Origin of the sequence: Amycolatopsis sp. NPDC024027, assembly GCF_040638975.1 — a bacterium.
In the GTDB taxonomy this organism is placed as follows: domain Bacteria; phylum Actinomycetota; class Actinomycetes; order Mycobacteriales; family Pseudonocardiaceae; genus Amycolatopsis.
This window is the reverse complement of the sequence record NZ_JBEZYY010000008.1, coordinates 227,641-285,311: the sequence shown is the minus strand read 5'-3', so window position 1 is coordinate 285,311 and position 57,671 is coordinate 227,641. Positions and strand designations below refer to the sequence as shown.

The window sequence follows — 57,671 nt, the reverse complement described above, 5'->3', positions numbered from 1 at the left end:
CGCTTCGGTCGCCAGCTCCACGGCACCCGAGGACCAGTCGACGTGCGGGGTCGGCGTCTCGGCGTGCAGGGTCGGCGGGACGATGCGGTGCCGCATCGCCTGCACCATCTTGATCACGCCGCCGACGCCCGCGGCCGCCTGCGAGTGCCCGATGTTGGACTTGAGGGAGCCGAGCCACAGCGGCCGGTTGGCCGGCCGGTCCTTGCCGTAGGTCGCGAGCACGGCGCCCGCCTCGATCGGGTCGCCGAGCGCGGTGCCCGTCCCGTGCGCCTCCAGCACGTCGACGTCGGCGGGGGTCAGGCCCGCGTTGCCGAGCGCGTGCCGGATGACCCGCTGCTGCGACGGTCCGTTGGGCGCGGTCAGCCCGTTGGACGCGCCGTCGGAGTTGAGCGCGCTCCCCTTGACGACGGCGAGCACGCGGTGCCCGTTGCGGCGCGCGTCCGAGAGCCGTTCGAGCAGCAGGACACCGGCACCCTCGGCCCAGCTCGCGCCGTCGGCGTCGGCCGAGAACGGCTTGCTGCGCCCGTCGGGGGCGAGCGCCTTCTGCGCGCTGAATTCGATGAGGGAAACCGGGCTCGACATCACGGTCACGCCACCGGCCAGCGCGAGCGAGCAGTCGCCCGCCCGCAGCGCCTGCGCGGCCCAGTGCAGGGCGACCAGCGACGACGAACAGGCCGTGTCGATCGAGACGGCGGGCCCTTCGAGCCCGAGGGTGTAGGCGACCCGGCCGGAGAGCACGCTCGGCGAGTTGCCCGTGCCGAGCATGCCTTCGGAGCTTTCCACCGCGTGCATCAGCAGCGAGCCGTAGTCCTGGTACGTCACGCCGGCGAAGACGCCGGTCTTGCTGCCGCGCAACGCCTCCTGGGTCAGTCCCGCGCGTTCCAGCGCCTCCCAGCTGATTTCGAGCAGGAGTCGCTGCTGCGGGTCCATCGCCACCGCCTCGCGCGGGCTGATCCCGAAGAACGCGGCGTCGAACTCACTCGCGTTGTGCAGGTAGCCGCCTTCGCGGGTGTAGCAGGTGCCCGGGGTCTGGCCGTCGGGGTCGTAGAGGGCGTCGAGGTCCCAGCCGCGGTCGGTGGGGAACCCGGTGATCTCGTCGGACCCGGCCGCGACGACCTCCCACAGCTGTTCGGGGGTGCGGATGCCACCCGGGTAGCGGCAGGCCATCGAGACGATCACGATCGGTTCGTCGTCGACCGGCGCGGTGACCGCGGGCCCGCTCGCGCCCGCCGGGGCGCCGACCAGTTCCTCCTCGAGGTGCCGGGCGAGCCCGGCCGGGGTCGGGTAGTCGAACACGAGGCTCGCGGCGAGCCGGAGCCCGGTGACCTCGTTCATCGCGTTGCGGAACTCGACCGCGCTCAGCGACGTGAAGCCGAGGTCGCGGAACGCGCGGCCGGGCTCCACCGCCTCGGGTCCGGAGTAGCCGAGCACGATCGCGGCCTGCTCGCGCACGAGGTCGAGCAGCACGGTGTGCCGGTCTTCGGCGGCCACGGCGACGAGCTGCTCGCGCAGGCCGACCCCGGCGTCGCCGACGACGGTTTCCGGCACGGTCCGGGACCGGCGCACGAGCGCGCGCAGCGGCGCGGGCACCGTCTGTCCATTGAGGACGCTCTGGTCGACGTCCATCGGCAGCACCGGCGAATCGGCCGCCCCGAGCGCGCGGGCGGCGAGCACCGCCACGTCACCGGCGGTGAGCGGCCGCAGCCACGGCCGGTCCGCCACGCCGTGCCGGACCACGACCGCGAACCCGCCGTCCGTGCGACGGCGCCGAGCCAGTTCGTCGGCCGGGGCCGACGGTCCGGCCACCAAGAGCAGCAGCCGCGCCGACGCCGGGATCGCCGTTTCGACGGCTCGCAGCGTCCCGGGATCCGTTCCCGTGTGGACGATGGTGGTCACGGCGTGCTCGGTCACCAGGGCCGAAACCGACGCGGCGTCCGCGAGATCGGTTTCGACGACGGACACCCCGTCCAGGCCGTCGAGTTCGGTGCCCAGCTCCGCCGCACGTCGCGCCGAGCCGGCGGCGAGCAGCACGTGCCCGTGGCCGAGTCCGAGCAGCCGCCGGGCGAGCGGTGCGGCCACGTCGTCGGCACCGGCGTCCGCGAGCAGCACCGGGCCGCCCGGTTCGACGGCCTCGACGGCGGCGCGCACCAGCCGGGAGACGAGCACTTCACCGTGCCGCACCACGGCTTCCGGCTCGCCGGGGACCACGACCGCCGTCCCGTCGGTGTCGACGACGGCGAACCGGCCGGGGTGCCCCGCCTCGGCGGCGCGGACGCGCGCCCAGATCGCGGCACCGTCCTCGGTCCACTCGCCGTCCGCACCGGCCCCGGTGGTGACGAACGTCAGCGTCTCGCCCGCGAACCCGTCTTCGGCCAGCCAGGCCTCGACGAGCGGGGGCACCTCATCCACTGTGGACACTGCGACGGCCACCGGGGCCGTTCGCTCCTGCGAAGCCAGTGCCGCGAGATCCGTGTCGAGCAGGACCGGAGTGAGCCCGCCCTCGGCCGGCTGCCAGTCCAGCCGGTAGAGCGCGCCGCGGCCGGCGTCCCCGGACGCGGCCAGCTGTTCGGCCGAGACGGTGCGCAGCACGAGCTCGTCGGCCGAGGCGAGGAACCGCCCGGCCGGGTCGGCGAGCGTGACGGCGACCCCGCTCGGGCCGTCCGACGGCGACAGCCGCACGCGCAGCGCGGTCGCCCCGGCGGAGCCGAGGGTGATCCCGCGCCAGGAGAACGGCAGCCTCGGGCCGCTCGCCCCGGCGTCGGCGGGCAGGAACGCCAGCGCCTGCAAGGCCGCGTCGAGCAACGCCGGGTGCAGGCCGAACCCGGCCGCACCGGCGGACTCGGGCAGCGCGACCTCGGCGTAGACGACGGTGCCGAGCCGCCACGCCGCCCGCAGGCCACGGAAGGCGGGGCCGTAGTCGAACCCGCCGTCGGCGCGGGTGTCGTAGTGGTCGTCGACGGGGATCGCCACGGTGCCCGGCGGCGGCCATTCGGCCAGCGAAGTCCCGGTGCGCCCGGCGCCCTCGCGCAGGAGCGTGCCGCTCGCGTGCCGGGCCCACGTCCCGTCGCCGTCCTCGTGGCGGGAGAACACGGCGAACGAACGGACGCCGGCCGGGTCGGGGGCCCCGGCGCGCACCTGCAGCCGGACCCCGCCGGTCTCGGGCAGCGTCAGCGGCTCTTCGAGGACCAGTTCCTCGACGGTGTCGCAGCCGAGCACCTCGCACGCGCCCAGCGCCAGCTCGACGTAGCCGGTGCCGGGGAACAGCACCCGGCCGCCGACGACGTGGTCGGCCAGCCACGGCTGGGAGCGCACGGACAGCCGGCTGCTGAACAGCGTCTCCCCGGACCCCGCGACCGCCGTGACGACCCCGAGCAGCGGGTGCCCGGAGGCGTTCAGCCCGGCCGCGGCCGGGTCGCCACCGCCGTCGGCGGCTTCGAGCCAGTACCGCTCGTGCTGGAAGGCGTAGGTCGGCAGTTCCACGCGCCGGGCGCCCGGGCCGCCGAGCAGCTTGCCCCAGTCGGGGCCCGGCCCGCTGACGTGCAGCCGGCCGAGTGCGGTGAGCAGCGCGTCCGGCTCGCCGCGATCGCGGCGCAGCAGCGGCACCACCACGGTGCCCGGCGGCAGCGGGTCGAGGCACTGCTCGGCCATCGGCGTGAGGATGGCGTCGGGGCCCAGTTCGACGAACCGGGTCACGCCGTCCTCGGCGAGGCCGCGGATCCCGTCGTGGAAGCGCACCGCCTCCCGGACGTGCCGCACCCAGTACTCGGGGCTGCCGAGCTCGCGGGCGCTCGCGGGCTCGCCGGTGACGTTCGAGCGGATCGGGATCGCCGGCTCGCCGTAGGTCAGCGACGCGGCGACCGCGCGGAACTCGTTGAGCATCGGGGCCATCCGCGGCGAGTGGAACGCGTGGCTCACCCGCAGCCGTTTCGTCATCCGGCCCATGGCCTCGAACCCGGCGGCCACCTCCAGCGTCGCGGTCTCGTCGCCGGCGATCACGACCGCCGAAGGGCCGTTGACCGCGGCGACGGACACCTCGGCACCGCGGCCGTCCAGGGCGGCGACGACCTCGTGTTCGGCGGCCTGCAGCGCGACCATCGCGCCACCGGCCGGGAGCGCCTGCATCAGCCGGCCCCGTGCGGCGACCAGCTTCGCGGCGTCGGGCAGCGAAAGCACTCCGGCGACGTGCGCGGCGGCGAGCTCGCCGATGGAGTGGCCGACGAGGTGGTCCGGGGTCAGCCCCCACGACTCGACGAGCCGGAACAGCGCCACTTCGATGGCGAACAGCGCCGGCTGCGTGTACGCGGTCTGGCTCAGCAGCTCCGCGTCCGCGCTGCCCGGCTCGGCGAAGACGACGGTCTTCAACGGCCGGTCGAGGTGCAGGTCCAGGTGCGCGGTGACCGCGTCGAAGGCGTCGGCGAACGCCGGGAAGGCCTCGGCCAGCTCGCGGCCCATGCCGGGTCGTTGCGAGCCCTGGCCCGAGAAGAGGAACGCGGTGCGGCCGCCTGCCGTCGCGGACCCGCTGAGCACGCCGGGCGCCTTCGCGCCGGCACGCAGCGCCGCGAGGCCGTCCGCGAGGTCCGTCGTGTCGCGCCCGAGCACCACGGCGCGGTGCTCGAAGGTCGAACGGGTGGTGGCCAGCGCGTAGGCGAGATCGGCCGCCTCCGCCGGTGCGCCGTCGAGCGCGGACAGCAGCCGGTCCGCCTGCGCACGCAAAGCCGCGGCGGTCCGGCCGGAGACCGGCCAGGCGAGCACCGGCGGCACCGGCCGCTCGGCCGGCTCGGCTTCGGCCGGGGCGGCGGCCGGCGCTTCGATGACGACGTGCGCGTTGGTGCCGCTGATGCCGAACGACGAGATGCCGGCCCGCCGGGGCCGGTCGTGCTCGGGCCACGGGGTCGCCTCGGCGAGCAGGCGCACGTTGCCCGCGGACCAGTCGACGTGCGGGGTGGGTTGCGCGGCGTGCAGGCTCGGCGGGAGCACGCCGTGCCGCATGGCCAGCACCATCTTGATGACGCCCGCGACACCGGAAGCGGCCTGGGTGTGCCCGATGTTCGACTTGACCGAGCCGAGCCACAACGGCTGCTCCCGGTCCTGGCCGTAGGTCGCCAGCAGGGCCCCGGCCTCGATCGGGTCGCCGAGCGTCGTGCCCGTGCCGTGGGCCTCCACCGCGTCGACGTCCGCGGGCGAAAGGCCGCCGTCGGCGAGTGCCCGGCGGATGACCTGCTGCTGGGCGGGACCGTTCGGCGCGGTGAGGCCGTTGGACGCGCCGTCGGAGTTGACCGCGGAGCCGCGCAGGACCGCGTGCACGGTGTGCCCGTGGCGGCGCGCGTCCGAGAGCCGTTCGACCAGCAGCAGCCCGGCCCCTTCCGACCAGCCCGTGCCGTCGGCGCCGGCGGAGAACGGCTTGCAGCGCCCGTCGGCGGCCAGCCCGCGCTGGCGGCTGAACTCGAGGAACGACGCCGGCGTCGCCATCACGGTCACGCCGCCGGCGATCGCCATCGTGCACTCGCCGTCGCGCAGTGCCTGCGCGGCGAGGTGCAGGGCCACCAGCGACGAGGAGCACGCGGTGTCGACGGTCAGCGTCGGCCCTTCGAGGCCGAGCGTGTAGGAGATCCGGCCGGAGGCCACGCTGCCGGAGTTGCCGGTGAGGAAGTGGCCGGCCAGCCCCTCGGGCACCTCGGCGAGCCCGGCGCCGTAGCCGGACGCGCCCGCACCGACGAACACGCCGGTCTGGCTGCCGCGCATCGAGTGCGGGTCGATCCCGGCGCGTTCGAACAGCTCCCACGCGGTCTCCAGCAGCAGCCGGTGCTGCGGGTCGGTGGCCAGCGCTTCCTTGGGGCTCATCCCGAAGAACAGCGGGTCGAACTCCCCGGCGTCGTCGAGGAAACCGCCGGTCACCGAGTAGGTCTTGCCCTCGACGCCCGGTTCGGGGTCGTAGAGCGCGTCGACGTCCCAGCCGCGGTCGGCGGGGAAGGTCGAGAGTCCCTCGGCGCCGTCGGCGACCAGCCGCCACAGGTCGTCGGGGCCGAGCACGCCGCCGGGCAGCCGGCAGCTCATGCCGACGATGACGATCGGGTCGTCGGCCGCCGAGGCGGCCGGCAACGCGGGGCCGGCCACGCTCGCGGAGCCGAGCAGCTCGCTCAGCAGGTGCTCGGCGAGGGCGGCGGCGTTCGGGTAGTCGAACACGACCGCGGCGGGCAGGTCGACCCCGGTCTCGGCGGCGAGCCGGTTGCGCAGCTCCACCGCGGTGAGCGAGTCGAGGCCGAGGTCCCGGAACGCGCGGTCGGCGGCGATCGCGTCGGCACTGCCGTGCTCGAGCACGGCGGCGAGCTCGGTGCGGACGAGGTCCAGCACGAGGTCGGCCCGCTCGCGTTCGGTGCGTGAGCGCACCTTGGCCAGCAGCGCGGAACCGGCCGACGCGGCCGGCACGGTGGCCGTGCCCGCGATGGCCGCGGCGGCTTCGGGGACCGCGTCGAGCAGCGGGCTCGTCCGCACGGCGGTGAACCCGGGCACGAAGCGCGCCCAGTCGACGTCGGCGACCACGCAGGTGGGCTCGTCCGCACCGGCCGCCTGCGCCAGCGCGGCGAGCGCGGTCCCGGGGTCGAGCACGGTCAGGCCCTGCCGCGCGAGGCGCCGCTGTTCGTCGGCCGAAGCGGCCATGCCGTCGCCGCCCCACGGCCCCCAGGCGATCGAGGTCGCCGCGAGGCCCGCCGCCCGGCGGCGTTCGGCGAGCGCGTCGAGGAACGCGTTCGCGGCGGCGTAGCCGGACTGCCAGCCGCTGCCCCAGGTTCCGGCGATCGACGAGAAGAGGACGAACGCGTCCAGTGCGGTGGTGCCGAACAGCTCGTCGAGGTGGGCGGCGCCCTCGGCCTTGGCCCGCATCATCGCGGCCAGGTCGTCCGCAGTGGAGTCGATGAGCGCGGTGCCCTCGGTGGTGCCCGCCGCGTGCACGACCGCGCGGATGTCCGCGCCCTCGGCGCGGAGGCGTTCGACGAGCGCGGTCAGTTCGGCCTTGTCGGCGACGTCGCAGGCGGCGACGGTCACCCGCGTCCCGAGCCCGGTCAGTTCGGCTTCGAGCTCCGCCACGCCGGGCGCGGCCGGGCCTCGCCGTCCGGTCAGCACGAGGTGTTCGGCGCCGTGCGCGGCGGCCCACCGGGCCACGTGCGCGCCCAGCGCACCGGTGCCGCCGGTGATCAGGACGGTTCCGCGCGGCGTCCAGCCGGGTCCGGTCCCGGGGAAGCTCGCGTGCCGGAGCCGGCGTGCGAACACGCCGGAGTCGCGGATGGCCAGCTGGTCCTCGGCGGAGCCGGCGAGGACGGCGGCCAGCCGGCGCACCGCGCGTTCGTCCGGCCGCACGGGCAGGTCGACGAGCCCGGCCCAGCGCCGGGCCTGTTCGAGCGCCGCGACCCGGCCCAGGCCCCAGACCGCGGCCTTGGCGGGCACGGGCGGTGCGTCGGAGCGGCCGATCGAGACGGCCTCCGTGGTGACCGACCAGATGCGCACGTCGAGCTCGGCGTCCTCGACGGTACGCAGCAACGACACGGTGTTCGCGAGTCCCGCCGGCACGGACGGCCGGCCGGGGTGCGGCTCGGCGTCGACGGCGAGCAACGAGAGCACGACGCCCCGGCCGTACGCTTCGGCAGCGTCGCGCAGGCGGCCGGCGAAGTCCGGGGTGCCGAACTCGATCGCGGTGCCGCCGATGACGGTGGCGAGCTCGGCGGCGAACCGCCCGGGCGGAACGACGACGGGCAGCTCACTGTCCACAGTGGCCGACTCGAGCCCGGTGACGGGCTGCCAGCCGATCCGGTAGCGCCAGCCGTCGATGCTCGCCTGGCGGTCCTGCTTGCGCCGCCAGGAGGAGAGGGCGGGCAGCAGCGTTCGGAGCGACTCCTGCGCGGTTTCTTCCGAGACGTCGAGGGTGCCGGCGAGCGCTTCGAGGTCCGCGCTCTCGACGGCCGCCCAGAACGCGGTATCGGTCGGGCCGGACACCGGCGCGATGGTGCTCGCCGCCCGCTCCGGCCAGTAGCGCCGGCGCTGGAAGGCGTAGGTGGGCAGGGCGATCCGGGCTGCGCCGGGGAACAACGGCGACCAGTCCACGTGCTGCCCCGAGACCGCGAGCGCCGCGGCCGCCGTCAGCACGCTCCGCTCCTCGGCGCGGTCCTTGCGCAGTGCGGAAACCAGCGTGCCCGTCACGGATTCCGCCGCCATCGCGGTCAGCACACCGTCCGGGCCCAGCTCCAAGAACCGGGTTACACCGCGCTCGGCGAGAGAGGTCACGCCATCGTGGAACCGCACGGTTGCGCGCACGTGCCGGACCCAATAGTCCGGCGAGGTCAGTTCTTCGGCCGGCGTTCCGGTCACATTGGACACGACCGGAATCGAAGGGGCTTGGTAGGTCAGGGTTTCCGCGACCCGCCGGAATTCGTCCAGCATCGGTTCCATCCGCGCCGAGTGGAACGCGTGGCTCACCGACAGCCGACGAGTCTTCCGGCCCTCGAAATGCTGGACGACCGAGTCGACTGCGTCCTCGTCACCGGAGAGCACCACCGACGACGGGCCGTTCACCGCGGCCACCGAGACGCCTTCGACCAGCAGAGGCAACACCTCGGCCTCCGTGGCCTGCACCGCCTCCATCACGCCACCGGCGGGCAGGGCCTGCATCAACCGGCCACGCGCGGCCACCAACGCACACGCGTCCGCCAACGACAGCACACCAGCACAATGGGCCGCCGCCAGCTCTCCGATCGAGTGCCCCACCAGGAAATCCGGGGTCACACCCCATGACTCGAGCAGGCGGAACAAACCCACCTCGATGGCGAACAACGCCGCCTGCGTATACACGGTCTGATTCAGCAGTTCGGCGTCATCACCGAACATCACCTCACGCAGGGGACGATCCAGCTCGCCGTCCACGTGCGCACACACCGCATCCACCGCGTCCGCGAACACCGGGAACGCCTCATACAACTCCCGGCCCGCACCCAACCGCTGCGCACCCTGACCGGAGAAGAGAAACGCCGAACTCCCCTCGGCCACCACACCCGACACCACACCGGTGGCCGGCTCACCGGCGGCCAGCGCAGCCAGCCCCGCCAACGCCTCCGATCGATCGGCCGCCAGCACCACCGCACGGCAGCCGAGCGCGGCCCGCGACGTCGCCAACGACCACCCGGCATCCGCCAGCCGCGGCTGTGCCGCTCCGTCCAGGACCGCGGCGAGCCGGGCGGCCTGGGCCCGCAGCGCCACGTCGTCGTGTCCCGACAGCACCAGCGGCACCAGGCCGTCCGGCAGCTCCGGAGCCGGCTGCCCGGCCGCCGCGGCAGCGGGCGCTTCTTCCAGGATCACGTGCGCGTTGGTTCCGCTGAGCCCGAACGACGACACGCCGGCCCGGCGAGGCCGGTCGCCGGAGGGCCACGGACGTTCGCCCGTCAGCAGTTCGACCGAACCCGCCGACCAGTCCACGTGCGACGACTTCTCGCTGGTGTGCAAGGTTTTCGGCAGCGTGCCGTGGCGCAGCGCGAGCACCATCTTGAGCACGCCGGCGACGCCCGCGGCGGCCTGGGTGTGCCCGATGTTCGACTTCACCGACCCCAGCCACAACGGCTGTTCCCGGTCGCGCCCGTAGGTCGCCAGCAACGCCTGCGCCTCGATCGGATCGCCCAGCGTCGTGCCGGTCCCGTGGGCCTCGACAGCGTCCACTTCGGACGCCGCCACGCCGGCCGACGCCAGCGCCGCCCGGATCACCCGCTGCTGCGACGGGCCGTTCGGCGCCGTCAACCCGTTCGACGCACCATCCTGGTTCACCGCGGACCCGCGCACCACCGCCAGCACCGAGTGCCCGTTGCGCCGGGCATCCGACAACCGCTCCACGACGAGCACGCCGGCGCCTTCGGCCCACGCCGTGCCGTCCGCGTCGTCGGAAAACGCCTTCACCCGGCCGTCGGGCGCCAACCCGCCCTGCCGGTCGAACTCCACGAACGAGCCCGGCGTCGACATCACGGTCACCCCGCCGACCAGCGCGAGCGAACAGTCACCGGTCCGGAGCGACTCGGCCCCCCAGTGCAGCGCCACCAGCGACGACGAGCACGCCGTGTCCACCGTCACCGCGGGTCCTTCGAGACCCAGCACGTACGCGACCCGGCCGGACAGCACGCTCGCCGCGTTGCCCGTGCCCGCGAAGCCGCCGGAATCCGCGTCGGTGCCCAGCAGCAGCCACGGGTAGTCCTGGCCGTTCGACCCCATGAAGACGCCGACCGAGTCGCCGCGCAGCGACAGCGGATCGATGCCGGCGTCTTCCAGCGCCTCCCAGGAAGTTTCGAGCAGCAGCCGCTGCTGCGGGTCCATCGCCACCGCCTCGCGCGGCGAAACCCCGAAGAAATCCGCGTCGAACTCCGCGGCGCCGTCGAGGAAACCGCCGATGCCCTCGCCGTCCCACCCACGGTCGGCGGGGAACGGGCTCATCGCGTCGGCCCCCGCTTCGAGCAGGCCCCAGAAGTCCTCCGGCGAGCGCACCCCGCCGGGGAACCGGCACCCCATCCCGACGATCACGATCGGATCGGCGCCGGCGTCGAGGGCGGCGGGCACGGTCGGCTGTTCGCCGGTGTCCGCGGGCGAGCCGAGCAGTTCCCCGGCGAGGTAGCCGGCGAGGACGGTGGCGTTCGGGTAGTCGAAGACCATCGTGGCCGGCAGCCGCAGCCCGGTGGCCGCGCCGAGGGAAGTGCGCAGTTCGACGGCGGTCAGCGAGTCGAAGCCGAGATCGCGGAACGCCCGGCCCGGCTCGATGTGTTCGGGGCCGGGGTGGCCGAGCACCGCGGCGGCGTGGGCGCGCACGAGGTCGAGCAGCGCGCGGCGGGCCTCGGCGTCCGGCAGCGAGCCGATCCGGTCCGGCACGGACGAGGGGCCGTGCCCGGTGTCGTCGGCGGCCGCGTCGGCGAAGACGCGGCGGGCCTCGGGCAGGTCGCCGATGAGCGCGCTCGGCCGGGCCGCGGTGAAACCGGGGGCGAACCGTTCCCACTCGACGTCGGCGACGGCGACGAACGTGTCGTGCGCGACCGCTTGCCGGAGCGCCAGCAGCGCCGTTTCGGCGGCCATCGGCGGCGTGCCGCCGCGCCGCATCCGGGCGTCGACCTTCTCGTCGGTGGCCATGCCGCTGCCCGCCCACGGGCCCCAGGCGATCGACGTCGCCGCGAGCCCGGAAGCCGCGCGGTACTCGGCCAGCCCGTCGAGGTAGGCGTTCGCCGCCGCGTAGCTGCCCTGTCCCGCCGCGCCGACCGTGCCGGCGAACGACGAGAACAGCACGAACGCGTCCAGCTCCAGGTCGAGCTCGACCGACAGCTCGTGCAGGTTCCGCGCCGCGTGCGCCTTCGCCCGCACCACGCCCGCGAGCCGCTCGGGGGTCACGGAGTCCAGCACGCCGTCGTCCAGCACCCCCGCCGCGTGCACGATCGCCGACACGGGGATGTCCAGGCCCGCGGAGACCAGCAACGCCCGGCACGCCGCGCGGTCCGCGACGTCGGCGGCCATGACGCTCACCCGGACGCCGGTCGCCGCCAGTTCGGCCTTCAGGTCCGCCGCGCCCGGCGCGTCCATGCCCCGCCGCGACGACAGCACCACGTGCTCAGCACCCGCGTCGGCGACCCACCGCGCGACCCGCGCACCGAGCGCGCCGGTGCCGCCGGTGATCACCACGGTCCCGTGCGGCCGCCACACCTCGTCGCCCGCCGGTTCGGCCCGGCCGAGCCGCCGCCCGAAGACGCCCGAGGGCCGGACGGCGACCTGGTCGTTCTCTCCCGCGCCGGTCAGCACGCCGCACACCCGGCGCACCGCGCGGGCGTCGAGCTCCGCCGGCAGGTCGAGCAGGCCGCCCCAGCGGTCCGGGAACTCGAGCCCGGTCACCCGGCCGACACCCCAGAGCGTCGCCTGGCTCAGCCGGAGCACGCCGTCCCAGCGGCCGACCGAGACGGCGCCGCGGGTCGCGCACCAGAGCGGCGCGTCGATCCCGGCGTCGCCGAGCGCCTGCGGGAGCGTGACGCTCAGCGTCAGTCCCATGGCCAGTTCGGGGAACTCCGGATGCGGGCTCTCGTCGAGGCCCAGCAGGGACAGCACTCCGTCGAACGGTGTTTCGGCGTGGTCTCCGACGACCTCGCGAAGCTGCGCCGCGAGCCCCTCGCGGCTGGTCTCGGCGGGGTGGATGTGGACCACCGCGAGGCCGTTGTCGCGCATCCCCGCGACGAGCCGGTCGGCGGGTTCGCCCGGCGGCGCCACGACCAGCCAGGTTCCGCGAGCCGGCTCGGGGAGGTCGCCGGTGAGCGGCTTCCAGGTCACCCGGTACCGCCAGGAGTCCACCAGGCTCTGCTCGTCGCGCTTGCGGCGCCACGACGACAGCACCGGCAGCAGCTCGTCCAGGGTGCTCCGGCCGTCGTCGCCGAGCCCGAGTTCCGCGCTCAGCGTGTCGGCGTCCCGGCGTTCGACGGCGTCCCAGAAGTCCCCGTCCGCGCCGCCCCCGCTCGCGACCGGCCCCCGGTCGGCGGGCGCGGTGCCGAGCCAGTAGTGCCGGCGCTGGAAGGCGTAGGTGGGCAGGTCGACCCGGGCGGTGCCGGTGAACAGCGCCGCCCAGTCGACGTCCTGCCCGACGACGTACAGCGAAGCCACCGCCGTCAGCAGGCTCTCGACATCGGCGCGGTCCTTGCGCAGTGCCGAGACCAGTGTGCCCTCGACGGATTCCGCCGCCATCGCGGTCAGCACACCGTCCGGGCCCAGCTCCAGGAACCGGGTCACACCCTGACCGGCAAGGTAGGTCACGCCGTCGTGGAAACGGACGGTTCCCCGCACGTGCCGGACCCAGTACTCCGGCGAGGTCAGGTCTTCGGCGAGTGTCCCCGTCACATTGGAGACGACCGGAATCGAAGGCGCGTGATAGGTCAGCGTCTCGGCGACCCGGCGGAACTCCGCCAGCATCGGCTCCATCCGCGCCGAATGGAACGCATGACTCACCGGCAACCGGCGAGTCTTGCGGCCCTCGAAACGCTCGACAACCGCATCGACCGTGTCCTGATCACCGGAGAGCACCACGGATGAGGGGCCGTTCACCGCGGCTACCGATACGCCTTCGACCAGCAGAGGCAGCACTTCGGCTTCCGTGGCCTGCACCGCCACCATCACGCCACCGGCGGGCAAGGCTTGCATCAACCGGCCGCGTGCCGCCACCAACGCACACGCGTCCTCCAAAGAGAACACACCCGCCACATGCGCTGCCGCCAGCTCACCGATCGAGTGCCCCACCAGGAAATCCGGGGTCACACCCCACGATTCCATGAGCCGGAACAAACCCACCTCGACGGCGAACAACGCCGCCTGCGCGTACATCGTCTGGTTCAACAGTTCGGCGTCCTCGCCGAACATCACCTCACGCAGACCGTCCACCTGCGCGCACACCGTGTCCACCACGTCCGCGAACACCGGGAACGACTCGGACAACTCCCGGCCCGCACCAAGCCGCTGCGCGCCCTGACCAGAGAAGAGAAACGCCGAACGACCGCCCGAAACGACACCCGAGATCACCCCAGCGGCCGACTCGCCATCCGCCAGCGCGGCCAGCGCCGTGGCACGATCGTCGGCCAGGACCACCGCACGGTGCTCCAGCCGCGCGCGCGTCGAGGCGAGCGCGAAGCCCACCGCCACCGGGTCCTCTGTGTCCACAGTGGAGCGCAGCGCGCGCGCCTGTGCGCGCAGGGCGTCCGCGGTCTTGCCCGAGACCAGCCACGGCACGACCGGAGACGCGGTGGTGACGCCGGTCTCCGCTTCCTCGTCCGGAGCCTGTTCCAGAACGACGTGCGCGTTCGTGCCACCCACCCCGAAGGCGGAGACGCCGGCGCGGCGCGGCCTGCCGGTCGCCGGCCACGGCCGGGCCTCGGTGAGCAGCCGGACGTTCCCCGCGGTCCAGTCCACCTCCGTCGACGGCGGGTCGCGGTGCAGCGATTTCGGCAGGATCCCGTGCTGGATCGCCAGCACCATCTTGAGCACGCCGGCAACGCCCGCGGCGGTCTGCGTGTGCCCGAAGTTCGACTTGACCGAACCGAGCCACAGCGGTTCGGCGGCCTCGCGTCCCTGTCCGTACGTGGTGAGCAGCGCCTGCGCCTCGATCGGGTCACCGAGTTTCGTGCCCGTGCCGTGCGCCTCCACCGCGTCGACGTCGGCGAGGCTCAGCCGGGCGTCGGCGAGCGCCTGCCGGATGACCCGTTGCTGGGAGGGGCCGTTGGGGGCGGTGAGCCCGTTGGACGCGCCGTCGGAGTTGACGGCCGAGCCGCGCAGCAGCGCGAGCACGCGGTGGCCGCGGCGCTGGGCGTCCGAAAGCCGCTCGACCAGCACCAGTCCCACGCCTTCGGCCCAGCCAGTGCCGTCGGCGTCGTCGGAGAAGGGCTTGCACCGCCCGTCCCGGGCGAGCCCGCCCTGCTTGCTGAACTCCACGAACCCTTCGGGGGCCGCCATCACCATGACGCCGCCGGCCAGCGCGAGCGAGCACTCGCCGTTGCGCAGCGCCTGCGCGGCCATGTGCAGCGACACCAGCGAAGACGAGCACGCGGTGTCCACAGTGACTGACGGTCCCTCGAGCCCGAAGGTGTAGGAGATGCGGCCCGACAGCACACTGCCGGAGTTGCCGGTCAGCAGGTGGCCTTCGACGTCCTCCTGCGCCTGCGCGCCGTGGCCGTAGCCCGACGGACCCGCGCCGATGAACACCCCCGAGGGGCTGCCCTTCACCGACAGCGGATCGATCCCGGCTCGTTCGAACAGCTCCCACGACGCCTCGAGCAGCAGCCGTTGCTGCGGGTCGGTCGCCGTCGCCTCGCGCGGCGACATCCCGAACAGCGACGGGTCGAATTCCGCGACACCGTCGACGAAACCGCCCTCGGCGACGTAGCTGGAGCCGGGCCGCGCACCGTCGGGGTCGTACAGCGCGTCGAGGTCCCAGCCGCGGTCCGCGGGGAACGGCCCGACCGCGTCGACCCCGTCGGACAGCAGTGCCCACAGCTCTTCCGGCGAACGCACCCCGCCGGGGAACCGGCAGCTCATCCCGACGATCGCGATCGGCTCGCGCGCGCCGGACTCCAGCTCTTCGAGCCTGCGGCGGGTCTCGTGGAGATCCGCCGTGACCAGCTTCAGGTACTCGCGAAGCTTGTTCTCGTTCACCATGCGAACCTCGCCTGTGCACTACTGCGCCGGGTGGACACCGAAACGGCCGAAAGCATGCGGCTGGGGCGAGCCGGGACCGCGATCGCGGCCGGCTCGCCTCCGGTCTTGTGGGTAGTCACACGGCGTGCTTCCCGCCGTGTGGGGTCAAGACCTGCCGAGCTCCTTGTTGATGAACTCGAAAATCTCGTCGTCGGTGGCTGAGTCGAGCTTTTCCGCAACGGTGGCGCCATCCGTCCTGTCCTGACCTTCACCCATCACCGACAGCATGGTCCGAAGGCGGGAGAGGACGAGGGGGTGCGCACCATCATCTGGGGAAATTCTTGAAATCAGGGACTCGATCCGCTCCAGCTCGGCGAGCACCGACACCTCGCCGCCACCGCCCAGCTCGCCGTCGACGAACTCGGCCAGCGCGCTCGGCGTCGGCCGGTCGAACACGAGCGACGCGGGCAGTTTCAGCCCGGTGGCCCCGGTCAGCCGGTTGCGGAGCTCGACCGCGGTGAGCGAGTCGAACCCGATCTCCTTGAACGGCCGGTCCGGGTCGAGCGCGCTGCCGGCGGCGTGGCCGAGCACCGCGGCGACGTGGTCGAGCACGAGGTCGAGCAGGACCCGGCGCCGCTGGGCGGGCGGGAGCCCGGCGAGCTCGGCGGTGAGCGCCGCGCCCCGATCCCCCGCCACGGCGGGCTCCGCCTCCGCGAGGGCCGCGCGGACCTCGGGCAGCTCGTCCAGCAACGGCCGCGGCCGTGCCATGGTGAAGCCGGGGGCGAACAAGGCCCAGTCCACGTCGGCGACCGCGACGAACGTCTCGTCGTGGTCGAGCACCTGCCGCAGCGCGGCCAGCGCAAGCTCGGTCGGCATCGCGTGGACACCGCGCCGGCTCAGCTGCTCCTCGTCCGCTTGGTCCGAGACCATCCCACCGCCGGCCCAGGCGCCCCAGGCGACCGAGGTCGCCCGTACCCCACGCGCGCGCCGATGCTCGGCGAGCGCGTCGAGGAAGGCGTTGGCCGCCGCGTACGCGCCCTGGCTGCCGCTGCCCCAGACTCCCGCGTTCGACGACAGGAACACCAGGGTGTCGAGGTGCTCGTCGTCCAGCAGCTCGTCGAGGTTGCGCGCACCCGTGACCTTCGCCGCCGTGGTGGCCGCGACCTCGGCCGGGGTGGTCGACGCGAGCACGGCCGGGGTCGAGACACCGGCGGCGTGGATCACGGTCCGGACCCGCTCGCCGTCGGCGGCGAGCTTGTCCAGGAGGTTCGCCAGCGCGTCGCGGTCGGCGACGTCGCACGCCGCGATCGTCACCCGGGTGCCGAGGCCCGCCAGTTCCGCCGCGAGCTCGGTCGCGCCGGGCGCGGCCGAGCCGGCGCGCGAGGTCAGCACCAGGTGCTCGGCGCCGGCCTTGGCGAGCCACCGCGCGAGGTGCCCGCCGATGGCACCCGTGCCGCCGGTCACCAGGGCCGTGCCGGTGGGGGCCCAGGCGCGTCCGGGGACCCGGTCGCCGAGCGGGTCGTGCACGAGCCGGCGTAGGAAGACCCCGGAGTCGCGCACGGCGACCTGATCCTCACCGTCCACACCGGACAGTACGGCCGCGAACCGCCGGTGTGCGGTCGCGTCCCACGACGCGGGCAGGTCGACGAGCCCGCCCCAGCGGTCGGGGTGTTCGAGGCCGAACACCCGGCCGAGCCCCCAGAGCTGCGCTTGGCCCGGCGAGCCGAGGTGGTCGGCGCGGTGCGTGGCCACCGCACCCCGGGACGCGAGCCACAGCGGGGCCGCGACCCCGGCCTCGCCGAGCGCCTGGATCAGGCGCAGGGTCGCGGTGAGGCCGCGGGACAGCGTCGGCTGCGCCGGGTCCGGCTCTTCGTCGAGACCCAGCAGGGACAGCACGCCGTCGGGGGCGTGCCCGGCGAGTGCGGCGGGGTCGAGAGCCTCGCCGCCGGTGACGGCCATCGTCGTCACCTCGGCGCCCGCCGCGGTGAGCGCGTCGACACAGCCGCGCACCTGCTCGTGCTCGCGCAGCATCGCGGGGACCACGAGCAGGAACACCCGCGAGCCGAGCGCCGGCGCGGGTCCTTCCGGCTTCGCCTTCCAGGCGATGCGGTACCGCCAGGAGTCGATGGTGGCGGTTTCGCGGTGCTTGCGCCGCCAGGTCGACAGCGCGGGCAGCACCGCGCCGAGCTCGCCCTCGCCGACGGCCAGTTCGCCGGCCAGGGAGGCGAGATCGCCGCTTTCGACGGCGTTCCAGAACTCGGCGTCGGCGGGGTCCCCGGCCTTCGCCGGCGCCGAGCCGACGGCGATGGTCGGCCAGTACCGCTGTCGCTGGAAGGGATACGTCGGCAGGTCGACCCGCCGCGGGTCGTGTGCGGCGAACACCGCGTCCCAATCCGGGCTGATGCCCCGCACGTGCAGCTCGGCCACCGAAGTCAGGAACCGTTCCAGGCCGCCTTCGCCACGGCGCAGCGTGCCCACGGCCACTGACGCGCCGGTCCCGGCTTCTTCCAGGGTTTCCTGCACCGCCATCGTGAGCACCGGATGCGCGCTCACCTCGACGAACGCCGCATACCCCGCACCGGACAACGCACGAACAGCCGGCTCGAACACCACCGTGTCGCGCAAGTTCGTGAACCAGTACCCGGCGTCCAGTTCGGCCGTGTCCAGCCAGTCCCCGGTCACCGTCGAGAAGAACGGCACGTTCCCCGGCTGCGGCCGGATCGGCGCCAGATCGGCCAGCAACCGGCCCTTCAGCTCCTCGACCTGTCCCGAATGCGACGCATAATCCACCGCGATCCGCTTCACCCGCACATCGTCGGCCTCACACACCGCGACCAGCTCTTCCAGCGCCGCAACTTCGCCCGACACCACCACCGACGACGGGCCGTTCACCACCGCAACCGAAATCCGCGAACCCCACGGGGCAATCCGCTCCCGCGCCACCGGTTCGGGCAGCGCGACCGACACCATGCCGCCCTTGCCCGACAACGACTCATCGATCGCCCGGCTCCGCAACGCAACAACCCGGGCGGCGTCGGCGAGCGAAAGCGCCCCGGACACACACGCCGCCGCGATCTCACCCTGCGAATGACCCACCACAGCGTCCGGCTCGACCCCGTACGACCGCCACAACGCCGCCAGCGACACCATCACCGCGAACGACACCGGCTGCACCACATCGACCCGCTCCAACATCTCCGCATCAGCGAGCACATCGAGAAGCGACCAATCGACAAATTGCCCCAGCGCCTCCGCGCACTCCACCATCCGCGCCGCGAACACCGGCGAAGACTCCACCAGCTCCAGCGCCATCCCGACCCACTGCGCACCCTGACCCGGGAACACGAAGGCCGTCCGGCCGTCGACGTCCGCGCTGCCTTCCACCGCGCCCGCCTTGCCCTCGGCGAGCGCCGTCACGCCGCCCAGCAGGCAGGCCGGGTCGGCGCCCACCACGACGGCACGGCGCTCGAAGGAGGACCGCGCGGTCGCCAGCGAGAAGCCCACGTCCACCGGGCGATCCGGCCGGTCGGCGAGCCGCGAAGCCAGCGATCCGGCCTGCGCCCGCAACGCGTCATCGGAGCGGGCCGACAGCGGCCAGGCCACGACCGGGTGTGCGCCGCCGTCGCTCTCGGGCGCCTCGGCCGCCGGCGGTTCCTCCACGATCACGTGCGCGTTCGTGCCGCTCACGCCGAACGAGGAGATCCCGGCCCGCCGGGTACGCTCGCCCGGCGCCCACTCCCGCGAGCCGGTCAGCAGCTCGACCGAACCCGCCGACCAGTCCACGTGCGACGACGGCTCGGTGACGTGCAACGTCCGCGGCAATGACCCGTGGTGCAGGGCGAGCACCATCTTCATCACGCCCGCCACGCCGGCGGCCGCCTGGGTGTGGCCGATGTTCGACTTGATCGAGCCGAGCCACAGCGGCGCGGTCCGGTCCTGACCGTAGGTGGCGAGCAGCGCCTGCGCCTCGATCGGGTCGCCCAGCGTCGTCCCGGTCCCGTGCGCCTCGACAACGTCCACATCGGACGGTTCGAGGCCGGCGTTCGCGAGGGCCTGGCGGATGACCCGCCGCTGCGAGGGACCGTTCGGCGCCGTCAGGCCGTTCGACGCGCCGTCCTGGTTCACCGCCGAACCGCGGACGACGGCCAGCACCGGGTGTCCGTTGCGGCGCGCGTCCGACAGCCGCTCGACCAGCAGCACCCCGACGCCTTCGCCCCACGCGGTGCCGTCGGCGTCGTCGGAGAACGGCTTGCAGCGGCCATCCGTCGACAGCCCGCGCTGCCGGCTGAACTCCATGAACACCGACGGCGTCGACATGACGGTCGCACCGCCGGCGAGCGCCAGGTCGCACTCGCCGCCGCGCAACGCCTGCGCGGCGAGGTGCAGGGCCACCAGCGACGCCGAGCACGCCGTGTCCACCGTCACCGCCGGCCCTTCGAGACCGAGGGTGTAGGAGAGCCGTCCCGACACCACGCTGGCCGAGCTGCCGGTCGCCAGGTAGCCGTCGACGCGGTCTTCCGAGTGGTGCAGCAGCGAGCCGTAGTCCTGGCCGTTGGTGCCCGCGAAGACGCCGGTGCGGCTGCCCTTGAGCGACCGCGGGTCGATCCCGGCCCGCTCGATCGTCTCCCACGCGGTCTCCAGCAGCAGCCGCTGCTGCGGGTCCATCGCCAGCGCCTCGCGCGGCGAGATCTCGAAGAACGCCGGGTCGAAGTCCGCGACGCCGCTGAGGAAACCGCCCTCCCGCACGTACGACGTGCCCGCGTGGTCCGGGTCCGGGTCGTACAGCGATTCGAGGTCCCAGCCGCGTTCCGCGGGGAACGGCGCGATCGCGTCGGCCCCCTCGGCCAGCAGCCGCCACAGCGACTCCGGCGAGTCGACGCCGCCGGGGAACCGGCAGCTCATCCCGACGATGGCGATCGGCTCGTCGGCGGCGGCACCCGCGGCGACCGAGGTTTCCTCGGCGGCGATACCGGTGAGCTCGTCGCGCAGGTGGTCCGCGAGCGCCGCGGTGGTCGGGTAGTCGTAGATCAGCGTCGCGGGCAGGCTCAGCCCGGCCGCGGCACCCAGCGCGTTGCGCAGCTCGATCGCGGTCAGCGAGTCGAAGCCGAGGTCGGAGAACGGCTTCGACACGCCGATGTCGTCTCCGGACGCGAAGCCGAGCACCCGCGCGACCTGCGCGGCGACCAGCTCGCGGACCCGGCGGGTCCGCTCGTTCGCCGACAGCCCCGCCAGTTCGCGGCGCAGCGCCGGCTCGGCGGTCTCGGACCGCGCCCGCTCGGCCGCCGCGGCGACTTCCGGCAGGTCGGCGACCAGCGGGATCGGCGGTATCCGCGACCAGTCGACGTCGACGACGGCGAGCAGCGGCCGGCCGTCGGTCACGGCGCGCTGCATGGCGGTGAACGCTTTTTCGGGCGTCAGCGGTGTCATGCCGGTGCGGTGCCGCCGTTCGGCGGCCGACTGCTCGGCGGCCATCCCGCCGCCGGCCCACGGCCCCCAGGCGATCGAGGTCGCGCGCCGGCCCCGGGCGCGGCGGGCTTGCGCGATCGCGTCGAGGGTGGCGTTCGCGGCGGCGTACGCGCCCTGCCCCGGCCCGCCGAACGTACCGGCGAACGACGAGAACAGCACGAACGCGTCGAGGTCGAGGGCGTCGGTCAGCTCGTCGAGGTGGCGGGCGGCGTCGACCTTCGGGCCGAGGACGCCGGCGAGCCGCTCGGGCGTCAGCGACGCGAGCACCCCGTCGTCGACGACGCCGGCCGCGTGGACGACCGCGGTCAGCGGGTGCCGCTCGGGGATGCCGGCCAGCAGCTCGCCGAGCGCGGTCCGGTCGGCCGCGTCGCAGGCGACGACGGTGACCTCGGCCCCGAGCTCCTCGAGCTCGGCCGTCAGCTCGGGCACGCCGGGCGCGCCGGACCCGCGCCTGCTGGTGAGCACGAGGTGCGCGGCGCCCGTGCGGGCGGCCCACTTCGCGGTCTGCGCGCCGAGCGCGCCGGTGCCGCCGACGACGAGGACCGTCCCGCTCGGCCGCCATGGCCCGGCCTCGGGCGGGTCGGCGAGCTCGGCGTGGGCGAGCCTGCGCACGAACAACCCCGCGTCGCGGATCGCGAACTGGTCCTCGCCGCCGGGGGCGGTCAGCACGCCGGCCAGGACGGCGACCGCGCCGGTGTCGATCCGTTCCGGGAGGTCGACGAGCCCGCCCCACTGGTCCGGCCGCTCCATCGCGGCGACCCGCCCGAGGCCCCAGATCCCGTTCTGCTCGGGGTTCCGGACGTCGTCGGTGTCCCCGACCGAGACGGCTCCCGTGGTGGCGCACCACAGCGGAGTGTCGAGGCCGGCGTCGTCGAGCGCGCGGAGCAGCACCGTGGTCGCCGCGAGCCCGGCCGCGGGGTCGAAAGCGACGAGCGACAGGATCCCGGCGACCGGCTCGCCGCCGGCCACGTCCCGCAGCCGCCCGGCGACGGCGAGTGGCTCGTCAGCCGATCCCACCGGCACGATCCTGGCCCCGATGCCCTGCTGGGCCAGGGTTTCCGCGATCCGGCGGGCGACCTCGTCCTCGGCGGCGGCGAGCAGCCAGGGCAACCCGGGTTCGGCGGTGCGCCCGGCGACCGGCTGCCACCGCTCCTCGTAGTACGTCGATTCCGCGGTGGTCGCGGCCCGCCCGGCCGGCGCCGCGTCGATCCAGTAGCGCTGGTGCTGGAAGGCGTAAGTCGGCAGGTCGATCCGGGCGGTGCCGGTGAAGAACGCCGACCAGTCGACGTCCTGCCCGACGACGTACAGCGAGGCCACCGCCGTCAGCAGGTTCTCTTCCTCGGCGCGGTCCTTCCGCAGCGCCGACACCACCGTGCCTTCGACGGATTCCGCCGCCATCGCGGTCAGCACACCGTCCGGCCCGAGTTCCAGGAACCGGGTCACACCGCGTTCAGCCAGATAGCTGACACCGTCGTGGAACCGGACCGTCCCCCGCACATGCCGGACCCAATACTCCGGCGAGGAAAGTTCTTCGGCCAGTGTTCCCGTCACGTTGGAGACCACCGGAATCGAAGGTGCGTGATAAGTCAACGATTCCGCGACCCGGCGGAACTCCCCCAGCATCGGCTCCATCCGCGCCGAATGGAACGCGTGACTCACCGACAACCGACGAGTCTTCCGGCCCTCGAAACGGGCCACGACCGAGCCGACGGCGTCCTCGTCCCCGGAGAGCACCACCGATGCCGGGCCGTTCACCGCCGCGATCGACACGCCTTCGACCAGCAGCGGCACCACCTCGGCCTCGGTAGCCTGCACCGCGACCATTGCTCCACCGGTGGGCAATGCTTGCATCAACCGGCCACGCGCCGCGACCAACGCACACGCGTCTTCCAACGACCACACGCCTGCGACATGCGCCGCCGCCAGCTCGCCGATCGAGTGCCCCACCAGGAAATCCGGGGTCACCCCCCATGACTCGAGCAGGCGGAACAAACCCACCTCGATGGCGAACAACGCCGCCTGGGTGTACACGGTCTGGTTCAGCAGCTCGGCATCCTCGCCGAACATCACCTCACGCAGAGGACGATCCAGCTCACCGTCCACATGCGCACACACCGCATCCACGACGTCCGCGAACACCGGGAACGCGTCATACAACTCCCGCCCGGCACCCAACCGCTGGGCACCCTGACCCGAGAACAGAAACGCCGAACGACCACCCGACACGACACCGGCAGCCGACTCACCCGAAGCCAGCGAAGCCAGCCCCGCCACCGCCTCCGACCGGTCAGCCGCCAGCACCACCGCGCGGTCCTCGAAGACCGCCCGCGACGACACCAGCGCCGCACCCAGCTCCGCCACACCAAGCTCCGGACGACCGTCCACGAACGACAGCAGACGATCCGCCTGCGCACGCAGAGCCGCACCACCACGGCCCGACACCACCAGCGGGACGAGCGAACCCACGGCCGCGGCCTCGGGCCGGGCCGGCTCCTCGGGCGCCTGTTCGAGGACGACGTGGCCGTTGGTTCCGCTGAGCCCGAAGGACGACACGGCGGCCCGGCGCGGCCGGCCGGTCTCGGGCCAGTCCCGCGCCTCGGTCAGCAGCCGCACGTTGCCGGCGGACCAGTCGACGTGCGGGGTCGCCGTCTCCGCGTGCAGCGACTTCGGCAGGACCCCGTGCCGCATCGCGAGCACCATCTTGATGATCCCGGCGACGCCGGCCGCGGACTGGGTGTGCCCGAGGTTCGATTTGACGGAGCCGATCCACTGCGGAACGTCCCGGTCCCGGCCGTAGGTCGCCAGGAGCGCCTCCGCCTCGATCGGGTCGCCGAGCGTGGTGCCCGTCCCGTGCGCCTCGACGGCGTCCACATCGGACGGTTCGAGGCCCGCGTTCGCGAGCGCCTGCCGGATCACCCGCTGCTGCGACGGGCCGTTCGGCGCCGTCATCCCGTTGGACGCACCGTCGGAGTTCACCGCGGAACCCTTGACCACGGCGAGCACCGGGTGCCCGTTCCGCCGCGCGTCCGAAAGCCGCTCGACGAGCAGGACGCCGACGCCCTCGCCCCAGCCGGTGCCGTCGGCGGCGGCCGAGAACGGCTTGCAGCGGCCGTCCCTCGCCAGCCCGCCCTGACGGCTGAACTCGATGAACCCGCCCGGCCCCGCCATCACGGTCACGCCGCCGACCACGGCCAGCGAGCACTCGCCCTGCCGCAGCGCCTGCGCCGCGAGGTGCAGCGCCACCAGCGAGGAGGAGCACGCCGTGTCGACCGTGACGGCCGGCCCCTCCATGCCGAAGGTGTAGGCGATCCGGCCGGACAACGCCGCCGACGACGTGCCGGTGAGCAGGTGCGCCGTCGCTTCGTCGGTGGGGTCCCACGCGCCCGCCGCGTACCCGGACGACGACGCACCGATGAACACACCGCCGGTGCCGCCGCGCAGCGTGGCCGGCGGGATGCCGGCCCGCTCGGCCGCCTCCCAGCACACTTCGAGCAACAGCCGCTGCTGCGGGTCCATCGCCAGCGCCTCGCGCGGCGAGATGCCGAAGAACAGCGGATCGAACTCCCCGGCGTCGTACAGGAAGCCGCCGGTGTTCGCGTAAGAGGTGCCCGGCCTCGTGGAGTCCGGGTCGTAGAGCCCCGCGATGTCCCAGCCCCGGTCGACCGGGAAGCCCGCCACCGCGTCGGCACCGTCGGACACCAGCCGCCAGAGGTCTTCCGGCGAGCCCACCCCGCCGGGGAAGCGGCAGGCCATCGACACGATGGCGATCTCGTCGTCCGCGCCGGCCTTCGCCACGGGGGCCGCGACGGGCCGGTCCTCGATCGCCCCGTCCAGCTCGGCCCACAGGTGCCGGGCCAGCTCGGCGGGGGTCGGGTGGTCGAAGACCAGGCCGACGCCGAGTTCGAGCCCGGTGACCGGCGCGAGCCGGTTGCGCAGCTCCACCGCGGACAGCGAGTCGAAACCGAGGTCGCGGAACGCGCGGCCGGGGTCGACCGCGTCCGCCGAGGCGTGCCCGAGCGCTGCGGCGGCTTCGGCGCACACGAGGTCGAGCAGCCGCCGTTCCCGCTCCGGTGCGGGGAGCGCCGTCAGTTCGTCGCGCCACGAGGACGGCTGCCCCGGGGTGCCACCGGCCGACGGTTGCCGGGCCGCCGGCAGGTCCGCGAGCAGCGCGCTCGGCCGGGCCGAGGTGAATCCGGTGACGAACGTGGGCCAGTCGACGTCGGCGACGACCGGCGCGGGCTCGGTGCGGCCGGTGGCGTTCAGGAGCGCGGTGAGGGCGAGCGACGGCGGCATCGCGGCGAGCCCGCGCCGCCGCAGTTCGGCCTCGGTCGCGTCGTCGGCGGCCATGCCGGCGCTCGACCACGGCCCCCAGGCGATCGACGTCGCGGCGAGACCACGGCCACGGCGGTCGGTGGCCAGTGCGTCGAGGAACGCGTTCGCCGCCGCGTAGGCGCCCTGGTTGCCGCTGCCCCAAACTCCCGCGATCGAGGAGAAGAGGACGAACGCGTCCAGCTCACGGCCGGCGAGGAGCTCGTCGAGGTGCCGCGCGCCGCCGGCCTTGCCCGCCAGCAGGCCGCCCAGCTCGGCCACGGTCGTCTCGGCGAGCGCGGTGAACCGGGTGGCGCCCGCGGCGTGCAGCACCGAGCGCAGCGGCCGCTCCTCGGTGTCGATGCGGGCCAGCAGCTCGGCGACCGCATCGCGGTCCGCCACGTCGCAGGCGGCGATCGTGACGTCGCTGCCGAGCGCGCTCAGTTCGGCTTCGAGCTCGGCGGCGCCGGCCGCGTCGCGACCGCGGCGGCCGGCCAGCACGAGGTGTTCGGCACCCCGCTCCGCGAGCGACCGGGCGAGGAGGGCGCCGAGACCGCCGGTGCCTCCGGTGATCAGCGTGGTCCCCGCCGGCTGCCAGCCACCGGTCGGTTCCGGGCCCGCGTCCGTCGCGGGGACGAGGCGGCGGACCAGCGTGCCCGAGGGACGGACGGCGAGCTGGTCCTCGTCGCCGATGCCGCGCAGGGCCGTTGCGAGCCGGGCGCGTTCCCGGCGGCCGAGGGTCCCGGGCAGGTCGATCAGGCCACCCCAGCGGTCGGGGTGCTCCAGCGCGGCACTGCGGCCGAGACCCCACGTCGCCGCCTGCCCGGGGTGGGCCGGCCGGTCGGACCGGCCGACCGAGACCGCGCCGCTCGTGGCGCACCACAGCGGCGCCGTGACACCGGCGTCGCCGAGCGCCTGGATCAGGGTGAGGGTGCCCGCGAGCCCGCGGGAGACCCCGGCGTCGCCGGTGGGGGTTTCGTCCAGGGCGAGCAGGGAGAGGACGCCGGCCGCGTCGGCGGCCACGTCGCGGAGGCGGGCCGCGAAGCTCGCCCGGTCCGGTTCGCCTGGAGCCGGCTCGACGCGCACGAGTTCGGCGCCGTGCTCGCGCAGCGCCTCTTCGACGTCGGCGACGAGGTCCTCGGGTGCCCCGGTGCCCGGCACGACGAGCAGCCAGCGGCCCGGTAGCCCGGCCGTGTCGGCGCGCGTCTGGAGCACCGGCTTCCACTGGACGCGGTAGCTCCAGGAGTCCACTGTGGACGCCGCTTGGGTGCGCCGCCGCCACGACGCGAGCGCGGGCGCCATCGCTTCGAGCGACGACCGCTGCTCGGGCGAGCTCAGTTCCAGGGTCTCGGCGAGGGTGTCGAGGTCGGCGCGGTCGACCGCGCTCCAGAAAGCGTCGTCGACGACGGTGCCCGGCGCGAAGTCGGGCGGCTCGGCGGTGGCATCGGCATCCGGCCAGTAGCGCTGGTGCTGGAAGGCGTAGGTGGGCAGGTCGACCCGGGTGGTGCCGGAGAAGAACACCGGCCAGTCGACGTCCTGCCCGACGACGTACAGCGACGCCACCGCCGTCAGCAGGTTCTCGACGTCCGCGCGGTCCTTGCGCAGCGCCGACACCAACGTGCCCTCGACGGACTCCGCCGCCATCGCCGTGAGCACGCCGTCGGGGCCCAGTTCCAGGAACCGCGTCACGCCCTGATCGGCCAGATGGGCCACACCGTCGTGGAACCGGACCGTTTCCCGCACGTGCCGAACCCAATATTCCGGCGAAGTCAGCTCTTCCGCCAGTGTCCCGGTGACATTCGAGACCACGGGAATCGACGGAGCGTGGTAGGTCAACCCCTCGGCGACCCGGCGGAACTCCGCCAGCATCGGTTCCATCCGCGCCGAGTGGAACGCGTGGCTCACCGGCAACCGACGCGACTTCCGGCCCTCGAACTGCGCCACCACCGAGGCGACCGCGTCCTCGTCGCCGGAGAGCACCACCGATGCCGGGCCGTTCACCGCCGCGATCGACACGCCCTCGACCAGCAGCGGCACCACCTCGGCCTCGGTGGCCCGCACCGCCACCATCACGCCACCGGCAGGCAGGGCCTGCATCAACCGGCCACGTGCCGCCACCAGCGCACACGCATCCTCCAACGACAGCACACCGGCACAATGGGCGGCCGCCAGCTCGCCGATCGAGTGGCCGACCAGGAAATCCGGTGTCACGCCCCAGGATTCGACGAGCCGGAACAACCCGACCTCGACCGCGAACAACGCTGCCTGCGCATACATCGTCTGGTTCAGCAGCTCGGCATCATCGCCGAACATCACCTCGCGCAAACCACCGACCTGCGCGCACATCGCGTCCACCACACCGGCGAACACCGGGAACGACGCATCCAGCTGCCGCCCGGCACCCAGCCGCTGCGCACCCTGACCGGAAAACAGAAACGCCGAACTTCCCTCCGCCACCAGACCCGACACCACACCGGCATGCGGCTCACCAGCCGCCAGCGCGGCCAGCGCCGCGGCCCGGTCATCGGCCAGCACCACCGCACGGTGCTCCAGCCGCGCGCGCGTCGTGGCCAGCGCGAAGCCCACCGCCGCCGGATCATCTGTGTCCACAGTGGATCGGAGAGCGCGCGCCTGTGCGCGCAAGGCGTCCGCGGTCTTGCCCGAAAGCAGCCACGGCACGACCGGAGACACGGTGGTGACACCGGTCTCCGCTTCCTCGTCCGGAGCCTGCTCCAGCACGACGTGGGCGTTCGTGCCGCCGACGCCGAACGCCGACACCCCGGCCCGGGCCGGCTTGCCCGTTTCCGGCCACGGCTCGGCCTCGGTGAGCAGCCGCACGTCACCCGCCGACCAGTCGACCTGCGGGGACGGCTCGTCCACGTGCAGCGTCTTCGGCAGCTGCCGGTGCCGCATCGCGAGCACGGTCTTGATCACGCCGGCGACGCCGGCGGCGGCCTGGGTGTGCCCGAGGTTCGACTTGACGGCGCCGAGCCGCAGCGGGTGGCCCGCCGGCCGGTCCTTGCCGTAGGTGGCCAGCAGCGCGTGCGCCTCGATCGGATCGCCGAGCGTGGTGCCGGTGCCGTGGGCCTCGACGAAGTCGATGTCGGCCGGTTTGAGGCCCGCGTTGTCCAGCGCCGCGGTGATCATCCTGCGCTGCGAAGGGCCGCTCGGTGCGGTGAGGCCGTTCGACGCGCCGTCCTGGTTCACCGCCGAACCGCGGACGACGGCGAGCACCTGATGACCGTTGCGCCGCGCGTCGGAGAGCCGTTCGAGCGCGAGCATCCCGATGCCCTCGCTCCAGCCCGTCCCGTTCGCCGCCGCCGCGAACGCCCGGCAGCGGCCGTCCGGCGAGAGCCCGCCCTGCTCGCTGAACTCCTGGAACGCCCCGGGGGTGGCCATCACCGTGACCCCGCCGGCCAGCGCCAGCGAGCACTCGCCCTGGCGGAGCGCCTGCGCGGCGAGGTGCAGCGCCACCAGCGACGACGAGCACGCGGTGTCCACCGTGATCGCCGGGCCCTCGAAGCCGAAGGTGTACGAGAGCCGGCCCGAGGCGACCGACGAGGCGTTGCCCGCGAGGAACCGGCCGGCCAGGTCCTGGTCCCAGTCCCGCCGGACGTAGGCGTAGTACTGCGTCATCAGCCCGACGAACACCCCGGTCCGGCTGCCGCGCAGGCTCGCCGGGTCGATCCCGGCCCGCTCCAGCACTTCCCACGCGCCTTCGAGCAGCAGCCGCTGCTGCGGGTCCATGGCGAGCGCGTCCCGCGGCGCGATCCCGAAGAACCCGGCGTCGAAGTCCGCCGCGTCGTAGAGGAACCCGCCGCCACGGGCGTGCCCCGGCCCGGAGAGCGCGCCGAGGTCCCAGCCGCGGTCGGCGGGGAAGCCGGAGATGACGTCGCGGCCCTCGGCGAGCACCTCCCACAGGTCCTCGGGCGAGCCGATGCCGCCGGGGAACCGGCAGCTCATCCCGACGATCGCGATCGGCGCGTTGGAGGCGGTGACCAGCTCCCGGTTCTGTTCGCGCAGCCGCTCGACCTCCTTGAGCGAAGCACGCAGCGCCTCGACGATCTTGTCAGCGGGTTTCGGCATCGGTTTCTCCGTATCGGCACGCGGGGATGTCGCGAATGACTCATTCGGGACGTCGGAGGTCCCGAATGAGTCATTCGCGACCTCGGTGGTCGGTCGCGAGTCGGGGCTCACGAGGCTGGTCCGGCGGCGCCGCCGTCCAGGGCCAGCGCGATGAGCCGGTCGGCGTCCATGTCGTCGATCGAGTCCACCGGCACGGCCGCTTCCCCGTCCTCGCCGTCCTGGTTCTTCTGGTCGGTGGGGTCGCCGCCCTCGGCGAGGCCGAGCAGCAGGTCGGCCAGTCCGGCCGAACGCAGCCGGGCCAGCGGGATCGACGCGAGCGCGGCGCGCAGCCGCGCTTCCTCGCCGTCCTCGGCGGTCTCCGGGCCGCCGAACAGCTCGGCGCCGAGGTACCCGGCGAGCGCTCCGGCGGACGGGTGGTCGAACACGAGGGTGCTGGGCAGCCGGAGACCGGTCGCCGCGGCGAGCCGGTTGCGCAGCTCCATCGCGGTGACGGAGTCGAAGCCGAGGTCGCGCAGCGCGCGATCGACGGGCACCTCCGCCGGCGTGCGGTAGCCGAGCACGGCGGCGGCCGCCGAACGCACGAGGTCGAGCAGCGCCGGTGCCCGCTGTTCGGGCGCCAGGCCGGCGAGCCGGCCCGGCTCGTCCCGCCGCGCGGGCGGCGCGGCCTGCCGGGCCCGCTTGACCTCGGGCAGGTCGGCGACCAGCGAGTCGGCCGAATCCGCGGCGGCCCGGGCCCAGTCCACGTCGGCGACCAGCGCGAACTCCGCGCCGTCGGCCAGCACCCGGTGCAGCGCGGCGAGCGCCGTCGCCGGATCCATCGGCGAGGAACCGCCACGGCGCAACGCTTCCTGCCGCGTGCTCTGCTCCGCGAGACCACCGCCGCCCCACTGTCCCCACGCGACGGAACAGGCCGCCAGCCCCAAGCCGCGGCGGTGCGCGGCCAGCGCGTCGAGGTAGGCGTTCGCCGCCGCGTAGTTCGCCTGCCCGGCGTTGCCGAGCGTGCCGGCGGCCGAAGAGAACAGGACGAACGCGGCGAGGTCGAGGTCCGCGGTCAGCTCGTGCAGGTTGCGGGCCGCGGCGACCTTCGGCCGCAGCACGTGCTCGAACCGGTCCGGGGTGAGCGAGTCGAGCACGCCGTCGTCGAGTACGCCCGCCGTGTGGACGACCGCGGTGAGCGGGCCGCCGGCGGTGGTGTCGCGCACCAGTTCGGCGAGCTGCTCGCGGTCGGCCACGTCGCACGCCGCGATGGTGACCTCGGCGCCGAGACCGGTCAGTTCGGCCCGGAGGGCCTCGGCCTCCGGGGCGCCGGGACCGCGCCGGCTCACCAGGACCAGGTGTGCGGCGCCGTTTTCGGCGGCCCACCGGGCGACCCGGGCACCGAGGGCGCCCGTGCCGCCGGTGATCAGCACCCGGCCCCCGGCCGCCCAGCCGGCGTCCGGACCGGTGGTCTTGCTCGCCGCGCGCGTCAGCCGCGGGACGAACGTGCCCGCGCTGCGCACGGCGACGGCCCGCTCGGTGCCGCCGAGGGCCTCGGCGAACGCCTCGCGCGCCGGCTCGTCGAACGCCTCGGGCAGGTCGGCGATGCCGCCCCAGCGTTCGGGGTGCTCGATCCGCGCGACGCGCGCCAGTCCCCACACCTGGGCCTGAGCCGGGTGGCCGACGCGGTCGTCGTGGCCGGTCGCCACCGCGCCCGACGTCGTCAGCCACAGCGGCGCGTCGATGCCCGCGTCACCCAGCGCCTGGATCAGCGCCGCCGTGCCGCACAACCCGAGCGACACCGACGAAAACGCGGGGTGGGCGCGCTCGTCGTGCGCGAGCAGCGAGACGATGCCGTCCGGCGGCACGTCCAGGTCGCCGAGCAGCTTCGCGAGGGAGTCGCGGTCGACCTCGGTGACCGGCAGAACCGTCGGGTCGATTCCCTTGCCGCGCAGGGCCTCCCGCGTTCCCTCGAGGATCCGGTCCGGTACCTGGCCGCTGGTGACGACGAGCCAGTGCCCGGTGAGGACCGTGCCCGGAGCGGCGGCCGCCGGCCGCCAGCTGACTTCGTAACGCCACGAGTCGACGATCGAGCTCTCCCGCCGCCGGCGACGCCACGACGTCAGCGCGGGCAGCACCGCGCCGAGCTCGTCCTCGGGGACGGCCAGCTCGCCGGCCAGCGAGGGCAGGTCCGCGCGCTCCACGGCAGCCCAGAACTCGGCGTCGACCGGGTCCACGACCGGCGCGGGCCGTTCCGGGACGTCGAGCCAGTAGCGGCGGCGGTCGAAGGCGTAGGTCGGCAGGTCGACCGGCCGCGGGTCGTGCGCGGCGAACACCGCGTCCCAGTCAGGACTGATGCCCCGCACGTGCAGCTCGGCCACCGACGTCAGGAACCGGTCCAGGCCGCCCTGCTCACGCCGCAGCGAGCCCACGGCCACCGACGGGCCGGTCCCGGCTTCTTCCAGGGTCTCCTGCACGGCCATCGTCAGCACCGGGTGCGCGCTCACCTCGACGAACGCCGTGTGCCCGGCCTCGCCGAGCGCGCGGACCGCCGGTTCGAAGCGCACGGTCTGCCGCAGATTCGCATACCAGTACCCCGCAGCCAGCTCAGCCGTGTCCAGCCAGTCGCCGGTCACCGTCGAGAAGAACGGCACGCTCCCCGGCTGCGGCCGGATCGGCGCCAGATCGGCGGCCAGCCGCTGCTCCACGGCCTCGACCTGCGCCGAATGCGACGCATAGTCCACCGCGATCCGCTTCACCCGCACGCCGTCGGCCTCACACACCGCGACCAGTTCGTCCAGCGCGCCGGGCTCGCCCGACACCACCACCGACGACGGACCGTTCACCGCCGCCACCGAGATCCGCGAGTCCCACGGGGCGATCCGCTCGCGCGCCGCCGGCTCGGGCAGCGCGACCGACACCATGCCGCCCTTACCGGACAACACCTCGCCGATCGCCCGGCTCCGCAACGCGACCACGCGCGCCGCATCCGCCAACGACAACCCACCCGACACGCACGCCGCCGCGATCTCACCCTGCGAATGACCCACCACAGCGTCCGGCTCGACCCCGTACGACCGCCACAACGCCGCCAGCGACACCATCACCGCGAACGACACCGGCTGCACCACATCGACCCGCCCCAGCATCTCCGCATCAGCCAGCACATCAAGCAGCGACCAATCGACAAATTCCCCCAGCGCCTCCGCGCACTCCGCCATCCGCGCCGCGAACACCGGCGAAGACTCCACCAGCTCCAGCGCCATCCCGACCCACTGCGCACCCTGACCCGGGAACACAAAAACCGTCCGGCCGTCCACATCGGCCACACCGCGAACCGGATTTCCCAGCCCGGAAACCAGGTCTGCAAGCTCCGAACCCACCACCGCGGCCCGGTGCTCGAACATCGACCGGCCCGTCGCCAGCGAAAACCCCACATCGACCGGACGCATCGACGACCCCGACACCCGCGACACCAACCGTGCCGCCTGCTCCTCCAGCGACTCCGCCGACCGCGCCGACAACACCCACGGCGTCACCACCGCGGGACCTTGCTCCGGCACCGGCTCCGCACCGGCCGGCGCTTCTTCCAAGATCACGTGCGCGTTCGTCCCGCTGACCCCGAACGACGACACCCCCGCCCTGCGCACGCGCTCGCCTCGCGACCACTCCCGCGAACCCGTGAGCAGCTCGACGTCGCCCGCGCTCCAGTCCACATGCGACGACGGCGCACCCACGTGCAACGTCCGCGGCAACACCTCGTGCCGCAACGCCTGCACCATCTTGATGATCCCGGCCACCCCGGCAGCGGCCTGGGTGTGGCCGATGTTCGACTTCACCGACCCCAGCCACAACGGCTGTTCCCGATCCTGGCCGTAGGTGGCGAGCAACGCCTGCGCCTCGATCGGATCACCCAGCGTCGTCCCGGTCCCGTGCGCCTCGACCACGTCCACATCGGACGGGCCGACACCCGCGTCGGCCAACGCGGCCCGGATCACCCGCTGCTGCGACGGGCCGTTCGGCGCCGTCAACCCGTTCGACGCACCGTCCTGGTTCACCGCCGAGCCACGCACCACCGCCAGCACCGGATGCCCGTTCCGCCGCGCATCCGACAACCGCTCCACCAGCAGCACCCCGACGCCCTCGCCCCAGCCGGTGCCGTCCGCGTCGTCCGAAAAGGACTTGCAGCGACCGTCGGCGGCCAGCCCCCGCTGCCTGCTGAACTCGACGAACAGCGAGGGGGTCGACATGATCGTCGCGCCACCGACCAGCGCCAGCGTGCACTCGTCCCGGCGCAGCGCCTGAGCCGCGAGGTGCAGCGCGACCAGCGACGACGAACAAGCCGTGTCGACGGTCATCGCGGGCCCTTCGAGTCCGAGCGTGTAGGCGACCCGGCCCGAAGCGACGCTGCCCGCGTTGCCCATGCCGAGGTGCGCGTCGAGCCCCTCGGGCATCGAGTCGAGCTGGGTGAAGTAGTCGTAGTACATGAGCCCGGCGAACACGCCGGTCCGGCTGCCCTTGAGGGAGCGCGGGTCGATCCCGGCCCGCTCGACGGCCTCCCACGAGGTTTCCAGCAGCAGCCGCTGCTGCGGGTCCATGGCGGTCGCTTCCCGCGGCGAGACGCCGAAGAACGCCGGGTCGAAGCCGCCCGGCTCGTCGAGGAAGCAGCCCGCCCGCGTGTAGGTCTTGCCGGAGGAGTCCGGGTCCGGGTCGTACAGCGATTCGACGTCCCACCCGCGGTTGCCGGGGAACTCGGCGACGGCGTCACGCTCGTCGGCGACGAGCCGCCACAGCTCCTCCGGGGTGTGCACCCCGCCGGGGAAGCGGCAGCTCATCCCCACGATCGCGATCGGGTCGTCGCCGGCGGCCGCTGCCCGCCGGGGTGCGGCGGGCGCGTCGGCGCCGGTGAGTTCCCGGCTGAGGAACCCGGCGAGCACCGCGGTGTTCGGGTAGTCGAAGACCAGGGTCGCCGGCAGGGACAGCCCCGTCGCGGCGCCGAGCCGGTTGCGGAGCTCCAGCGAGGTCAGCGAGTCGAAGCCGAGCTCCTTGAACGCCTTCTCCGTGTCCACCGCCTGCGTGCCGTCGTAGCCGAGCACGGCGGAGACCTGCCCCCGCACGATGTCGACCAGCACCGCCGTCCGGTCCTGAGTGGACAGGGTGGCGATCCGGGCGGCGAGCGAACCGGTCCGCTCGGCCGCGGGGTGCACCCGGCGGCGGCGCGCCGGCACGAGCCCGGCCAGCCGGGCGGGCACCGGGTCGAGCCGGCGCACCGCGGCGAGGTCGAGCTTCACCGGCACGAGCACCGGTTCGTCCGAGGCGAGCGCGGCGTCGAACAGCGCGGTGCCCTCGGCCGTGGCGAGCGGAAGCACGCCGCCCCTCGCCAACCGGGCCCGGTCGGCCGCGGTCATCGCGCCGGTCATGTCGCTCGCTTCGTCCCAGAAGCCCCACGCGAGCGACTTCCCGGGCAGGCCGGCCGCGCGCCGGTGCTCGGCCAGCGCGTCGAGGAAGGCGTTGGCCGCCGCGTAGTGGGCCTGCCCCGCCGCGCCGAGGATCCCGGCCGCCGACGAGAACCCCACGAACGCGCTCAGCGCCAAATCCTTGGTGAGGGTGTGCAGGTGCCAGGCGGCGTCGACCTTGGGCCGCAGCACGGCGTGGACCTGCTCGGGTGTCAGTGCGGTCAGCAGCGCGTCGTCGAGCACCCCCGCGGCGTGCACGACGGCCGAGAGCGGCCGGTCCGCCGGAACACCGGCGAGCAGGTCCGCGAGCGCGCCGCGGTCCGTCAGGTCGCAGGCGACGAGATCGACGGTGGCGCCGAGGTCGCGCAGCTCGGCCACCAGGTCCGCGGCCCCGGGCGCGTCGGGTCCCCGGCGGCTGGTGAGCAGCAGGTGCCGCACGCCGCACGAGCGCACGAGGTGCCGGGCGAACACGGTGCCGAGCACGCCGGTGCCGCCGGTCACGAGCACGGTGCCGGAACCGAAGCCGGGCTCGGCCGCCGCCGCGGCCCGCCGTCCCAGCCTCGGCACGGTGACCGCCGTGCCGCGCAGCACGACCTGCGGTTCGCCGAACCGGACGGCCGCGGGCAGCCCGGCCGGCTCGTCAACGTCGATCAGGAGGAACCGGCCGGGGTTCTCCTCCTGCGCGGACCGCACGAGGCCGCACAGCGGGGCGTTGGCGAGGTCGGTCGTCCCGGGTCCGGTCGCGTGGCTGGTCACGAACGCGAGCTTGCTGCCGGCGAACCGGTCGTCGGCGAGCCACGCACGGGCGGTGTCGAGCGCGGCGACCGTAACGGCGTGCGCGGCCTCGGGCAGGTCGCCGGATTCGCCGCCGAAGCAGGGAAGCACCACCAGCTCCGGTACCGCGGCCCCGGCGTCGATCGCCGCCACCAGCTCCGGCAGGCTCGAGTACACCTCGGCGGACGGCCACGCACCGGCCGGGTTGGTGCCGAGCACCGCGACGTGCTCGACCGGGTCGGCCGGCGAGGTCACCGGCTGCCAGTCGATCCCGTAGAGCGCGTCCCTCGGCACGCCGCCGTCGTGGAGCTGCTCCTCGGCGACCTCGCGCAACACGAGCGTCCCGACCGTGAGCACCGGCGACCCGCCCTCGTCGGTGGCGGACAGCGTGATCGTGTCCGTGCCGGTCCTCGTCAGCCGCACGCGCAGCCGGCCGGCGCCGGTGGCGTGGATCGCGACGTCGGACCAGGTGAACGGCAACGCCGCCGTGGTCTCGTCGCGCAGCAGCGCGGTGGCGTGCAGGGCCGCGTCGAACAGGGCGGGGTGGAGGGCGAACGCGCCGGTGAGGTCCTCGGGCAGGTCGACCTCGGCGAACACGTCGGCACCGAGCCGCCACGCGGCGCGCAGGCCCTGGAACGCCGGCCCGTAGGCGAAGCCGGCCTGGGCGGTCCGGTCGTAGAAGTCGTCGACCGCCACCGGCTCGGCGCCCGCGGGCGGCCACTCGGCGGGCTCCGGCACCGGTGTCCCGGTTCCGGCGGCCAGGGTTCCGGTGGCGTGCAGCACCCACTCGCCGGCCTCCTCCCGGCAGGAGTGGACGGTGATCGAGCGCCGGTTCTCCTCGGGGGCGCCGACCATGACCTGCAGGCGGACGGCTCCCTGGTCCGGCACGGTCAGCGGGGCGGTGAGGGTCAGCTCCGCGACGCGATCGCAGCCGACCTCGTCGCCGGCGCGCAGGGCCAGCTCGACGAGTGCCGTGCCCGGCAGCAGGGTCGTCCCGAGCACGGCGTGGTCGGCCAGCCACCGGTGCGACTGGAGCGAAAGCCGGCCCGTGAACAGCACGCCGTCCGAGTCGGCGAGCGTCGTCGCCGCGGCGAGCAGCGGGTGGCCGCCCGCCGCGAGACCGAGACCGGTCACGTCGCCCGCGCCGTCGGTGGCGTCGAGCCAGTAGCGGCGGCGGTGGAAGGCGTAGGTGGGCAGGTCCACCGGTCGCGGATCGTGCGCGGCGAACACCGCGTCCCAATCCGGGCTGACACCCCGCACGTGCAGCTCGGCCACCGAAGTCAGGAACCGCGCCAGGCCACCCTCGCCACGCCGCAACGTCCCCACCGCGACCGACGGGCCCGCACTGACCGCGTCCAGGGTTTCCTGCACGGCCATCGTCAGCACCGGATGCGAACTGACCTCGACGAACGCCGCATGCCCGGCCTCGCCGAGCGCGCGGACGGCCGGCTCGAACCGCACCGTCTCCCGCAGGTTCGCGTACCAGTACCCGGCATCCAGCTCGGCGGTGTCCAGCCAGTCCCCGGTCACCGTCGAGAAGAACGGCACGCTCCCGGCCTGCGGCCGGATCGGCGCCAGATCCGCCAGCAACCGGTCCCGCAGCTCCTCGACCTGCGCCGAATGCGACGCGTAGTCCACCGCGATGCGCTTGACCCGGACGCCGTCGGCCTCACAGGAGGCCACCAGCTCGTCCAGTGCGCCGGGCTCGCCCGACACCACCACCGCCGAGGGGCCGTTCACCACGGCCACCGACAGCCGCGAACCCATCCGTTCCCGCACCGCCGCCTCGGGCAGCGCGACCGACACCATGCCGCCCCGGCCCGACAAAACCTCGCGGATCGCCTGGCTGCGCAGCGCGACGACCCGGGCGGCGTCGGCCAGCGAAAGCGCCCCGGACACACACGCCGCAGCAATCTCGCCCTGCGAATGCCCCACCACCGCGGCCGGCTCGATCCCGTGCGCCCGCCAGAGCGCCGCCAGCGAAACCATCATGGCGAACGACGCAGGCTGCACCACATCGACGCGCTCCAACATCTCCGCGTCAGCCAGCACATCAAGCAGCGACCAATCGACGAACTCGGCCAGCGCCTCAGCACACTCCGCCATCCGCGCCGCGAACACCTCGGAGCTGCCCAGCAGCTCCGACGCCATCCCGACCCACTGCGCACCCTGACCCGGGAACACAAAAACCGTCCGGCCGTCCACATCGGCCACACCGCGAACCGGATTTCCCAGCCCGGAAACCAGGTCTGCAAGCTCCGAACCCACCACCGCGGCCCGGTGCTCGAACATCGACCGGCCCGTCGCCAGCGAAAACCCCACATCCACCGGACGCACCGACGACCCCGAAACCCGCGACACCAACCGTGCCGCCTGCTCTCCCAGGGACTCCGCCGAGCGCGCCGACAACACCCACGGCACCACCGCGCCGACAGCGTCCGCGGCGGCCGGCTCCGCGCCGGCCGGAGCTTCTTCCACGATCACGTGCGCGTTCGTCCCGCTGACCCCGAACGACGACACCCCGGCCCGGCGCGGCCGTTCGTTCTCCGGCCACGGAACCGGCTCGGTCAGCAGCTCGACCTCGCCCGCACTCCAGTCCACATGCGACGACGGCGCACCGACGTGCAACGTCCGCGGCAGGACCTCGTGCCGCAACGCCTGCACCATCTTGATGATCCCGGCCACCCCGGCAGCGGCCTGGGTGTGCCCGATGTTCGACTTCACCGACCCCAGCCACAACGGCTGTTCCCGATCCTGGCCGTAGGTCGCGAGCAACGCCTGCGCCTCGATCGGATCACCCAGCGTCGTCCCGGTCCCGTGCGCCTCGACCACGTCCACATCGGACGGACCAACGCCCGCATCGGCCAACGCGGCCCGGATCACCCGCTGCTGCGACGGACCGTTCGGCGCGGTCAGGCCGCTGCTCGCGCCGTCCTGGTTGAGCGCGGTGCCCCGCACGACCGCCAGCACCGGGTGGCCGTGGGCGCGGGCGTCCGAAAGCCGCTCCACCAGCAACATGCCGACGCCCTCGCCCCAGCCGGTGCCGTCCGCGGCGTCCGAAAAGGACTTGCAGCGACCGTCGGCGGCCAGCCCCCGCTGCCTGCTGAACTCGATGAACGTGCCCGGCGTCGGCATCATCGTGACCCCGCCGACCAGTGCCAGTTCGCACTCGCCCTTGCGCAACGCCTGTACGGCCCAGTGCAGCGCCACCAGCGACGACGAGCACGCCGTGTCGACCGTCACGGCCGGCCCCTCGAGCCCCAGCGTGTAGGCGACCCGGCCCGAGGCGATGCTCGCGGCACTGCCGTTCCCGAGGTAACCTTCGAGCCCTTCCGGCGTGGTCCGCAGCCGGGCGCCGTAGTCGTGGTACATGACGCCGGCGAACACCCCGGTCCGGCTGCCCGCGAGCGAGCGCGGGTCGATCCCGGCCCGCTCGATCGCTTCCCAGGCCGTCTCCAGCAGCAGCCGCTGCTGCGGGTCGGTCGCCAGGGCTTCCCGCGGGCTCATCCCGAAGAACTCGGCGTCGAAGTCCGCGACATCGCGGAGGAAGCCGCCCTCGCGCGTGTAGGAGGTGCCGGGGTGGTCCGGGTCGGGGTGGAAGAGGGCACCGAGGTCCCAGCCGCGGTCTTCGGGGAAGCCGCCGATCGCGTCGGCGCCGTCGGCGACGAGCCGCCACAGGTCCTCCGGCGAGCGGACCCCGCCCGGGTACCGGCAGCTCATCCCCACGATGGCGATGGGCTCGTGCGCACGCTCCTCGTGCTCCCGCAGCCGCGCGCGGGTGCGCGCCAGGTCCGAGGTCACCTTTTTCAGGTAGTCACGAAGCTTCTGCTCGCTCACTGGTCGGATTCACCCTTCCTTGCGGGAGCCGGCACAGCTCGCCCGTCCCATGCTCAAGAGATCCCGAGCTCGTTGTCGATGAACTCGAAGATCTCGTCGTCCGAGGCAGTGTCGATCTTTTCGGTGACCTGCGCGTTCGCGTCCTCGCCGGCGGCCTCGCCCAGCTTGGACAGCAGGTCCTGCAGCCGCCGCGCCACGGCCGCGCGCGCGGTCTCGTCGGCGGCGACCGCCGGCAGCAGCGACTCGACCCGGCCCAGTTCTTCGGCCAGCGACGGAACCGCCGCGGTGCCCCGCTCACCGCCGAGCTCGTCGCCGAGGTGCTTGGCGAGCGGCTTCGGCGACGGGTAGTCGAACAGCAGCGTCGCGGGCAGCCGCAGCCCCGTCAGCGCGCCCAGCCGGTTGCGCAGTTCGACCGCGGTGAGCGAGTCGAAGCCCAGCGCGAGGAACCCGCGACCGGCCTCGATCGCCTTGGCGTCCGCGTGGCCCAGCACCGCGGCCGCTTCCGCGCAGACCAGTTCGAGCAGCCGCTGTTCCCGCTCGGCTCCGGGCAGCCCGGCGAGCTCGTGCCGGACCGGCACCGGTTCGGTGCGCGCCGGTCGCGCGGCGCCGCGCACCAGGCCGCGCAGCAGCGCCGGCACCGGCTCGCCGCGATGCCCGGCGAGGTCGAGCCTCGCCGGGACGAGGGTCGGGTGCTCGGTGCGCACGGCGAGGTCGAACAGCGCCAATCCGTCCTCCGTGGACATCGGGACGAGCCCGCCGCGCGCCATCCTCGACCGGTCGGTGCCCGCGAGCTTCCCGGTCATCTCGCTGCGCTCGTCCCACAGGCCCCACGCCAGCGACACGGCGGGCAGCCCGAGCGTCCTGCGGTGGGCGGCGAGCGCGTCGAGGAACGCGTTGCCCGCGGCGTAGTTCCCTTGCCCGGCGCTGCCCGAGGTGCCGGCGATCGAAGAGAACAGCACGAACGCGACCCGCTCGTCGGCCCCGGCCAGCTCGTGCAGGTTCAGCGCCGCGTCGACCTTCGCCCGCAACACCGTGTCGAAGCGTTGCGGCGTCAGCGAAGTCACCACGCCGTCGTCGAGGGTGCCCGCGGCGTGGACGACGGCGCCGAGCGGGTGCTCCGGTGGCACTTCGGCCAGCAACGTCGCCAGTGCCGCCCGATCGGCGACGTCGCACGCGGCGAGCCGGACGTCGGCGCCGAGCCCGGCCAGCTCGGCGACCAGCTGCCCGGCGCCCGGAGCGTCGGTGCCGCGCCTGCTGACCAGCAGCAGGTGCCGCACTCCGCGTTCGGTGACGAGGTGCCGGGCCACGGAGCGGCCGATCGTGCCGGTCGCCCCGGTCACGAGCACGGTCGTGTGCTCGTCCCAGCCGGCCGGCGGTTCCGCCGGCGGCTCGACGCGACCGAGGCGCGCGGCGCGGACCTCGCCGCCGCGGATCGCGAGCTGGGGTTCGTCCGCGGCCACCGCACGCGCCACGACGGCCGCGGACGCGTCCGTTCCGTCGAGGTCGACGAGCTGGAACCGGCCGGGGTGCTCCGCCTGCGCGGAGCGGACGAGCCCCCAGATCGGCGCGTTCGCCAGGTCGCCGAGCGGTTCGCCGGATCCGGCCTGGACCGCGCCCGTGGTGGCGAACACCAGCTTGGTGCCCGCGCCGGCGTCCTCGGCGAGCCAGTGCTGGATCAGGTCCAGCGCCCAGGTCGTCGCCGCGCGGACGTTCGCGGCGAGGTCACCGTCCGGCCGGCGGGGCACGGGCACCACGACGACCGCGGGTGCCGGGTCGGCGGAACGCAGGTCGTCGAGTCCGGGGTAGACGGTCGCGTCGAACGGCACCGGCCACGTGCCGTCGCCGGCGAGCACCGCCGGCTCCGCGGCCGGGCCCGGCAGTTCGACCGGGGTCCAGCCGAGCCGGAAGAGGGCGTCGTGGTGGACCGGCCGCGCCTCGCGCAGCTGCGCGGCCGAAACCTCGCGCAGCACCAGCGATCCCGCGGTCAGCACGGGCCGGCCCGCGGTGTCGGTCACCGCGAGCGAGATGCCGCCGGGGTCGCCGCCGCCGAGCCTGATCCGCACCGGCGAGGCGCACGCCGCGTGCAAGGTCACGTCGGTCCACGAGAACGGCAGCCCGGCCGCGGACCGTTCGCCGGGCTTCTCCCGCAGGGCCGCCGACTGCACGGCGGCGTCGAGCAACGCGGGGTGGACGCCGAATCGGGTGGCCTCGGCCTGCTGGTCGGCGGGGAGCGCCAGGTCGGCGAAGACGTCGTCGCCGAGCCGCCAGGCCGCCGTGACACCTCGGAAGACCGGACCGTAGTCGAATCCTCGTTCCGCGTAGGCGTCGTAGAACCCGGTGAGGTCGACCGGTTCGGCGCCGGCGGGCGGCCATTCGGCGAGCCCGCGCTCCGGCGGGCGCGCGGCCGTGCCGAGCCGGCCGCCGGCGTGCAGCGTCCACGACGCCTCGTCGTCCGGTCGCGAGTGGACGGTGATCGGCCGGCCGCCGTCGTCGCCGGCTCCGCCGACGCTCACCTGCAGCCGGACGTCGCCGCGGTCCGGCAACACGAGCGGTGCCGCCAGGGTCAGCTCTTCGACGGCCGCGCAGCCGACCTCGTCGCCCGCGCGCACGGCGAGTTCGAGGAACGCCGTGCCGGGGAACAGCACGGAGCCGAGTACGACGTGCTCGGCCAGCCACGGCTGTTCGGCGAGGGACAGCCGTCCGCTGAAGACCACGCCGCCGGTGTCGGCGAGCCAGGTCGCGGCGCCCAGCAGCGGGTGGTCGGTCGTGGCGAGGCCGTGTGCGCGGAGGTCGCCCTTCGCGGCGGCCGACGTCCGCGCCCAGTAGCGCTGCCGTTGGAAGGCGTAGGTGGGCAGATCGACCCGGCCCGCACCGCGGAAGAACACCGACCAGTCGACGTCCTGCCCGACCACGTACAGCGACGCGACCGCCGCCAGCACGCTCTCAACGTCCGCACGGTCCTTACGCAACGCCGACGCCAGCGTTCCCTCAACGGACTCCGCCGCCATCGCCGTCAGCACACCGTCCGGACCCAGCTCCAGGAACCGGGTCACACCCTGATCGGCCAGATAGGTCACGCCGTCGTGGAACCGGACCGTTTCCCGCACGTGCCGGACCCAGTACTCCGGCGACGTCAGGTCGTCCGCCAGTCGTCCGGTCACATTCGACACCACCGGAATCGCGGGCGCGTGGTAGGTCAGCGTTTCCGCGACCCGGCGGAACTCCGCCAGCATCGGCTCCATCCGCGCCGAATGGAACGCATGACTCACCGACAACCGACGCGACTTGCGGCCCTCGAAACGCTCGACGACCGAGGAGACCGCGTCCTCATCACCAGAGAGCACCACCGACGACGGGCCGTTCACCGCCGCCACCGACACACCCTCGACCAACAGAGGCAGCACCTCGGCCTCGGTCGCCTGCACCGCCACCATCACGCCACCGGCCGGCAGGGCCTGCATCAACCGGCCACGCGCCGCCACCAAGGCACACGCGTCCTCCAGAGAGAACACCCCGGCGACATGCGCCGCCGCCAGCTCACCGATCGAATGCCCGACCAGGAAATCCGGGGTCACACCCCAGGATTCGACGAGCCGGAACAACCCGACCTCGACAGCGAACAACGCCGCCTGCGCGTACATCGTCTGATTCAACAGCTCGGCGTCCTCGCCGAACATCACCTCGCGCAAAGAATCCACCTGCGCGCACACCGCATCCACCACATCGGCGAACACCGCGAACGCGTCATACAACTCCCGGCCCGCACCCAACCGCTGCGCACCCTGACCGGAGAAGAGAAACGCCGAGCGACCCGACTCCACCACCCCGGAGACCACACCCGGAACCGACTCGCCGTCCGCCAGCGCAGCGAGCGCCGCAACACGGTCACCGGCCAGCACCACCGCACGGTGCTCCAGCCGCGCCCGCGTCGAGGCCAACGCGAAACCCACGGCAACCGGATCTTCGTCCACAGTGGATCCCAAAGCTCGCGCCTGCGCACGCAAGGCATCCGCGGTCCTGCCCGACACGAGCCACGGCACGACCGGAGACACCGTGGTGACACCGGCCTCCGCTTCCTCGTCGGGAGCCTGCTCCAGCACGACGTGCGCGTTCGTGCCGCTCATCCCGAACGACGAGATCCCGGCCCGGCGCGGCCGTCCGCCCGCCGGCCAGGGGACCGGCTCGGTCAGCAGCTCGATGTCGCCGGCGGTCCAGTCCACGTGCGACGACGGCTCGGTCACGTGCAGCGTCCGGGGCAGCAGCTCGTTCCGCAACGCGAGCACCATCTTCATGACGCCGGCGACCCCGGCGGCGGCCTGCGTGTGCCCGATGTTCGACTTCACCGACCCCAGCCACAACGGCCGTTCCCGGTCGCGCCCGTAGGTCGCCAGCAACGCCTGCGCCTCGATCGGGTCACCCAGCGCGGTACCCGTCCCGTGCGCTTCCACCACGTCCACCTCGGACGCGGCCACCCCGGCCGACGCCAGCGCCGCCCGGATCACCCGCTGCTGCGACGGGCCGTTGGGCGCCGTCAGGCCGTTCGACGCACCGTCCTGGTTCACCGCGGACCCGCGCACCACCGCCAGCACCGGATGCCCGTTCCGCCGCGCATCCGACAAGCGCTCCACCAGCAGCATGCCGGCGCCTTCGCCCCAGCCGGTGCCGTCCGCGTCGTCCGAGAACGCCTTCACCCGGCCGTCCTCCGCCAGCCCGCGCTGCCTGCTGAACGCCTGGAACGCGGTCGGGGTCGACATCACGGTCGCGCCGCCGGTCAGCGCCATCGCGCATTCGCCCTGCCGCACCGCCTGCACCGCGAGGTGCAGCGCCACCAGCGAGGACGAGCACGCGGTGTCCACGGTCAAGGTCGGGCCTTCGAGGCCGAGCGCGTAGGCGATCCGGCCGGAGAACACGCTGCCCGCCGTTCCGGTGCTCGCGTGGCCCTCGGTGTCCGCGGTCGGATCCATCACGAGCACGGAGTAGTCCTGCCCGTTGGTACCGACGAACACGCCGATCTGGCCGCCCCGCAGCGAGGTGGGGTCGATCCCCGCGCCCTCGATCGCCTCCCACGACGTTTCGAGCAGCAGCCGCTGCTGCGGGTCCATCGCCACCGCCTCGCGCGGCGACACCCCGAAGAAGCCCGCGTCGAACTCCGCGGCACCGTCGAGGAAGGCACCGCGCCGCGTGTAGACCTTGCCGGGCTTGCCCGGCTCCGGGTCGTAGAGGTCGTCGAGGTCCCAGCCCCGGTCGTCCGGGAACGACGTCAGCGCGTCGGCCCCGTCGGACAGCAATCGCCACAACGCGGCCGGCGAGTCGGCGCCGCCGGGGAACCGGCAGCTCATGCCCACGATCGCCACCGGCTCGTCGCTGCTGGCCCGGCCCGGTTCCGGCGATGGTGCCGCAGTACCGGCGCCGAACAGCTCGGCCAGCAGCATTCCGGCCAGCGCTTCGGCCGTCGGGTAGTCGAACACGATGGTCGAGGGCAGCGACAGCCCGGTCGCCGCGCCGAGCACGTTGCGGAACTCCACCGCGGTGAGCGAGTCGAAGCCCAGTTCCCGGAACGCCCGCGTCGGCTCGATGTCCTCGGGACGCGCGTAGCCGAGCGCGGCGGCGGCGTGTGCGCGCACGAGTTCGAGCACGGCACGCGGCCGTTCGGCTTCGGTGACTCCGGCGAGCGTCGCGCCGGTCGCGGGACCGGCCGCGGCGAGCACCCGGCGGGCCTCCGGCAGGTCGCCGAGCAACGCGCTGGGCCGGGCGGCCGTGAAGCTCGGCGCGTAGCGGTCCCAGTCGACATCGGCGACGGCCACGAAGGCATCGCCGACCGAGCCGGGCAGCGCGCTCAGCGCGAGCTCCGGCGCCATGGGCGGCAGTCCGCCGCGGCGCGCCCGGCCGGCCACCTCGTCGGCTGTCGCCAGCCCGGTCTCCGCCCACGGTCCCCACGCGATCGACGTCGCGGGCAGGCCGAGCCCGCGCCGGTGCTCGGCCAGCGCGTCCAGGTAGGCGTTCGCGGCCGCGTAGGCGCCCTGGCCGGCCGCGCCCATCGTCGCCGCGAACGAGGAGAACACCACGAACGCGTCCAGCGCGAGCTCCCGCGACGCCTCGTCCAGGTTCCGGGCCGCCAGTGCCTTCGCCCGCACCACGCGGGCGATCTGTTCCGGCGTCACGGACTCCAGCACGCCGTCGTCGAGCACCGCGGCGGCGTGCACGATGGCCGTCACCGGCACCTCGGCACCCGCCGAGGCCAGCAGCTCGCCGCACGCCTCCCGGTCGGTGACGTCGCACGCGACCACCGACGCGACGGCACCGGCTTCCTCGAGTTCGGCGGCCAGCTCAGCCGCCCCGTCCGCGGCCAGGCCGCGGCGCGACGCCAGCACGACCCGCTCCGCACCCGCGTGCGCGGCCCAGCGGGCGACCCGGGCCCCCAGCGCGCCCGTGCCGCCCGTGATCACGACGGTGCCGCGGGGCTGCCACTCGGCCACCGGCGCGGCGGCCCTCGTCAGCCGCCGCCCGTACCCGCCGGACTCCCGGATCGCGACCTGGTCCTCGCCCGCTGTTCCGGCCAGGACCGCGCACAGCCGCCCGGCCGTGCGCTCGTCGGGCTCCGCGGGCAGGTCGACCAAGCCACCCCACCGGTCGGGCAGTTCGAGCGCGGCCGTCCGGCCCAGTCCCCAGAGCTGCGCCTGCCGCGGTGCCGTCACCAGGTCACCGCGACCGGCGGACACCGCGCCCGAGGTGGCGAGCCAGAGCGGCGCGTCGAGCCCGGCGGCACCGAGCGCCCGCACGAGGGCGACGGTCGCCGTGACCGGTTCGGTGAACTCCGCGTCCGGCGTCTCGTCGAGCGCGAGCAGCGACAGCACGCCGCTGACGGCTTCGTCACCGGCCGCCGCGCGCAGCCGCTCGGGGGAGACGTCCCCGACGTCGAGCGACACGACGGAGGCACCGGCCGCCGACAACCCCTCGACGAGGCGGGCCTGCCGCTCGGTGCCGCCCGTCACCACGAGCCAGCGGCCGGACAGCCGGGCCTCGTTCCGCGACAGGAGCTTCCACGAAACCCCGTACCGCCAGCCATCCACTGTGGACCGTTCGAGCCGGCGCCTCCGCCACGCCGACAGCGCGGGCAGGACCGGGCCGAGCTCCGCCTCGCCGACCCCGAGCTCGCGGGCCAGCCGCTCGACGTCGTCGCTCTCGACGGTCGCCCAGAACCCGGCGTCGACGGCATCGGCCGGAGCCGTGTCCTCTCCGGGTTCGAGCCAGTACCGCTCCCGCTGGAAGGCGTAGGTCGGCAGGTCGACCGGCCGGGCTTCGTGCCCGCCGAACACGACGTCCCACTCCGGCGCCACGCCACGGACGTACAGCTCGGCCAGCGACGTCAGGAACCGGTCGCGGCCGCCGTCGCCGCGGCGCAGGGTCCCGACGGCGACTGCCGCGCCGGTCGTGACCCGTTCCAATGTCTCCTGCACCCCGACGGTGAGCACCGGGTGCGAGCTGACCTCGACGAACGCGGTGTGCCCCTCGGCCGCGAGCGCGCGGATCGCCGTCTCGAACCGCACCGGCTGCCGCAGGTTGGTGTACCAGTACCGGGCGTCCATCGTCGCGGTGTCGAGCCACTGGCCGCTCACGGTGGAGAACAGCGGCACCTCACCGGCCCGCGGACGGACCGGGGCGAGCGCGGCCAGCAGCCGCTCCTCGATCCGTTCCACCTGCGCCGAATGCGACGCGTAGTCGACCGCGATCCGCTTCGCCCGCACGCCGTCGGCTTCGCAGGCGGCCACCAGCTCGGCCAGCGCGGCGGGCTCGCCGGCGACGACCGTCGAGGACACGCCGTTGACGGCGGCCGTCGAGATCCGCGGCTCCCAGCGGGCGATGCGTTCGCGGACGGCGGCTTCCGGCAGCGCGATCGACACCATCCCGCCGTCGCCGGAGAGCACCTCGCGGATCGCCTGGCTGCGCAGCGCGACGATCCGGGCGGCGTCGGCGAGCGAAAGCGCCCCGGACACACACGCCGCGGCGATCTCACCCTGCGAGTGGCCGACGACGGCGTCCGGCTCGATCCCGTGCGCCCGCCAGAGCGCCGCCAGCGAAACCATCATGGCGAACGACGCAGGCTGCACCACATCGACGCGCTCCAGCATCTCCGCGTCGGCCAGCACGTCAAGCAGCGACCAGTCGACGAACTCGGCGAGCGCGTCACCGCACTCCCGCATCCGCGCCGCGAACACTTCGGAGCTGTTCAGCAGCTCCGTGGCCATCCCGGCCCACTGCGTGCCCTGGCCGGGGAACACGAACACCGTCCGGCCGGTCACGTCCGCCACGCCCCTGGTGACGCCGGCCCCGTCCGAGGCCACCGCCGCGACCCCGGAGCACAGCTCGGCCCGCGTCGACCCGACGACGACCGCGCGGTGCTCGAACGCCGACCGCGACGTCGCCAGCGAGAACCCGATGTCGACCGGCCGGGCGCCGATCTTGTCCACCTGCGGCAGCAGGGTCGTGGCCTGCGCGCGCAGCGCGTCCGCCGACCGGCCGGACAGCGGCCAGGCCACCACGGGCCCGGTGTCGGGTACCGGGCCCACTTCCGCCGGCTCGGGGGCCTGCTCGACGAGCACGTGCGCGTTCGTGCCGCTCACCCCGAACGACGACACAGCCGCGCGCCGGACGCGTTCGCCCGCCGGCCACGGCTGGGGTTCGGCGAGCAGCCGCACGGCGCCCGAAGACCAGTCCACGTGCGTGGTGGGCCGCTCGACGTGCAGGGTGCGCGGCAACGTCTCGTTGCGCAGCGCCTGCACCACCTTGATGATCCCGGCGACCCCGGCCGCGGCCTGGGTGTGGCCGATGTTCGACTTGATCGAACCGAGCCACAACGGCCGGTCCCGGCCCTGCCCGTAGGTGGCGAGCAGCGCCTGCGCCTCGATCGGGTCGCCGAGCGCGGTGCCCGTGCCGTGCGCCTCGACCACGTCCACATCGGACGCCGCGAGGCCCGCGTCGGCGAGCGCCTGCTTGATCACCCGCTGCTGCGACGGCCCGTTCGGCGCCGTGAGACCACTGCTCGCGCCGTCGGAGTTGACGGCGGAGCCGCGCACCACGGCCAGGACCGGGTGGCCGCGCCGCTGCGCGTCCGAAAGCCGTTCGAGCAGCAGCATCCCGGCGCCTTCGCCCCAGCCGGTGCCGTCGGCGGCGTCGGAGAAGGCCTTGCAGCGGCCGTCCCGCGCGAGCCCGCGCTGGCGGCTGAACTCGACGAACCCGCCGGGCGAGGACATGATCGTGACGCCGCCCGCGAGCGCGAGCGAGCACTCGCCCTTGCGCAGCGCCTGCGCGGCGAGGTGCAGCGCGACGAGCGACGACGAGCACGCGGTGTCGACCGAGACGGCGGGGCCTTCGAGACCGAGCGCGTACGCCACCCGGCCCGAGGCGATGCTGGGGAGGTTGCCGTTGCCGAGGTGCCCGAGCACCTCCTCGGAAAGGCCCGGCAGGTCGGTGGCGTAGCCGGCGTACATGACGCCGGTGAAGACGCCGGTCCGGCTGCCGCGCAGCGACGCGGGCACGATGCGAGCGCGCTCGATCGCCTCCCACGCGGTCTCCAGCAGCAACCGCTGCTGCGGATCCGTCGCCGCCGCCTCGCGGGGCGAGATGCCGAAGAACGCCGGGTCGAACCCGGCGACGTCGTCGAGGAAGCCGCCCTGGTCCACGTAGGAGGTCCCGGGCCGGCGGGAGTCGGGGTCGTAGACGCGCGCGGTGTCCCAGCCGCGGTCGCCGGGAAACGGCGACACGGCGTCGATCCCGTCGTCGACGAGCCGCCACAGGTCTTCCGGCGAGTTCGCGCCGCCGGGGAACCGGCAGCCCATCCCGACGATGGCGATCGGCTCGGTGCCGCTCGCCTCCAGCTCCTGCAGCCGGGCCCTCGTCTCGTGCAGGTCGGTCGTGACCCGCTTGAGGTACTCGACCAGCTTCCGTTCAGATCCGTCTGACGACATTCAGCCGAACTCCCTGTCGATGAAATCGAAGATCTCGTCGGTCGAGGCGCCGCTGAGGGCCTCGGCCGCGGAAGGGCCTTCGCCCGGGCGTCGCGCTCCGTTCCACGTGGACAGCAGGGCCCGCAGCCGGGCGCCGATCCGGTCGTGCTCCTCGTGTTCGACCGAGCCGGCGGTCGCGGACAGCTGCTCCGCGAGCCGGTCGAGCTCGGCGTGCACGGCCGGTTCCCCGTGGCCGGCCGGGTCGAGGTGCGGGGCGAGCTCGCCGAGCAGGTGCGTCGCGAGCGAGGCCGGTGTCGGGTAGTCGAACAGCGTCGTGGCCGGCAGTTTCAGCCCGGTGGCGCCGCTGAGCCGGTTGCGCAGCTCGACGGCGGTCAGCGAGTCGAAGCCGATCTCCATGAACCCGCGTTCGGCCGGCACGGCCTCGTGCGTGGCGTAGCCGAGCACCGCGGCGGCCTCGGCCAGCACGATGTCGAGCACGGCCGGGCCCCGGTCCTTCTCCGCCAACGTCTCGAGCCGCTCGGCGAACGCGGGGCCCCCGCTCGCGGCACTCGACGCGGTGGGCCGCGCCTGGCCGCGAGCCGGGCGGACGAGACCACGCAGCGGCGCCGGCGCCGTGTCGGCGCGCAGCCGGGCCGGGTCGAGCCGGATCGGCACGACCACGGCGAGATCGAGCTGCCGCGCGGCGTCGAACGCGCGCAGGCCGTCGGCGACGTCGAACGGCCGCACGCCGGACGCCGCCATGCGCCGCACGCCGGCCGCCCCGAGCTCACCGGCCATCCCCCCACCGGCCCACGGGCCCCAGGCGAGCGAGGTGACGGTGCGGCCGCCCGCCCTGCGGTGCGCCGCGAGCGCGTCGAGGAACGCGTTGGCCGCGGCGTAGTTGCCCTGCCCGGCGTTGCCGAGGATCCCGGCGGCCGACGAGAAGAGCGCGAACAGCGCGAGGTCGTCGTAGGAGGTCAGCTCGTGCAGGTGCACCGCGGCGTCGACCTTGGGCCGCAGCACGTGTTCGAGGCGTTCGCCGTCGAGCGCGGTGAGCACGCCGTCGTCGACCACGCCCGCGGTGTGCACGACTCCGGTCAGCGGGTGTTCGGCGGGAACCCGGTCCAGCACGGCGGCCAGTTCGGCGCGGTCGGCCACGTCGCACGCGGCGATCGTGACGTCGGCGCCGAGCCCGGCCAGCTCGGCGGCCAGTTCCGCCGCACCGGGTGCGTCGAGGCCGCGCCTGCTGAGCAGCAGCAGCCTGCGTGCGCCGTGTTCGGTGACCAGGTGCCGCGCCACGTGCGCGCCGAGGCCGCCGGTGCCGCCGGTGACCAGCACCGTGCCCGCCGGATCCAGCGGCGCGGGCAGGGTGAGCACCACCTTGCCGATGTGCTTGGCCTGGCTCATGTGGCGGAACGCCTCCGGCGCGCGGCGGATGTCCCACGACGTCACCGGAAGCGGCCGCAGCACGCCGCGTTCGACCAGCTCGACGGCCTCGGCGAGGATCTCGCCGATCCGGTCGGGACCCGCGTCGCCGAGGTCGAACGGGTGGTAGCGAAGGCCGGGCCGGGCCTCGGCCCGGACGTCGGTCTTGCCCATCTCGACGAAGCGGCCGCCCTCGGCCAGCAGGTCGAACGACGCGTCGACGAATTCGCCCGCGAGCGAGTTCAGCACGACGTCGACACCGGCTTCGTTCGCCTTCCGGAAGGTCTCGGCGAACTCCAGCGTGCGCGACGAAGCGATGCGGTCGTCGGGGATGCCGAGCTCCCGCAGCGCCTCCCACTTCGCCGGGCCGGCGGTGCCGAAGACCCGGGCACCGAGGTGCCGCGCGAGCTGCGCCGCGGCCATGCCGACGCCGCCCGCCGCGGAGTGCACGAGCACCGACTCGCCCCGCTGCACCCCGGCGAGGTCGACGAGCGCGTAGAAGGCGGTGATGAACGCGATCGGCAACGACGCCGCGTCGGTGAACGACCAGCCGGCCGGCATCCGCACCACCATGCGGTGGTCGGCGACCACCAGCGGGCCGTACGCACCGTGGAACATGCCGAGGACGCGGTCGCCGGGCACGAACCCGGTGACGCCCGGCCCGACCTCCGCGATCACGCCGGCGCCCTCGAGCCCCATCGGGCCCGCCTCGCCCGGGTACATGCCGAGCGCGTTGAGGACGTCGCGGAAGTTCACGCCGGCCGCGCGCAGCGAGATGCGCACCTCGCCGGCGCGAAGCGGTGCGGCGGCCTCGGGAGCGGGCAACGGGCGGAGGTTGTCCAAGGTGCCCTTGTCGGTGCTGTCCAGCCGCCACGGCACGTCGCCCGCCGGGAGTTCGAGGAGCCCGGTGTCCGCCCGCTCGAGGCGGGGCACGGACAGCTCGCCCGCGCGCACCGCCAGCTGGGGTTCGCCGGAGGCGACCGCGGCGATCACCGCGGCGCCGGGAGTCTCCTCGTCGTCGACGTCGATGATCGCGAACCGGCCGGGGTGTTCGGCCTGCGCCGTGCGGAGCAGGCCCCACGCGGGGGCGAACGCCAGGTCCCGGATGTCCTCGCCCGGTATCGCGGCGACCGCGCCCCTCGTGACGAAAGCGAGCTTCGCGCCGGCGAACCGGTCGTCGGCGAGCCAGTCGCGCACGAGGTCGAGCACTCCGCCGACGGCGGTCCGGACGTCGGCGGGAACACGTCCGGTGGTGTGCCCGTTCAACACGCACGGCACGAACACGAGATCGGGGCGCGCACCCCCGTCGATGGCCGCGCCGAGGTCGGCCAGCGTGCGGTGCGAGGTCGCCTCCACCTCGGCACCCAGCCGGCCCGCCAGCTTGAGCTGGTCGTCGCCGAGGACGACGCAGTTCTGGTCCCCGGGCTCGGTCTCCGGGGCCCGCGTGTGCCACGCGAGCCGGTACAGCGAGTCGAGCGGCCGGTGCCGGAGCTCGCTCGCCTGCACCGTGCGCAGCGCGAGCGAGCCGATCGAGGCCACCGGGCGGCCACCCGGATCGGACACGGCGAGCGAGAGCGACTCGGGGCCGGCCTTCGCCAGCCGGACCCGCAGGCTCGACGCTCCGCTCGCGTGCAGCGAGACCGCCGACCACGAGAACGGCAGCCGCCCGGTTCCGCCGTCGGCGAGCGGCAGGAAGACCAATGCCTGCAGGGCACCGTCGAGCAGCGCCGGGTGCAGGCCGAAGGACGCGGCGTCGCCGGCGGCCCGCTCGGGCAGCGCGACCTCGGCGTACACCTCGTCGCCGAGCCGCCACGCGGCGGTCAGGCACTGGAAGCTGGGCCCGTACTGGGCGCCGGCGTCTTCGCCCCGGTCGTAGAAGCCGTCGAGGTCGATCGGTTCGGCGTCTCGCGGCGGCCAGCTCGTGAGCCGCAGGTCCGGGGTGACGGCCTGCGGAACGAGAACGCCGCCGGCGTGCAACGTCCACGGCGCGTCGTCGTCCTGTCGCGAGTGGACGGTGAGCTTGCGGGCGCCGTCGTCGTCCGGCTCGCCGACGACGACCTGGAGCCGGACGCTGCCCTCGCCGGGGAGCACGAGCGGCGCGGCGAGCGTCAGCTCCTCCACCTGCGCGCAGCCGACCTCGTCACCCGCGCGCACGGCCAGTTCGAGGAACGCCGTGCCGGGCAGCAGGGCGTTGCCGAGCATGACGTGGTCGGCGAGCCACGGGTGCGTCGCCACCGAGAGACGGCCGGTGAACAGGATCCCGCCGGATTCGGCGAGCGGCGTGGCCGCGCCGATCAGCGGGTGCCGGGTCGCGGTCAGCCCGAGCCCGCTCGCGTCGAGCGAGCCCGCCGGTACGTCGATCCAGTAGCGCTGCCGTTGGAAGGCGTAGGTGGGCAGGTCGACCCGGGTGGTGCCGGGGAAGAACACCGGCCAGTCGACGTCCTGCCCGGCGACGTACAGCGACGCCACCGCAGTCAGCACGCTCTCTTCCTCGGCACGATCCTTCCGCAGGGCCGACACCAGCGTGCCCTCGACGGATTCCGCCGCCAACGCGGTCAACACACCGTCCGGTCCGAGTTCCAGGAACCGGGTCACCCCGTGCTCGGCCAGATATGTCACGCCATCGTGGAACCGCACAGTGCTGCGCACATGCTGGACCCAATACTCCGGCGAGGTCAGGTCTTCGGCCGGTGTCCCCGTCACGTTGGAGACGATCGGAATCTCGGAGGCGTGGAACGTCAAACCCTCGGCGACCCGCCGGAACTCCGCCAGCATCGGCTCCATCCGCGCCGAATGGAACGCATGACTCACCGACAACCGACGCGTCTTCCGGCCCTCGAAACGGGCCACGACCGACTCGACCACGTCCTCATCACCAGAAAGCACCACCGACGACGGGCCGTTCACCGCCGCCACCGACACACCCTCGACCAACAGAGGCAACACCTCGGCCTCCGTGGCCTGCAGCGCGACCATCACGCCACCGGCAGGCAGCGCCTGCATCAACCGGCCACGCGCCGCCACCAACACGCACGCATCCTCCAAAGAGAACACACCCGCAACATGCGCCGCCGCCAGCTCACCGATCGAATGCCCGACCAGGAAATCCGGTCGGACACCCCACGACTCCACCAGCCGGAACAAACCCACTTCGACGGCGAACAACGCCGCCTGCGCATACATCGTCTGATTCAACAACTCGGCATCGTCACCGAACATCACCCCACGCAAACCGTCCACCTGCGCGCACACCGCATCCACCACACCGGCGAACACCGGGAACGACTCATACAACTCTCGCCCGGCACCCAGCCGCTGCGCACCCTGACCCGAGAACAGAAACGCCGAACGACCGCCCGAAACGGCACCCGACACCACACCCGGAACCGAACCGCCGTCCGCCAGCGCAGCCAGACCCGCCAACGCTCCGGCCCGATCCGCCGCCAGCACCACCGCGCGGTCCTCGAACACCGCCCGCGACGACACCAACGCCGCACCCAGCTCAGCCACCCCGAGCTCCGGACGACCGTCCACAAAAGACTGAAGACGCCCCGCCTGCGCACGGAGAGCCGCGCCACCACGACCCGACACCACCAGCGGAACCACGCCACCGGACTGCTCCGGCTCGATCGGCTCGGCCTCGCCGGGGGCCGGCGCCTCCTCGACGATCACGTGCGCGTTCGTCCCGCTGACCCCGAACGCGGAGATCCCGGCCCGGCGGGGGTGTCCGTTGCGCTGCCACGGCACCGGCTCGGTCAGCAGCTCGATGTCGCCGGCGCTCCAGTCCACCTGCGCCGACGGTGCGTCGACGTTCAGGGTGCGCGGCAGCACCTCGTTCCGGAGGGCCTGCACCATCTTGATCACGCCGGCCGCACCGGCGGCGGATTGCGTGTGCCCGATGTTCGACTTGACGGAACCGAGCCACAGCGGCCGGTCCCGGCCGTCGCCGTAGGTCGCCAGCAGCGCCTGCGCCTCGATGGGGTCACCGAGCGCGGTGCCGGTGCCGTGTCCTTCGACGGCGTCCACTTCGGACGGTTCCAGGCCGGCGTTGGCCAGTGCCTGGCGGATCACCCGCTGCTGCGAAGGGCCGTTCGGCGCGCTGAGCCCATTGGAGGCGCCGTCGGAGTTCACCGCCGAACCGCGCACGACGGCGAGCACCGGGTAGCCCCGGCGCCGGGCTTCGGACAGCCGGGTCAGCAGCAGCATGCCGGCCCCCTCACCCCAGCCGGTGCCGTCGGCGCCCTCGGCGAACGCCTTGATCCGGCCGTCCGCGGCGAGGCCGCCCTGCCGGCCGAACTCGGCGTAGGCGCCGGGGGTGACCATCACGCTCACCCCGCCGGCCAGCGCCATCGTGCATTCGCCCTGCCGCAGCGCCTGCGCGGCCAGGTGCAGCGCGACCAGCGACGAGGAGCACGCCGTGTCCACCGTGACGGCGGGCCCTTCCAGCCCGAACGTGTAGGCGATCCGGCCGGACGCGACCGCGCTCGACCCGCCGGTGAGCAGGTGCCCGCGCAGCTCTTCGGGGACCTCGCGCAGCCCGGCGCCGTAGTGCTGGCTGCCGCACCCGACGAAGACGCCGGTCGAGCTGTTCTTCACCGACAGCGGATCGATCCCGGCCCGCTCGAACGCCTCCCACGACGTCTCCAGCAGCAGCCGGTGCTGCGGGTCCATGGCGGTCGCCTCGCGCGGCGAGATCCCGAAGAACGCCGGATCGAACTCGGCGGCGTCGCGGACGAACGCACCGATCCGCGCGTAGTCCTTCGCCTTGGGATCGTCGAGGCCGGCGAGGTCCCAGCCCCGGTCGGCCGGGAATTCGCCCAGCGCGTCCTCGCCGCGGAACACCAGGTCCCACAGGTCCTCGGGAGACCGGACGTCACCGGGGTACCGGCAGCTCATGCCCACGATCGCCATCGGCTCGTCCGAGGCGACCGCGACCACCGGCCGCACGGCACGGTGGCCCGGCTCGCCCGCGACGAGCCCGGCGAGGTGCTGCGCGAGCCGGGTCGCGGACGGGAAGTCGAACGCCAGCGTGGTCGGCAGCCGCAGCCCGGTCTCGCCGGCGAGGCGGTTGCGGAGCTCGACGGCGGTGAGCGAGTCGAAACCGAGCTCGCGGAAGGCGCGCTCGGCGTCGACCGCTTCGGCGGTCTCGAAGCCGAGTACCGCGGCCGCCTGCGAACGGACGATCTCGAGCAGTTCGCGCGCCCGGTCCCCTTCCGGCAGCGCGGCCAGCCGCGACGCGAGCGACGGCCCGGCCGGATCGTCGGCGGGCTCGGCGTCCCGCAGAGCGCGGACGGCCTCGGGAAGCTCGTCGAGCAGCGGCCTCCGGCGGGCGGCCGCGAAACTCGGGGCGAACCGCCCCCAGTCGACGTCGGCGACGGCCAGGAACGTCTCGTCGTGCGCGATGGCCTGCGACAGCGCGAGGATCGCGAGCTCGGGAGCCATTCCCCGCACGCCGCGCCGGCTCAAGTGCCGCTCCGCGACGTCGGTCGCGGCGAGGCCGTCGCCCGCCCACGCACCCCACGCGATCGAGGTCGCCGTCAGCCCGTCGGCCCGGCGGCGTTCGGCCAGCGCGTCGAGGAAAGCGTTTGCGGCGGCGTACGCGCCCTGCCCGCCGCCACCCCACACCCCGGCGTTGGAGGAGAACAGGACGAACGCGTCGAGTTCCGTTCCGACCAGCAGTTCGTGCAGGTTCGCGGCCCCGCGGACCTTGGCCGCGGCGACGCGGGCGAGCTCGGCGGGCGTGGTGTCGGCGAGGGCGGCGACTCCGTCGACGCCGGCGGCGTGCATGACCGCACGCACCGGCTCGCCTCGATCCGCCAGCTCGCGCAGCAACCCGGCGAGCCGGTCCCGGTCCGCGACGTCGCACGCCGCGATCGTCACCTCGGCGCCGAGCTCGCGCAGTTCGGCGGCCAGCTCGGCCGCACCGGGGGCGGCCTCGCCCGCGCGCGAGGTCAGCACGAGGTGCTCAGCTCCCCGCCCGGCCAGCCACCGGGCGACGTGCCCGCCGATCGCCCCGGTCCCGCCCGTGACGAGAACCGTGCCTCGCGGCGTCCAGTCCCGCCCGGCAGCGGTGGCCGGCAACGGCGCACGCACGAGCCTCCGGGCCAGGACCCCGCTGTCCCGCACCGCGACCTGGTCCTCGCCGCCGGTTCCGGCCAGGACGGAGACCAGCCGGCGGGCCGCTCGCTCGTCGAACTTATCCGGCAGATCGACGAGCCCACCCCACCGGTTCGGCTCTTCGAGCCCGAACACCCGGCCGAGGCCCCAGATCTGGGCCTGCGCGGGCACGCGCGGCGGGTCCGACCGTCCGGTCGACACCGCGCCGCTCGTCACCAGCCACAGTGGCGCGTCGATTTCCACCTCGGACAGGGCCTGGAGCAGCGCGAGCGTGGCCTGCGCTTCGAGGAGACCGAGGACGGCCGCCGGGTGTTTGCCGGACAGCTCACGGGCCAGGCTCTCCCGATCGGCGACGTCGGTTCGGAGGACCTCCGATTCGGCGCCCGCGGCGGCGAGCGCCGTCACGATCCTCGTGACCGTCTCCTCGGCCACCCCTTCGCCGACGACCAGCAGCCACTCGCCGGAGAGGGTGGCTTCCTTCGCGGCAACGGGCTTCCACGTGATGCGGTAGCGCCATTCATCCACAATGGACTTGTTCCGGCTGCGGCGCCGCCACGACGACAACGCGGGCAGTACCGTGCCGAGCTCGTCCTCCGGCAGCGCCAGCTGACCGGCCAGCCCTTCGAGGTCCTCGCGGTCGACCGCGTCCCAGAAGGCCGTGTCCACCGCCGGGGCGGAACCGCGCTCGGGCGTGAGCCAGTACCGCTGCCGCTGGAACGCGTAGGTCGGCAAGTCGACGAGCCGCGGTTCGTGGCCGGCGAAGACCGCCTCCCAGTCCGGTGAGACGCCACGCACGTGCAGCTCCGCCAGCGAGGTGAGGAACCGCGCTTCGCCGCCCTCGCCCCGCCGCAGCGTGCCGACGACCACCGTCGGCTCCCCGGCGATCTCGTCGAGCGTCTCCTGGACGCCCATCGACAGCACGGGGTGCGAGCTCACCTCGACGAACGCGGTGCAGCCCTCGGCCGCGAGGACGCGGATCGCGGCCTCGAACCGGACGGGCTCGCGCAGGTTCGTGTACCAGTAGCGGCCGTCCACCGTGGTCCCGTCGGCCCACTCGCCGGTCACGGTCGAGAGGAACGGCACCCGCGGCGCGCGCGGCTCGATCGAAGCGAGGTCC

At 74.0% G+C, this 57,671-nt stretch carries 5 protein-coding genes (2 of these 5 only partly in view); all 5 read right to left on the bottom strand.

Annotated features, from left to right (window positions below):
• Positions 1-15,186: the 5' portion of a type I polyketide synthase gene (locus AB0F52_RS21880; RefSeq protein WP_360173766.1), read on the bottom strand. Its footprint begins 9,837 nt before the window's first position; only the first 15,186 of its 25,023 coding nucleotides appear in the window; its start codon is at positions 15,184-15,186; its stop codon lies beyond the left edge, outside the window.
• A 144-nt stretch (positions 15,187-15,330) separates the two neighbouring features.
• Complete coding sequence (locus AB0F52_RS21875; protein ID WP_360173763.1) at positions 15,331-29,025, bottom strand: type I polyketide synthase; 13,695 nt, start codon at positions 29,023-29,025, stop codon at positions 15,331-15,333.
• Between the two features lie 107 nt (positions 29,026-29,132).
• Positions 29,133-39,068 carry a type I polyketide synthase gene (locus tag AB0F52_RS21870; protein ID WP_360173760.1) on the bottom strand — a complete coding sequence of 3,312 codons (9,936 nt, stop codon included), beginning with the start codon at positions 39,066-39,068 and terminating at the stop codon, positions 29,133-29,135.
• Between the two features lie 53 nt (positions 39,069-39,121).
• Positions 39,122-49,033: a type I polyketide synthase gene (locus tag AB0F52_RS21865; RefSeq protein ID WP_360173757.1), complete on the bottom strand. Its 9,912-nt coding sequence runs from the start codon at positions 49,031-49,033 to the stop codon at positions 39,122-39,124.
• Positions 49,034-57,671, bottom strand: partial view of a type I polyketide synthase gene (locus AB0F52_RS21860; RefSeq protein ID WP_360173754.1) — the 3' portion only. Its footprint extends 8,468 nt past the window's final position; 8,638 of the gene's 17,106 nt are visible here — the last part of the coding sequence; its start codon lies beyond the right edge, outside the window; its stop codon occupies positions 49,034-49,036.

What these genes read in the sequence shown, in the direction of transcription:
- AB0F52_RS21875 (WP_360173763.1), bottom strand. Translation starts at nt 29,025, where the DNA reads ATGCCGAAACCCGCTGACAAGATCGTCGAGGCGCTGCGTGCTTCGCTC.
- AB0F52_RS21865 (WP_360173757.1), bottom strand. Translation starts at nt 49,033, where the DNA reads ATGTCGTCAGACGGATCTGAACGGAAGCTGGTCGAGTACCTCAAGCGG.